The sequence below is a fragment of the Hymenobacter arizonensis genome, assembly GCF_900115775.1.
Lineage (GTDB): Bacteria > Bacteroidota > Bacteroidia > Cytophagales > Hymenobacteraceae > Hymenobacter > Hymenobacter arizonensis.
Genome location: NZ_FOXS01000007.1, coordinates 230,686 through 271,797 on the forward strand (window position 1 = coordinate 230,686; position 41,112 = coordinate 271,797).

The 41,112-nt window shown below is 60.4% G+C and carries 28 protein-coding genes and 1 riboswitch (1 of these 29 only partly in view); of the genes, 11 read left to right on the forward strand and 17 right to left on the reverse strand.

Features of this window, described 5'->3' with window-relative positions; genetic code table 11:
* On the forward strand, positions 1–923 hold the 3' end of the coding sequence (locus tag BMZ66_RS21145) for a cyclic nucleotide-binding domain-containing protein (protein ID WP_092678138.1). It extends 2,380 nt beyond the left edge of the window; the window shows 923 of its 3,303 coding nt (coding positions 2,381–3,303); the start codon falls outside the window, past its left edge; its stop codon occupies positions 921–923.
* 6 nt (positions 924–929) lie between these two features.
* Here the strand turns inward: BMZ66_RS21145 and BMZ66_RS21150 are convergent, their stop codons facing one another.
* The 7 genes from BMZ66_RS21150 to BMZ66_RS26165 form a co-directional block, all read right to left on the reverse strand.
* Positions 930–1,976: an adenylate/guanylate cyclase domain-containing protein gene (locus BMZ66_RS21150; protein WP_092678140.1), complete on the reverse strand. Its 1,047-nt coding sequence runs from the start codon at positions 1,974–1,976 to the stop codon at positions 930–932.
* 91 nt (positions 1,977–2,067) lie between these two features.
* On the reverse strand, positions 2,068–2,445 hold the full coding sequence (locus tag BMZ66_RS21155; RefSeq protein ID WP_092678142.1) for a response regulator: 378 nt from the start codon (positions 2,443–2,445) through the stop codon (positions 2,068–2,070).
* Between the two features lie 50 nt (positions 2,446–2,495).
* Positions 2,496–4,490: a tetratricopeptide repeat-containing sensor histidine kinase gene (locus BMZ66_RS21160; RefSeq protein ID WP_234795194.1), complete on the reverse strand. Its 1,995-nt coding sequence runs from the start codon at positions 4,488–4,490 to the stop codon at positions 2,496–2,498.
* Positions 4,491–5,157: 667 nt separating this feature from the next.
* Entirely contained in the window at positions 5,158–6,552 is a 1,395-nt protein-coding gene (locus BMZ66_RS21165; RefSeq protein ID WP_234795195.1) for an ATP-binding protein, read from the reverse strand.
* 289 nt (positions 6,553–6,841) lie between these two features.
* On the reverse strand, positions 6,842–9,028 hold the full coding sequence (locus tag BMZ66_RS25860) for an ATP-binding protein (RefSeq protein WP_214607042.1): 2,187 nt from the start codon (positions 9,026–9,028) through the stop codon (positions 6,842–6,844).
* A gap of 32 nt (positions 9,029–9,060) precedes the next feature.
* Entirely contained in the window at positions 9,061–11,106 is a 2,046-nt protein-coding gene (locus BMZ66_RS21175) for an ATP-binding protein (RefSeq protein ID WP_177204839.1), read from the reverse strand.
* Positions 11,107–11,286: 180 nt separating this feature from the next.
* Positions 11,287–13,533 (reverse strand): ATP-binding protein, encoded by a 2,247-nt coding sequence (locus tag BMZ66_RS26165; RefSeq protein ID WP_143080326.1) that lies wholly within the window; start codon positions 13,531–13,533, stop codon positions 11,287–11,289.
* Positions 13,534–14,143: 610 nt separating this feature from the next.
* On the opposite strand from BMZ66_RS26165, the gene BMZ66_RS21185 reads away from it, so the two are divergent.
* Together BMZ66_RS21185 and BMZ66_RS21190 are read left to right on the forward strand one after the other, a co-directional pair.
* On the forward strand, positions 14,144–14,764 hold the full coding sequence (locus BMZ66_RS21185; protein ID WP_092678146.1) for an HD domain-containing protein: 621 nt from the start codon (positions 14,144–14,146) through the stop codon (positions 14,762–14,764).
* 4 nt (positions 14,765–14,768) lie between these two features.
* Positions 14,769–15,374, forward strand: a complete 606-nt coding sequence (locus BMZ66_RS21190; protein WP_092678148.1) for a thiamine phosphate synthase — start codon at positions 14,769–14,771, stop codon at positions 15,372–15,374.
* Here the strand turns inward: BMZ66_RS21190 and moeB are convergent.
* The 7 genes from moeB to thiS form a co-directional block, all read right to left on the reverse strand.
* Positions 15,360–16,466, reverse strand: coding sequence for a molybdopterin-synthase adenylyltransferase MoeB (gene moeB / locus BMZ66_RS21195; RefSeq protein ID WP_092678150.1), 1,107 nt, complete (start codon positions 16,464–16,466; stop codon positions 15,360–15,362). The genes BMZ66_RS21190 and moeB overlap by 15 nt on opposite strands.
* Entirely contained in the window at positions 16,463–17,584 is a 1,122-nt protein-coding gene (gene thiH, locus BMZ66_RS21200; protein ID WP_092678152.1) for a 2-iminoacetate synthase ThiH, read from the reverse strand. Before thiH ends, moeB begins: the two co-directional genes overlap by 4 nt.
* A 162-nt stretch (positions 17,585–17,746) precedes the next feature.
* On the reverse strand, positions 17,747–18,526 hold the full coding sequence (locus tag BMZ66_RS21205; RefSeq protein WP_092678154.1) for a thiazole synthase: 780 nt from the start codon (positions 18,524–18,526) through the stop codon (positions 17,747–17,749).
* Positions 18,527–18,531: 5 nt separating this feature from the next.
* Positions 18,532–19,155 carry a thiamine phosphate synthase gene (locus tag BMZ66_RS21210; RefSeq protein WP_092678156.1) on the reverse strand — a complete coding sequence of 208 codons (624 nt, stop codon included), beginning with the start codon at positions 19,153–19,155 and terminating at the stop codon, positions 18,532–18,534.
* A 44-nt stretch (positions 19,156–19,199) separates the two neighbouring features.
* Positions 19,200–19,964: a bifunctional hydroxymethylpyrimidine kinase/phosphomethylpyrimidine kinase gene (thiD, locus tag BMZ66_RS21215; protein WP_092678158.1), complete on the reverse strand. Its 765-nt coding sequence runs from the start codon at positions 19,962–19,964 to the stop codon at positions 19,200–19,202.
* A gap of 130 nt (positions 19,965–20,094) precedes the next feature.
* Complete coding sequence (gene thiC, locus BMZ66_RS21220; protein ID WP_092678161.1) at positions 20,095–21,969, reverse strand: phosphomethylpyrimidine synthase ThiC; 1,875 nt, start codon at positions 21,967–21,969, stop codon at positions 20,095–20,097.
* A gap of 161 nt (positions 21,970–22,130) precedes the next feature.
* Positions 22,131–22,334: a sulfur carrier protein ThiS gene (thiS, locus tag BMZ66_RS21225; RefSeq protein ID WP_092678163.1), complete on the reverse strand. Its 204-nt coding sequence runs from the start codon at positions 22,332–22,334 to the stop codon at positions 22,131–22,133.
* An 80-nt stretch (positions 22,335–22,414) separates the two neighbouring features.
* Positions 22,415–22,513: riboswitch (TPP riboswitch) on the reverse strand.
* Positions 22,514–22,705: 192 nt separating this feature from the next.
* On the opposite strand from thiS, the gene BMZ66_RS21230 reads away from it, so the two are divergent.
* Positions 22,706–23,761, forward strand: a complete 1,056-nt coding sequence (locus BMZ66_RS21230; protein ID WP_092678215.1) for an acetamidase/formamidase family protein — start codon at positions 22,706–22,708, stop codon at positions 23,759–23,761.
* 102 nt (positions 23,762–23,863) lie between these two features.
* On the opposite strand, the gene BMZ66_RS21235 is transcribed toward BMZ66_RS21230, so the two are convergent.
* Entirely contained in the window at positions 23,864–25,747 is a 1,884-nt protein-coding gene (locus tag BMZ66_RS21235) for an endo-1,4-beta-xylanase (protein WP_092678165.1), read from the reverse strand.
* A 527-nt stretch (positions 25,748–26,274) separates the two neighbouring features.
* Here BMZ66_RS21235 and BMZ66_RS21240 point away from each other — a divergent pair.
* Together BMZ66_RS21240 and BMZ66_RS21245 are read left to right on the forward strand one after the other, a co-directional pair.
* Complete coding sequence (locus BMZ66_RS21240; protein WP_234795196.1) at positions 26,275–26,847, forward strand: hypothetical protein; 573 nt, start codon at positions 26,275–26,277, stop codon at positions 26,845–26,847.
* Positions 26,844–27,776, forward strand: coding sequence for an alpha/beta hydrolase (locus tag BMZ66_RS21245; RefSeq protein WP_092678169.1), 933 nt, complete (start codon positions 26,844–26,846; stop codon positions 27,774–27,776). Before BMZ66_RS21240 ends, BMZ66_RS21245 begins: the two co-directional genes overlap by 4 nt.
* A 120-nt stretch (positions 27,777–27,896) precedes the next feature.
* On the opposite strand, the gene BMZ66_RS21250 is transcribed toward BMZ66_RS21245, so the two are convergent.
* Complete coding sequence (locus tag BMZ66_RS21250; protein WP_234795197.1) at positions 27,897–30,083, reverse strand: ATP-binding protein; 2,187 nt, start codon at positions 30,081–30,083, stop codon at positions 27,897–27,899.
* 556 nt (positions 30,084–30,639) lie between these two features.
* Between BMZ66_RS21250 and BMZ66_RS21260 the strand changes: the two genes are divergently transcribed.
* The 4 genes from BMZ66_RS21260 to BMZ66_RS21275 all read left to right on the forward strand — a co-directional run bounded on the left by BMZ66_RS21260 (position 30,640) and on the right by BMZ66_RS21275 (position 38,562).
* Positions 30,640–31,710 (forward strand): tetratricopeptide repeat protein, encoded by a 1,071-nt coding sequence (locus BMZ66_RS21260; protein WP_092678173.1) that lies wholly within the window; start codon positions 30,640–30,642, stop codon positions 31,708–31,710.
* A gap of 198 nt (positions 31,711–31,908) precedes the next feature.
* Positions 31,909–33,972 carry an OmpA family protein gene (locus tag BMZ66_RS21265; protein WP_177204840.1) on the forward strand — a complete coding sequence of 688 codons (2,064 nt, stop codon included), beginning with the start codon at positions 31,909–31,911 and terminating at the stop codon, positions 33,970–33,972.
* Positions 33,973–34,100: 128 nt separating this feature from the next.
* Positions 34,101–37,760 (forward strand): hybrid sensor histidine kinase/response regulator, encoded by a 3,660-nt coding sequence (locus BMZ66_RS21270; RefSeq protein ID WP_177204841.1) that lies wholly within the window; start codon positions 34,101–34,103, stop codon positions 37,758–37,760.
* Between the two features lie 61 nt (positions 37,761–37,821).
* Positions 37,822–38,562, forward strand: coding sequence for a LytR/AlgR family response regulator transcription factor (locus BMZ66_RS21275; protein WP_092678180.1), 741 nt, complete (start codon positions 37,822–37,824; stop codon positions 38,560–38,562).
* A 458-nt stretch (positions 38,563–39,020) separates the two neighbouring features.
* Here BMZ66_RS21275 and BMZ66_RS21280 read toward each other — a convergent pair whose 3' ends face one another.
* Positions 39,021–40,550, reverse strand: coding sequence for a hypothetical protein (locus BMZ66_RS21280; RefSeq protein ID WP_092678182.1), 1,530 nt, complete (start codon positions 40,548–40,550; stop codon positions 39,021–39,023).
* 369 nt (positions 40,551–40,919) lie between these two features.
* Between BMZ66_RS21280 and BMZ66_RS21285 the strand changes: the two genes are divergently transcribed.
* A partial coding sequence (locus BMZ66_RS21285) for a hypothetical protein (RefSeq protein WP_214607043.1) occupies positions 40,920–41,112 on the forward strand: 193 nt, incomplete at its 3' end.

Here is a 41,112-nt window from a genome sequence, read left to right on the forward strand (position 1 = left end):
AGCGCCAGGCCAATGCCCTCGAAATTCTCGATAACCTCATTCCGCGGCCCATCTACCAGGGCCTGCAAGCCCTGCTCGATGATGCGCCGGTGTCCGAGAAAGCCCGGCTGTTTGCCACGCTCACGGCGCCGGCCCGGCCGCAGGGACTTGCCGTGGGTGCAAAGGCCGCGGGCAGGGCAGCCGCCGCCACCCTTGCCGCCACCGATTCCAAGCCCCTACCTACCCTGTTACTGCGCCGGGGCCACCTCGCTTTCACATCCTGGACGCTGAGCGTGGCCCTGCGCCACTGGCAGCCCACCGAGCCCGACGCCCCGGCCCTGCTGCGGCCTTACCTACAGTCGGACCACGCGCTGCTGCGCGAAAGCGCCCAACTTGCCCTGCCGGCGCTGTCAGCTCACCAGGGCGAATCCGTTGCGGCTTTGGCTACTTCCCTTTCTGCTCACCCCTCTTCTCACCCTGCCATGATTCACTCCCCTGCCGCCGAATCCCGTGTATCTGCCCTGGAGCGGGTGGTGGTGCTCAAAAGCACCGCCCTTTTTGCCCAAACCCCCGAAAACGTGCTGAGCAGCATTGTGCCCATTATGCGGGAGGTGACTTTCCAGGAAGGCGAGGAAATATTTGCCAAGGGCGACATCGGCACGTCCCTCTTCATCCTGCACGACGGGCAGGTGGGCATCTTCAACGGCAACCAGCAGCTGGCAACTTTCGGGCCCGGCGATTTCTTCGGCGAGCTAGCCCTGCTCGACACCGAGCCCCGCTCGGCCTCGGCGGCCGCGCTGAGCGAGGTGCTCGCCTTCCGCCTCGACCAGGAAGATTTCTACGACGTGATGGAGGAGCGCGGCGAGGTGCTCCGCAACATCCTGCGCATGCTGTGCCAGCGCATCCGCCTCCAAAACGAAAAGATGCGGGAGCTAGCCGCGTAGGCCAGGCTACTCCACTACTTCGTAAATCTTCACGGCCTTAGCCTTGTTTTTGAGGGTTACCTCGCTCACAAACTCGCACTGAAACGACTCTTTTACCTTTAAGTACACGGCTTCGCTGATGATAATCTGCCCTGGCTTGGCCGCCGACTGCAGGCGTTGCGACATGTTCACCACGTCACCAATCACCGTGTAATCCAGACGCTTGAGCGAGGCCGAGCCGATGTTACCGGACACCACCTCGCCGGTATTTACCCCAATGCTGACTTTGGGGCGGAATTCAATACCAGCGGGCAGCGGCGTGCCGCTTTCCTGCAAGGCCGAGCGCGCCGAAAGGGCCGCGTCGATGGCCCGGTCCAGGTGGTGCTCGCCGCGGAATACGGCCATCACGGCATCGCCCATAAACTTGTCGACGTAGCCGCCCTGGGCAATTATCTCCTTCACCATCAGGTCGAAGTAGGTATTGAGCAGGCTCACTACGTCGGTCGGCGCCATCTTCTCGGCCAGGGACGTAAAGCCACAGATGTCGAGAAAAACCACGGTGGCTTCCACGGTTTCGCTGGCCAGCAGGCGGTTTTCGAAGTCGGGGCGCGTCATGAAGTTGAGCACCGTCTCGTCGACGTACATCTTGAGGATGTTGTTTTCCTGAATGGCGCGCAGGGTGTCGCGCAGCTGGCGCACCTGGTCGGCGGTTTTCTCAATGGTAACCTCCAGGTCGGTGAAATCGACGGGCTTCACCACAAAGTCAAAGGCGCCGCGGTTCATGGCGGTGCGCAGGTTGCCCAGGTCGCCGTAGGCCGACACGATGACCGTTTTCATGGCCGGGTGCTGGGCGTGGGTGTGCGTGAGCAGCGTGAGGCCGTCCATCACGGGCATGTTGATGTCGCTGAGAATCACATCCGTGTCGGGGTTCTCGCCAATGCGTTCGAGGGCCTCCTGTCCGTTGTTGGCGAACACAAACTCGTACACGCTTTCGCGGATTTTGCGCCGAAACTTCTGCTTAATAAGCAGCTCGAGGTCGGCCTCGTCGTCGACCACCAGAATTTTCGTCTTCATAGAGTGTAGTTGTTGGTTGCCAGAGGCCGGACTGCGGGCGCGGAAATCAGTTTCTGCCACTCACGCCCCGTCTGCCCCGACAACTGCTTTTTTACGGCAGTAGCTGCAGCAATTTATCCTTGAGCACCCCAAAATCCACGGGCTTGGTCAAAAAATCATTCGCTCCCAGCGCCATGGCCTGCTGGTAGCTTTGGTCATCGCCGTAGGCCGTAATCATCATCATGGTGGTGGGGGGCATTTCAAACTCCTCTTTCACGTAACTCAGCAGCTCCAGGCCGCTCATGCCGGGCATGTTGATGTCGGAGAGAATAATGAGCACCTCGGAGTGGTGCGCGCGCAGAAACGTGAGGGCTTCTTCGCCCGAGAAGGCGAAGCTGAAGCTTAGCTCGCCACTGCGGATTTCGCGACGGAAGCGCTGCATAAACAAGTCGCGCACATCGGTTTCGTCGTCAACAACCAGAATTTGCATGTTCGATTTTTCAGAAATTAGGCTGGTGCCAAAGGTAGGGCGGCGCGGGCTCAGACGGGCAGCGTCAGCACGAATTGAGTGCCCTCGTCTTCCTCGCTCTCCACGGCCAGCGTGCCGCCGTGCCCGGTGGTCACGATGTCGTGGCTCAGCGAGAGGCCCAGGCCCGTGCCTTCGCCTACGGGCTTGGTGGTGAAGAAGGGCTGAAATATTTTGGCCTTCACCTTCTCCGGCATGCCCGTGCCGTTGTCGCCGATGCGGATTTCGACCCCGCCGGGCACGGCCTGGGTGCTCACCGTCACGGCGGGGCGGTAGGCCGGGTCGGGGCTCTGCCGCTGGCGCTGCTGCACGGCATGGAAGGCGTTGGTAAACAAATTAATCAGCACGCGGCTCAAGTCTTGCGGCACCACCGACACCGCGGGCAGCGCAGGCGCGAGCTCCGTGCTGAGCTCCGCGGTGAAGTCCTTTTCCTTGGTGCGCAGGCCCTGGTAGGCCAGGCGCAGGCTTTCCTCCACCAGGGCGTTGAGGTCGGTGGCTTCGCGCTGGCCCGTGCCGGTGCGCGAATGCTCCAGCATGCCCTTGATGATGGACGTGGCCCGCTGGCCGTGCTGGCTGATTTTCTGTAGGTTTTGCTTGAGCCCGGCCAGAATTTCTTGTTCCAGGCCCGCGTTGCGGGCGGGGTCGCGGTGGTCGCCGGCTATTTCGTCCACCAGGTCGGTGCTGACTTCGGCAAAGTTCTTCACGAAGTTGAGCGGGTTTTGCAGCTCGTGGGCAATGCCGGCCGTGAGCTCGCCCAGGAAAGCCATTTTCTCGCGCTGCACCAGCTGGTCCTGGGCCGTTTTCAGCTCGGCCAATGACTGCTCCAGGGCTTCTTTGGCGCGCTGCTGTTGGCTGGCGTGGCGCCCCAGCAGCGCCGTGAGCGCCAGCAGGCCAATCACGCCACCCACCAGGGCGTAGGTGCGGTAGCGCGACTTGAGGGAGGCTTCGTTGGCGGCGGCTTCCTGGGCGCGCTGCTGCTCGCGGTAGTTCAGGCTTTGCAGCCGCATCACCTTCTCCTGGCCAAACAAGGTGTCTTTCATCACCAGCATCAGGCTCTGATATTTTAGGGCGCTGTCGGGCCGGTTGCGGGCCTTGAAGTTTTGGGTGAGGAGCGTGCTGGCGTTGAGCACGCCCCGCAGGAAGCCGTTGGTTTGGGCCGCCTGGCAACCCACGCGGGCATAGTAGATGCTGGAGTCGAGGCGGCCGGTTTGCTGATACAGCGTGGCCATGCCCACGTTGGCAAAGTTGAGGCTGCGCAGGTGCCGCACCTTGTTCGACTCGGCGATGCTTTCGCGGTAGAAGGCGCGGGCCTCCTTCATTTTTCCCTCCTTCCGGGCCACGTTGCCTAGCCCGTACAGAATATAGTTGGTGGGCGTGCGGATGCGGCGGGCCAGGGCATAGGCCCGCTCCTGGTACATGCGCGCCGAATCAAGCTCATTGAATAGGTCGTAGGCCAGGCCAATGTTGCTCAAATCTATCACCATGCGGCGCTCGTCGCGCAGGGCCTCGCCCAGGCGCAGGGCCCGGAAGTAGTAGGCCAGCCCCTGCTCCCGGTCGCGCAAGTACACGTAGATAATGCCGATGCTCCGCAGGTTCTGGGCTTCCAAGGCACGGTCCTTGGTGGCTTTGGCAATGCGCAGCGACTCTTGAAACAATTCCAGTGAGCGGGCAAGGTTACTCTCGCGCAGGGCCGCCCCCAAACGGTTCAGGGCCTCGCCCTCGCCGTGCGGGTAGCCAATGCGGCGGGCCAGCGTTAGCGCCTTGATGGCGTACACGGCCGCCGAGTCGGTGCGCTGGGTCCAGAGCTGGTCGCTGATTTGGCACAGCAGTATTACGCGCCGGGTATCGGCCTGGGGCTGCGCCAGGAGTTGGCGCAGACTGTCCACGGTCCGGCTTTGGGGCATGGCCGGCGCCGGCAACGCCGTTGCTTCCGCACCCACACAGACTGTCAGCCACAAGCTCATCGCTAGGACAAGCCGGCCAAATGCGTGGGAAGCAGAAAAAGGCATGGTATTAATGGTCAATAAATTACAGCTTAGGCAAGCAGATAACAAACTCATTGACAATGTCATTGACGCTGCCCACCGTGAGCAAACCGGCGTGTGCTTTGGGTGTCGAAGCCCGTCCTATAAGCGCAGGCCTACGCCCTCACTAAGGGCTTGGATAAAGAAGGGCCAGCACGTATTTCGTTGCACGCTGGCTAACAGGTCTTGAACCGCCCGAGCCGGGCTTTGCCCGCTTCAAACTGACATGCTGGTTGTATCAACCTGACTAACGGCTACGCTGTTTTTTCAAAGTGATGCTTGCCGCAGCAAAGTTGTTCACAAAATTGAGATAATCTTGCAATATATAGGCAATAAGGTTGAGTATTTCGCAGGAAAATGACAAACCACTGAATAGACCCAGCTTTTGTTAGCTGGTGCGTAGTTCAATACGACGGCCGTGTCAGGTTGAGCTTTACTGCAAAACTTACTTTACAAAACGGTAAAGAAGTCCGGTGACTGGGTTAGTGTAAGTCAGACTAATGCATCTGGAAGGCGCAGCAGTCCCTGCCGGTGCCAATGGCACAGGATTTTAGCTCGCTGCTAGCGACCCTTTACAATTAAATTATAATAAGTTGAGTTACTATCCAGCACTAAGCACACCCACGAAATAGGCAGAACAGCCTGCAATTGATTAGCTGCCTTGCTTGATAGGCAGGCTAATCAGAAACTCCGTGAATTCTCCCTCCTTGGAGGTGACGGTGAGCGTGCCGCTGTGCCCCTGGGTCACAATATCGTAGCTCAGCGAAAGGCCCAGGCCGGTGCCTTCGCCGCTGGGCTTGGTGGTGAAGAAGGGCTGGAATATTTTTTGCCGCACCGCTTCCGGAATCCCGAGGCCATTGTCCCGCACCCGAATCTCGACCTGGTCGCCCCGCTGGCGGGTTTGCACGGCCACGGTAGGCGCATAGCCGGCTTCACCCTGCAATTGGCGCTGGCGCACAGCATAAAAGGCATTGCTGAACAGGTTGAGCAGCACCCGGCCCAGGTCGGGCCCAATGGCTTCGACCAAGGGCAGGTCGGGCGCGAAATCATCGCGCAGGGTCGCGTTGAAGGACTTGTCTTTGGCGCGCAGGCCCTGGTAGGCCAGGCGCAGGTACTCGTCGGCCAGGTGGTTGATGTTGGTGGGCTGGCGCTCGCCGGTGCTGGCGCGGCTGTGCTCCAGCATGCCCTTCACAATGCTGGCGGCCCGCTGCCCGTGGTGGTGAATCTTTTGCAGATTCTGGGCAATGTCGTCGAGCAGCTCGGCTTCCAACCCGGGGTCGCGCTGCGGGCGGGCCTGTTCTTCGCGCAGCTCGGTCAGCATTTCCACGCTCACATCGGCGAAGTTGTTGACGAAGTTGAGCGGGTTTTGAATCTCGTGGGCAATGCCGGCCGTGAGCTCGCCCAAGCTGGCCATTTTCTCGGACTGTACCAGCTGGGCCTGGGTGGTGCGCAGCTCGGTGAGGGCCGTGCGCAGTTCCTCGGCCTGAAATGTGAGGGCGGAAGTGCGTTCGGCCACCAGCCGTTCCAGCTCGGCGTTTTGGGCTTCGATAAGGCGCTTGGCTTTCTCCTCTTCTTCGCGCAGCAGCCGCTCTTTTTCCAGCGCTTTTTTTAGGTTGCGTGCAATGATGGTGAAGGTAATCAGCCAGATAATGGCAAAGCCCTGGGTGGTATCCAGCACCTGGTCGAACTCCTTGGGCAGGCTCCCGTCGGAATCAGACAGCAGAAATTCAACGGTTTTATTTAGCAGAAACGGCGCTAACGCCAGCAGCAGCATCCGGGCCGGGCGGTAGTCGCGCACGGCCACCAGCACGGCCGCTACGGTGAACAGCACAATCAGCCAGTAGGCGTCGGCGAGCGCTGAGCCATTCACCTTGAAGATGGCCGTAATCAGGACCAGGGCCACCATGGGCGCCCAGATGTAGCTCAGGGCTTTGTTCCAGCGCGGCAACCGGTTGGGCAGGTCCAAAAATTGGCGTAGTACCCGCACTATCAGCACGGCCACCCCCGCCAGCATGATGAGTTGACCGTAACTGGATGAGTTTGCCATTGCAGAGAAGAGGCTGAGACAGAAAAAAGCGTGCGAACTGTATTGCGGAAAGCTAACTCAGGCGGGGCCGCCCGGCAGCTAAGCCGCGCCGGTAGCCGGCAAAACGGCTAGCGCCCGGCACAAAGCAGTGGCGCCAAGATACTATTCGGCATATAAATAAGTCCTCGCGTACATGTTGGGCTTTCGCGCGGCCAGCGTCCGGGCTTCTAGTTTTCCAGCGCCAAGCACTGGCCACCGGGCCAGGCCTGCGGCTCCGCACGGGCGCATTCAGAGGCGGCCGCGCCCCGCTTCAGGCCGGCAGGGTAATAATAAACTCGCTGCCTTCGCCCTCGCAGCTTTCCACGGTGAGCGTGCCGCCGTGGCCTTTGGTCACGATGTCGTGGCTCAGCGAAAGGCCCAGGCCCGTGCCCTCGCCCGCTGGCTTGGTGGTGAAGAAGGGCTTGAACACGTTTTCTTTCACGTCCGCAGCCATGCCAATGCCGTTGTCCCGCACCCGGATTTCTACCGACTTACCATGAATCTGCGAGGTGCTTACGGCCACGGTGGGTTGGTAGGGCAGTTGGAATTCATCGCCGGCCGCTACCAGGGCCTGCTGCTGGCGCTGGCGCACGGCGTAGAGCGCGTTGGTGCAAAGGTTGACCAATACACGGCCCATGTCCTGGGTTACTACGGACACTAGTTTCAGGTTGCGGTCAAATGCCTTGTTGAGCGTCGCGTCAACGCCTTTGCCTTCGGCTTCCAAGCCTTCGTATGCCAAGGTGAGGGATTCGTCGGCCAGGGCGTTGAGGTCGGTGGGCACGCGCTGGCCCGTGCCCGAGCGCGAGTGCTCCAGCATGCCCTTGATGATGGACGAGGCCCGCTGCCCGTGCTGGCTGATTTGCTGCAGGTTCTGCTTCAGCCCGGCCAGTATCTCGCCCTCCAGCCCGGCGCCAACTCCTACTTCCTGCGGGTCGGCACTCATGCCGTCTACCAGCTCGGAGCTGACTTCGGCGAAGCTTTTCATGAACGCCAGCGGGTTTTGCAGCTCGTGGGCAATGCCGGCCGTGAGCTCGCCCAGGAAGGCCATTTTCTCGGCCTGCACCAGCTGCGACTGCGCAGTTTTCAGCTCGCTCAGGGCCAGCTCGGCGCGGTCGCGCTGGCCGGCTACCTCTTGGGTGCGGGCGGCTACCTGCTGTTCGAGCAGCTCGTTTTGGGCCGCCAGAAGGGCCTGCTTTTCCTGCTGCTGAGCCAGGGCTTGCTGCGAAAGCTCTTGCACCTGCTGCAGCTTCACGAGCAGCAGCTCGCTGTTCGAGGCAAACTCGCGGGCCAGAAACAGCGAGATGCCCAAAGCCGGAAACAGGGCCATCAGAGTCACCAGCGTAGACGATACCCGAAAGGAAATCTGGGAGTTGGTGATAATCAGCATGGCGTAGATAAACGCGCACACCAAGGCCCCCACGAAGCCGGCTGCAATCAGGCCAGCTCCCCGCTGCCGCTGCCGCAACGCCCGCATGGTGAGCCGCAGCTGCTCAGCACTGGCCAGGGCCACAAAGCCAAAAAAGGCAAAGGAATACGATGTCATCACCGAAAACGAGGTCAGCTGCGTGAACTCGCTCAGCACTAGGCAAACCACAAGCGCCATCCACAGGCCAGTATAGATGCGCCCCGTAGAAAACCTGAACAACGCATAAAGCGCCCGCACGGCCCACATGTAGCTCATGAGCAGGAACACATCGGCCAGCATCCCCAGGGCCAGGGTGGCGGCCATGCCTTGGGCGCTCCAGCCAGCGTACAGTCCCAGAAACCCCAGAGCGCCGGTGCCGGCATAAATGGCGAAGTAGAGGTTGGCCCGCTGGGCAGGGTTGTAGCGCAGAAAGAACAAGTGCAGCAAGCTCAGCAGCAAAAACAGCGAAAAGGCCGCGAAGCTTGCCACTGGCACCACCGTCCGCTCCACGTTGCGCCGCAGCAGGCCGGGCAAGCCCGTGATGCGGACCCGCATGAAGTTGATGTTGTCCTTGAACCACGCCAGCGGGGGCCAGGCCGCAAACCGGATGGCCAGCACCTGCTCGGTGGGGCCCGTGAAATGCACCTCCAGCGGGTCGGCGGTGAAGCCGGCGGGCTGCACCTTGTCCGGGGCCCCGTTCACCACGCCGTAGCGGTGCAGCAGCCGGCCGTTGAGGTACACTTCCGAAGCGCAGGTTTGCTGAAACAGCAGCACCAGAGCGCGGGTCCGGAGGCTATCGGGCACTTGCAGCCGCAGCCGCAGCCACCCAATGGGGGCAGCCTGCACTTGGGGCAGCAGTTGGGGGCGTTGGTTGGGGTTGATGGGGGCCCAGTCGCGGTCGTCGAAATCGGGCTGGGCCCAGGCGGGGTCGTCGCCGGCCCTGAACTTCCACCCCTGGTCGAGCACCACGCCCGTGTTGGGCACGCTGCTTAACACGGGCACCGCAGCGCCGGGCACCTGCTGCGCCCGTAAGCCTGTCCCAACCAGCAGCATTAGGAGTAAAAGAGTAAGGAACCGAAGCACGGCTAAGCTGGTAAAGTGATAACAAACTCGGTGCCTTCGCCCTCGCGGCTCTCCACGGTGAGCGTGCCGCCGTGGCCCTTGGTCACGATGTCGTGGCTCAGCGACAGGCCCAGCCCGGTGCCCTCGCCAATGGGTTTGGTGGTAAAGAAGGAATGGAAGATTCTCTCCTTCACGGCTTCGCTCATGCCCGTGCCGTTGTCGCGCACCCGGATTTCCACCGACAGGTCGAAGTTCTGGAAGGTGCTCACGGTTACGGCCGGCACGTAGGGCACCCCGGCGGCCAGGGCCTGCTGCTGACGCTGACGCACGGCGTATAAGGCATTGGTGCAGAGGTTGAGCAGCGTGCGGCCCATGTCCTGGGCCACTACTTCCACAACATCTAGCCCGGGGTCAAAATCGCGGCCCAGCTTGGCCTGGAAAGTCTTGTCGTCGGCGCACAGGCCCTGGTAGGCCAGCATGAGCGACTCTTCGGCCAGGGCGTTGAGGTCGGTGGGCACGCGCTGGCCCGTGCCCAGGCGGGCGTGCGCCAGCATGTCGTTGATGATGGAGGAGGCCCGCTGGCCGTGCTGGCTGATTTGCTGCAGGTTCTGCTTCAGCCCGGCCATGATTTCCTGCTCCCGCTCGGCGGTTCCCAGGCGACCGGCCGGGCGCTTGGCGCCGTCCTGGCTGAGCATGGCCACGCTCACCTCAGCAAAGTTTTTCATGAAGTTGAGCGGGTTTTGCAGCTCGTGGGCAATGCCCGCCGACAGCTCGCCCACAAAGGCCCACTTCTCGGCTTGCACCAGCTGCCCCTGGGCGGCATGCAGCTCGTCTTGCTGCTGCTTGAGCAGGGCGTAGGCACGCCGCTTCTGGCCGTTGCTGCGCCACAGCACCACGCTCAGGCCGGCCACCGCTCCCAGGCTCATCAGGGCGCCAATCAGGAACCATTGCTGGGCGCGGTTTTGCTTGCGAATGAGCTGGCTGTTCTTGGTAAGCAGACCGATTTCCGCTTGCTTTTTGGCTAGCTCGGCCCGGTATTGCAGCACGGCCGCCCGGCGCTGCAAGTCACTGCTATTGAGGCTGTCTTTGTAGGCGCTAAACAGCTGCTCGTATCGGTAGGCATCGGCGTAGCGCCCGAGCTTGGCCGAAGCTTGGGCCATTACTTCGCTGGCGTCGCGGCTCTGGCTTTTGGCGCCGCTGCGCTGGGAAGTCAGCAGGCTTCGGCGAGCGTAAACAAGGGCGCTGTCGGGCCGGCCGGTGTGCAAAAACACGCGGGAGAGCAACAGTTCTGCGCGGGGCATTTCGCCCAGCAGCTGCAGGCTGGACGCCCTCATCAGGCTGCGCTTGGCGTAAGCAAGCGCCTGCACGTAATGCTTCTGCCGCTCGGCCATCTCACCGATGTTGATTTCCTCAAAGAGCAGCCCGGCTTGGTTGTTTGTCTGCCGCGATATGGCAAGCTCCGCTTCATAGCTGCGCTGGGCCTCCGCCCATAAGCCCTGCACGCGGTAGAGGTCGCCGAAGCCGGAGTGCGCGTTGCCCACACTCAGCAAATCGCCCGATTCCCTGGCATACTTCAGCCCCCGGCTCAGGTATTGTTGCGCGTGGCTGTACTCGCCCAGCAGCGTGCTGGTGATGCCGAGCCGGGTGTTCAGAAAAGCCATCCACTTCCGGTCGTGCTGGGCTTCGGCTAGGGCCAGGCCGCGCAGGTTTGCGGTCAAGGATTTGTCGTACATGCCCTGCTCCGAAAAAGTAGAAGACAGGTTATACAAACTCCGGGTTTGCCCCAGGCGGTTGCCCGTTTGTGCAAAGCCCGCCCGGGCTTGCTCAGAGTAGGTTTCGGCTCGGTCGTACTCGCCGCGGTGGCGGTAGTAAAACCCGAGGCCCAACTGGGCCTCGGCCATGCCAGCGCGGTAATTGAGCTGCTGGGCCAAGGTTAGGGCTTCCTGAAACAGTGCGGCCGATTCGTCGGCTACTGTATTGCGCAGCTCCATGGCCAAGGCGTTGAGCCGATTGACCCGGCCCGTGTCCGCATGGGGGTAGGACTGTAGTTTGAGGCGCAATTCTGCCATCGATGTTTGCGCGAACAAACCCATTGGCAGTACCCAACTCAGCAGACAAAGCAATAAAACCCTACTCATTCAACACAAAGAAACTTCGAAATGAGCAGCAACGCGCTATTTTCAACCTGAAAAGCTCTTATTCCAAGATGTTTTTTACTCCTGATGGGTACAGCGGTCCAATCCTGGCACTTAATCACTGGGCAGCCGGATAATAAACTCGGTGCCTTCGCCCTCACGGCTTTCCACGGTGAGCGTGCCGCCGTGGCCCTTGGTCACAATATCGTAGCTCAGCGAAAGGCCCAGGCCCGTGCCCTCGCCCGCTGGTTTGGTGGTGAAAAACGGCTGAAATATTTTGGCTTGCACGGCCTCACTCATGCCCGTGCCGTTGTCGCGCACCCGGATTTCCACCGCCTGCCCGGCAATTCGGCGGGTGCTCACGGTCACGGACGGTTCGTAATAGGGCTCGGACTCCTGCCCGGCCGCCACCAGGGCCAGCTGCTGGCGCTGGCGCACGGCGTATAGGGCATTGGTGCACAAGTTGAGCACTACCCGGTTCATGTCCTGCGCCACCACCGGCACCAGCCCCAGCTTGGGGTCAAAGTTCGTGACCAGGCTTGCGTTGAATGATTTGTCGTTGGCGCACAAGCCTTCGTAAGCCAGCGTAAGCGACTCTTCGGCCAGGGCGTTGAGGTCGGCGGGCACGCGCTGGCCCGTGCCGGAGCGTGAGTGCTCCAGCATGTCTTTGATGATGGAGGAGGCGCGCTGGCCGTGCTGGCTGATTTGCTGCAGGTTCTGCTTCAATCCAGCCAGGATTTCGCCTTCCAGACCCTCGGCGCGGCCACTGGCCAGGCCCTCGCCGTGCATGTCGTCGACGAGGTCGGTGCTGACTTCGGCAAAGTTCTTCATGAAGTTGAGCGGGTTCTGTAGCTCGTGGGCAATGCCGGCCGTGAGCTCGCCCAGAAAAGCCATTTTCTCGGCCTGCACCAGCTGCGATTGGGTTTGGCGCAGCTGAGCCAGCATGCGCCGCTTCATGAGCAGCTGCTGGTAGATGAACACGCCCAGGCCCGACAGCAGCACTACGACTGCCAAGGCACCCAGCAGCAGCAAGTTGCCCAAGCGCAGCCGCTCGGCCTGCACAGCCTGGGCCTGGCGCAGGTCGTTAATCTGAGCATTTTGGGCCTGCTCGACCCGCTCGCCTTCGTACTGGGCGACGTGAAAGGTATTCTGGGCGAGGTTAAACGTATCCATCAGGGCGATGTAGGCACTGGAATAGCGCTGCGCCTCGGCGGGCCGGCCGCGCGCTTCATAAAACGCGGCCAGCTGCTGCAGGTACTTGGGCCGAAGCCGGTCGAGCTTGGCGGCCGTGGCCTTGCGGTAGGCCCGCAGCCAGTGGGTTTCGACGCGGGCGTAGTCGCGCTGGGCCGCGTAGTATCGGGCCCAGGTGGCATCAAGCTCGAACTCCCCGGGCTTGTCGGACATGGCCAAATCCAATGAGTCATCGAGCTTTTGAGCCCGCTGCAACAGCTGGCCTGCGGGCTGAGGCTGCTCCAGGTGCAGCAGCACGGCCGCTTTCTGCACCAACGCATGCGCCTGGTTCATGCCTTCTTCGCTGACTTCGGTGCGGCGGGCGGCCAGGGCCGAATCCGACGATTGCAGGGCTGCCTGCAACTGGCGCTGCTGCAAGTAGAGCTTGGAAAGGGTGACGAACGTAAATACCCGGTTGTGCCCCTGCACCCGCCGAAACTCGGGCAGGGCCAGGGCCTGGCTCAGGTACTGCACGGCCTTATCGGTGTTGCCCCAGTCGGCGTAAATAGAGCCGGTGACGAGCAGCTCATTTACGTAGAGCGTGCGGCTGAACTGCAGCGCCATGTCGGCCGCGCGCAGGCTGCTGTTGATGGCCCGGTTGTAGTCGCCGGTGCGTCGGTAATAATTGCCCTGCGAGAGGTAGCACGCCGCAATGTTCTCGGTGTTGCTGCGCACGCGGTAGAAGGCCAGCTTATCATCGTAATACTGCTTGCGCGCCTCCATGGCCCCCAGCCGATTGAAGAGCACAACCAGGTCTGTGAGCAGCCACGGAATGGGCCGACCTACGCGGTCAAATTCAGTTATGGCCAGCTTCATGCTGTCGAGAGCAGCAGCGGCGGCATTTTCCTTTGGCCAGAGCACCATGCCCGCCCGCAAGCGGCGGTAGGGGGCCTCGTCGAGCGCCTGCACGCGTTGGTTCAAGGCCAGCAGCTGGTCGAGCAAGGGCAGGGCCTGCGGGTTGGTGGGGTGCAGGTCGAGCAGGTGCACCAGGGTGCGCAGGCGGGCCGTATCGGTGCGCTGCTGGGGCAGCGACCGGAGCAGTAAATCGTAGTCCGTATCCCAATACTGATGCTGAGCCAGCAAGGGCCCATGCATCAGCCAAACCGCCAGCACCGTCAATATCCATTTCATGAGCAGAGGCAGGGCTTAAGAACTGAAAGAGACTGCGCCGGTCCGTATGCTCCACTTCTGCCCTGCACCGGCTCCGCGCAACCTTCGCAAATGAGGTTCAACTGTGCAAATCATGAAGGTAGAGATACAGAAAAAAGGATAGATACTGCCCGGCCTGTCTGGCCATTGTGCCGGGCTACAACCCAAAGCCAGGTTCCCATAACGAACGCAGCTTTCGGTATTGCAAAGATTGACAAATCCGTGCATCTGTTTGCACTCAGTTTGGTCAGCTTTGAAGCTCCGCAATAGACTGCAAGATAATTATGAATCCGTCGATAGCTGAATCTCAAGCCGAAAGCTTCTTTTTCTATCAAAATTCAGAAGATTATATATTATTTTTAAAGCGAATCATTTTTAAAGCCCCATCCATTCCACTATTCAGAATGCCCCGCCGCCCAAATTTGCCCCTGCCGTAGCGGTCTAATGCTAGCCGGACTTGGTCATAATTGGCGCCCAAATCCAACCGATGGCACATGCACAGGCACAGCCGGTGGCAGGCGCCGTTTTCGCTTCATTTTTTCATTACTTGCGTTGCCAATGTGCGGGCCCAGCAGCACCCGCGCCCACTCGCATGCACTCCCAGGCCGCCGAAGACTTTATCCTGAATGCCCTGCGGCGTGGCCTCTCCCCCACCCTGTACTACCACGGCCTGCACCATACCCTCGACGTGACGGAGGTGGCCATGGAGCTCGCCACCGTTGAAGGCGTAGACGACGCCGAGGCCTTGGCGCTCCTGCGCATGGCAGCCCTCTACCACGATGCCGGCTTTTTGCACGCCTACCAGGGCCATGAAGCCCAGGGCTGCGAGCTGGCCCGCGCCACGCTGCCCGACTTCGGGTATAGCTCCGGCCAAATCGCCCAAATTTGCGACCTGATAATGGCTACCCGGTACCCGCAGGAACCCCATAGCGCCCTGGCCGAAATCCTCTGCGATGCCGACCTCGACTACCTCGGACGGCCCGATTTCGAGCCCATTTCCACCAGCCTTTTCCACGAGCTGACGGTGCGCCAGCTAATTGCCAATGAGCGGGCGTGGTTTGAGCTTCAGGCCAGCTTCCTGACCCACCACCGCTACTGGACGGCCACCGCCATAGCCCGGCGCGCAGCCCCCAAACAACTACGGCTCGACCACATCCGGAAGCTGCTGGCCAACTGGCCCGCCCCCGACGAACCCACCGAAGGCCCGGCCTGAAAACATGCGGCTTGTTCTTATCTCTCCTCCGCAGGCCGTGGCCAACGAGACCCATCTGGCTAGCGAGCTGCTCGACCAGGGCCTGGCCCGCTTTCACGTGCGCAAACCCACATGGAGTCGGGCAGAGGTTACTGCCTACCTCGCCGACCTTCCGGCGCACCATTACCCGCGGCTGGTGCTGCACTCGCACCATTCGCTGGCAGCAGAGCTGGGCTTGGGCGGCGTGCACCTCACAGCTGCCAGCCGGCACCGGGGCCCCCGCCCCACGCTGCAGCCGGGCCAAACGCTGTCTACCTCCTTCCACACGCTGGCCGAAATTCGGCAGCACCGCCGACGCTACGACTACGTATTTCTGAGTCCGATTTTCGATAGCCTGAGCAAGTCCGATTACCCGGCGGCCTTCACGCTAACTGAAATCACGGCTGCCCTGGGCCAGCTGCGGCGCCGTGCCGGCTACGCGCCCCAAGTGCTGGCGCTGGGTGGCGTAGAAGCAGCGCGCCTCCCGGCCGTGCAGCAAGCCGGGTTTGCGGGGGCCGCCGTGCTGGGCGCCGTATGGCAAAGCCCCGACCCCGTGGCTGCCTTCCGCGAGCTGCAATCAATAATCGGCTAAGCCGTTACGCAGCGAGTAGACGTTGGTGAAGCCCCGCGCCAGCAGCAGCTGGGCCGCCTTCTGGCTGCGCACGCCGCTGGCACAGTGCACCACCACGGGCACCTCCGTCGACAGCTCGCCTAGCTTCTCCGCCAGCTGCCCCAGCGGCAGCAGCTGCCCGCCAATCTGGCGCCGGGCGTGCTCGTGCGGCTCGCGCACGTCCAGCAGTTGCAGCGGCCGGCCGCTCTGCTGCCATTCTTTCAATTCATCTGCGCTGATTTCGGGCGCGCGCTGCGGGACCGCTACTGCTTCGGGCACCTCGCCACAAAAAGCAGCATAGTCGGCCTCTAGCGCAGTGAACTGCTGGTTGGCAGGCACGGCCCGGAAACGAATGGTTTGGAAGCGCATGCCCAGGGCGTCGACCATCAGTAGACGGCCGCTTAGCACCTCGCCTAGCTCCAGAACAATCTTCAGAGCCTCGGCGGCCTGCATGGTGCCCACCAGGCCGGGCAGCACGCCCAAAACACCTATTTCGGCACAGCTGGGCGCATCGCCGGGGGCGGGCGGCTCCGGGTAGAGGCAGCGGTAAGTGGGGCCGTTTTGGTAATTAAATACCGAAACCTGACCCTCAAACTTGAAGATGGCGCCGAACACCAGGGGCTTGCCCAGGATGACGCAGGCGTCGTTGACGAGGTAGCGGGTGGCGAAATTATCGGAGCAGTCCACCACGATGTCGTAGCCGCCAAACAGCTCTAACGCATTCGCGGCCGAGAGGTGCAGCTGGTGCGTACGCAGCTCAATGAAGGGATTTTGCGCTTGCAGCTTTTCGGCGGCCACCACGGCTTTGGGGCGGCCCACGTCGGCGGTGGCGTAGAGCACCTGACGTTGCAGGTTGCTGTCGTCCACAGTGTCAAAATCCAGCAGACCCAGCGTGCCCACGCCGGCGGCGGCCAGGTACTGCAGCACCGGGCAGCCCAATCCGCCGCAGCCCACCACCAGCACCTTGGCGGCTTTCAGCTTCTGCTGGCCCGCCAGGCCGATTTCGGGCAGCAGCAGGTGGCGGCTGTAGCGGTTATTTTCGGCAGCGGAGAAGGTTGGTTCGGTCGGGTTCATCGGGCAAGGGCGGTTAGGGTGGCGTCCCAGTCTTTCCAAACAGGTTCGTAGCCCTGTTGGCGCAACATGGCCGCAATTTCGGCCGGACTGCGCTCATCTGAAATCTCAAACTGCTCCAACGACTCCGGCGCCACCGCGTAGCCGCCCGGGTTCGTCTTCGAACCGGCACTGATGCTGGTGATACCCAACTTCACCACATTATCGCGAAAGGTGGGGCTTTCGCGGGTCGAAATCGACAGCTCGACTTCTTCGTTCCACAAGCGGTAGGCGCAAATCAGCTGCACCAGTTCCCGGTCGCTCATCTCCACCTTGGGCTGCAGCAGCCCCTCGGCCGGCCGCAGGCGCGGAAACGACAAGCTGTACTTCGTCTGCCAGTAGGTGCGCTCCAGGTAGTCAAGATGCAAAGCGGTAAAAAAGCAGTCCGTCCGCCAGTCCTCCAGGCCAATGAGCACGCCCAGCCCCATTTTGTGAATACCGGCGCGGCCCAGCCGGTCGGGCGTGTCGAGGCGGTAGTTGAAGTTCGATTTCTTGCCCTTGGGGTGGTGCTTTTTGTAGTCGTCGCGGTGGTAGGTTTCCTGGTACACCAGCACCGTGTTCAAGCCTTCGGGAATGAGGCGCTCATAATCGACCTGGTCCAGCGGCTGCACTTCCATCGATAGGTGTGCGAAATGGGGCCGCAGCGTACGCAAAGCCCGCTCTAAGTAGTCGACGCCCACGGTTTGGTTGGCCTCGCCGGTTACGAGCAGCACGTGGTCGTAGCCCCACTGCTTGAGAACCGCAGCTTCCTGTAGCATCTCCACGCTGCTGAGCGTGCGGCGGCGAATTTTATTATCGAGGCTAAAGCCGCAGTAGGTGCAGATGTTCTGGCACTCGTTGCTCAGGTACAGGGGCACGTAGAGCTGCACCGTGTTGCCAAACCGCTTGCGCGTGAGCTGGTGGCTGCGCTGCGCCATCTGCTCCAGATACGGCGCAGCAGCCGGCGAAATCAACGCCTTAAAGTCCTCCAGCGTGCGCTGCCGGCTTGCCAAAGCACGCGCCACGTCGTCTACCGTTTTGGCGTAGATGCTGGCCTTGGTTTCGTCCCAGGAATAGGCGTCGAAGATGGGTTGGAAGCTCATGGTTTTATTTTCGACGGACTTTCCAGAACGTCATGCTGAGCGCAGCCGAAGCATCTCGCCTGTGGTAGTATCTCAATCGTGAAAATGGTTTTGATTACTCCCCCACGCGAGATGCTTCGGCTGCGCTCAGCATGACCGTTTTGAAGTTCCGTTCATGTTTGTTTACATATTCAAAAACGCCGTCAGCGGCGAGCTGGCCACTGCCTCGTGCGCTACCGGCGCCGCCAGCCGCGCCTCATAGGCCATGCGCCCTGCCTCCACGGCCAGCCGGAAGGCCGTGGCCATCGCCACCGGCTGGCCGGCCACCGCAATGGCAGTATTCACCAGCACGGCATCGGCGCCCATTTCCATGGCCTCCGCGGCGTGTGAGGGCGCTCCGATGCCAGCGTCCACAATCACTGGCACCTTGCTTTGGCCGATGATGATTTCCAGAAAATCGCGCGTCAGCAAACCCTTGTTCGAGCCAATAGGGGCGCCTAGCGGCATTACGGCCGCCACTCCTACTTCTTCCAAGCGCTTGCAGAGCACAGGGTCGGCGTGGATGTAAGGCAGTACCACAAACCCCAGCTTCACCAGCTCCTCGGCGGCTTTCAGGGTCTCGATGGGGTCGGGCAGCAGGTACTTGGGGTCGGGGTGGATTTCGAGCTTGAGCCAGTTGGTCTCCAACGCCTCGCGGGCCAGCTGGGCGGCAAACACGGCCTCGCGAGCCGTGCGCACACCAGACGTATTGGGCAGCAAATGAAACTGAGGGTGCGAGAGGTGCCGCAGGATGTCGTCTTCCGCATTGGCCACGTCCACCCGCTTCAGCGCCACGGTCACTAATTCGGAGCCCGAAGCCAATAAAGCTTCCTCCATCAGCGCGGACGAGCTAAATTTGCCCGTACCCGTGAACAGCCGGGAGGTAAAAGTGCGTTCCGCAATGCTTAGTTTTCTATTTAACATAATAATTAAATAGAAATTAAAACTGACAACTCGTTGATAAACAGGGTCGTCATTTTTGCCGGGGCTTCAGCACTGCCGATGGCGCCCGATACGGCCACCCCATGCAGCCCCGTGTTTCTCAGGGCCGCTACGTCTTCAAGTATGATTCCGCCGATGCCGATGATGGGCACGGTAATGCCGGCGGCCTCGCACTGGCGCATGATTTCGGTGTAGCCGGCCAGCCCCAGAACCGGGCTGAGATTTTCCTTCGTTGATGTGAAGCGAAACGGGCCAAGCCCCACGTAGTCTACCCCAGCGGCGGCCAGACGCTGCACATCGGCAAACGTGTTAGCCGTGCCCCCGATGATGAAGCTGGCCCCCAGCATGGCGCGGGCTTCGGCGGCGGGCATGTCGGCCTGGCCCACGTGCACCCCATCGGCGCCAATTTCCTGCGCCAGGCGTGGGTTGTCGTTGATGAGCAGCGTGGCGCCATGGCGACGGCACACGGCCTGGGTTTCCAGCGCCAGCTGCTTCCAGACGGCGTAAGGCTGGTTTTTTACCCGAAGCTGAACCCAGCGCACGCCGCCTTGGCAAGCCAGTTCGGCCGCTTCGGGGTTGGTGGTGATGTAATGAAGAGAATCGATTTTCATGGGCGTGGTAGTAGTTAAATGAGTGCTGGGTTGCGAACAGCGCCTTAAGTCGCTGCCAGTGTTGAATGGTACCCCAGCAGTGTATCGTTGCTGGCCAGAAAGGCCGTAGTGTAGTTCTTGCCAAGGCGGCAGGCGTCCATCAGACTTTGCCCTTTGGCCAACTGCGCCAGCACCGCCGCCGAGAGCACGCAGCCGCTGCCGTGCTTCTCGCCCTGCGGCAGGCGCGGCGCAGAGAAGCGGTGTTGCTGGCCCTGCGCAAACAGCACATCGGTGGCCAGTTCGCCGGCATCGTGCCCGCCTTTCAGCAGCACGGGGCACAGGGCACTGATTGTTTCAGCGCCTGCTTCGGCCGAATCATTGGGTAGCAGCCGTAACATTTCGGGCCGGTTGGGGGTGATGAGGGCCATTTCTGAACACAAGGCGTGCAGCAGCCCTGGGTCGGATTTTTGATGAAACTCATATCCGGCCGTGGCCTTCAGCACGGGGTCCCACACGAGCTGGAGGCGAGGGTTCTGCTCTTTGAGCCAGCCCACCAATTCCAGCAGCTGCGGCAAGCTTTCGACCAGGCCGATTTTGATAAAATCAACTTGAAACCTGGCCAGCAGAATTCGGATTTGGTCTTTGACCAAAGCGGCATCCACCCAGCTTACCCGCTCAAACGAAACGTCGTTTTGCACGGTGAGGGCGGTGCATACGCCCAGGCCATAAACGCCGCTGGCTTCAAGCGTTTTTACATCGGCCAAGAGGCCGGCCCCAGCGCTGGGGTCGAAGCCAGCAATGCTGAGGGCGAAGCGGCGTTTGATGGGCATGATAGCGCTAAAAAGAGCGTCATGTCGAGCGCAGCCGAGACATCTCGCTTGCACCGTTGAACGATTGGATTACTGCTGCACGCGAGATGTCTCGGCTGCGCTCGACATGACGTTCTTGGTTTGCGGATGACTACAGATAAATCTCACTGCCTTTTTCCACAAACTCACGCGACTTATCCACAAGGCCGGCGGCCAGGACTTCGCTGGCGGTCAGGTCCTGCTTGGCAGCGTAGTCGCGCACCTCCTGCGTGATTTTCATCGAGCAGAAATGCGGTCCGCACATCGAACAGAAGTGCGCCACTTTGGCGCCTTCGGCGGGCAGGGTTTCGTCGTGGTATTCGCGGGCAGTGTCGGGGTCGAGGGCCAGGTTGAACTGGTCTTCCCAGCGGAACTCGAAGCGGGCTTTGCTCAGGGCGTTGTCGCGGTATTGCGCGCCCGGGTGGCCCTTGGCAAGGTCGGCGGCGTGGGCGGCAATTTTGTAGGCAATGACGCCGTCTTTCACGTCCTGCTTGTTGGGCAGGCCGAGGTGCTCTTTGGGTGTTACGTAGCAGAGCATGGCCGTGCCAAACCAGCCTATCATGGCGGCGCCAATAGCCGAGGTGATGTGGTCATAGCCCGGCGCTATGTCCGTCGTGAGCGGTCCCAGCGTGTAGAACGGCGCTTCGTGGCATTCCTTCAACTGCTTTTCCATGTTCTCCTTGATGAGGTGCATGGGCACGTGGCCGGGGCCTTCTATCATCACCTGCACGTCGTGCTTCCAGGCGATTTTGGTGAGCTCGCCTAGGGTTTCCAGCTCGGCAAACTGGGCTTCGTCGTTGGCATCGGCAATGGAGCCGGGGCGCAGGCCGTCGCCCAGCGAAAAGGCCACGTCGTAGGCCTTCATGATTTCGCAGATTTCCTCGAAGTGCGTGTAGAGGAAACTCTCCTGGTGGTGCGCCAGGCACCATTTGGCCATGATGGAGCCGCCGCGCGACACAATGCCGGTCACGCGCTTGGCTGTCATGGGCACATAGCGCAGCAGCACGCCGGCGTGAATGGTGAAGTAGTCCACTCCCTGCTCGGCCTGCTCAATGAGCGTGTCGCGAAACAGCTCCCAGGTCAGGTCTTCGGCCTTGCCATTCACCTTTTCCAGGGCTTGGTAAATGGGCACGGTGCCCACCGGCACGGGGCAGTTGCGAATAATCCACTCGCGGGTTTCGTGGATGTTTTTGCCGGTCGATAAATCCATCAGCGTGTCGCCGCCCCAGCGGCAGCTCCACACGGCTTTGTCCACCTCTTCCTCGATGCTCGACGTCAACGCTGAATTGCCAATGTTGGTGTTGATTTTCACCAGAAAGTTGCGGCCGATAATCATGGGCTCGCTCTCCGGGTGGTTGATGTTGCAGGGAATAACGGCGCGGCCAGCGGCCACTTCCGAGCGCACAAACTCGGGCGTGATGTGGCCCTGCGGCGTGTTGGCCCCGAAGCTGTGGCCGCGGTGTTGCGTGCGCAGCGGGTCGGTGGCGGGCAGCTCGTCGAAGCGCTGGTTTTCGCGGATGGCAATGTACTCCATTTCGGGCGTGATGATGCCCTTTTTGGCGTAGTGCATCTGTGACACATTGGAGCCCGGCTGGGCGCGCAGCGGAGCTGCAATGTGCTCGAAGCGCAGGTGGTCGAGGCTGGTGTCTGCGGCGCGCTGCTGGCCGTAGTGCGAGGTGGTGCCGGCGAGCTGCTCCACGTCGCCTCGCTCCCGAATCCAACTTTCGCGCAGGCGCGGCAGGCCTTTTTTCAGGTCGATGGCCACGTTCGGGTCGGTGTAGGGGCCGCTGGTGTCGTACACCGTCACGGGCGCGTTTTCCTCCGTGGGATTAATAAAATCAAACTTGCGCTCGGTGTCGCTGAGCACGATTTCGCGCATGGCCACGCGGATGTCGTGCAGCTTGCCGGGCACGTAGATTTTGCGGGAGCCCGTGAGGGGTTGGCGCTCCACCAGCGTCTGGTGCGGGGCCTGGTCTTTTCTCTTCATCTATCGAAACGGTTTGACGGTGAAATGACAATGAATATTTTTATCTAATTACCTGTCATCCTGAGTGTAGCGAAGGACCTTATCACCGCTGAGCAGCTTGCAGTAGTTCAATGGGCCCAACGTGATAAGGTCCTTCGCAAGCTCAGGATGACAGATGGCACTCAGCCGCCCTGGGTGGCGCGGATGATGGTGACCCGGTCGTGTTCGCGGAGAGCGTGGGCCGGCCATTCGGCGCGGGGCACCACGGCATCGTTCACGGCCACGGCGAGGCCGCGCTGTTCGGCCAGCGCAAGGTGAACCAGCAGCTGCGTAAGCGTCTGGGCTTCGGCGGTTTCCTGGGGCAAATTGTTTACATAGCAGACCATGCCAACTAGGGGTTAGTTGAGTGGGAGAAAGCCATAAACAATAGCGGGTGCCGGCCACGGCCCGCCCCTAAGGCAGCCGCGTGCGGACCAGTACTTTTCCCTTCGCTGGTATTATCCAGATTCAGGTTCCAAGGGTATCATCTCAGCCTCGCCAAAGCGAAGCACCCCTAAAGTTTATGCCCAAATCTATGCAGCGCTGCTGATATAATCGAATTGTCAAAAGGGTTTCACGAATTGGTAACACCGCTTCAACCGTCCAACTGAGCTGGCGGGCGCCATTCTGCCATCAGGCGTCTGCATGACAAACGGCAGACAACGCCTTTCCACATTCTATTGAATTTTCATTGCCCAGCCGGTGCGTAATTGCCGGCATGAACCACCGCCAAATAACCGCCCGCGCCGCCCTGATTTTTGTTGCCGCCACAGGGTTGACTTTAGCTGCCCACGCCCAAAAATCTACGCACCAATTACCCATTACCCCAGCCACGGCCGCCTGGGGATATTATGACGCCGCCGCGCCGCCCGTGCTGCGTATCAAATCCGGCGAAACGGTGGAAGTGCACACGCTCATCACCTCCACCCCTACCCGGCTGGAGGGCGCTGGGCTGCCGGCCGCGCAAGTGGAGCCAGCCCTGCGCGAAATCGTGGAAAAGGTTACGAACAAGGGACCGGGCGGGCACATTCTCACCGGACCAATTTTCGTGGAAGGCGCCGAGCCGGGCGATGTGCTCGAAGTCCGTATCCACACCGTCGAACTGGCCATTCCGTACGCCTACAATGCTTTTGGCCCCAAGAGCGGCTTCATTCCCGAAGACTTTCCCTACGCCAAAATGCGCATCATCCCGCTGGATGGAAAGAAGATGGTGGCCCATTTTGCGCCCGGCATCGAGGTGCCGCTGCGGCCGTTTTTTGGAAGCATGGGCGTGGCGCCGCCCGCCGCTTCGGGCCGCGTAAATAGCGCCCCGCCCGGCATCCATGGCGGCAACCTGGATAACAAAGAGCTGGTGGCCGGCACCACGCTCTACCTGCCGGTACACGCCGCCGGTGCGCTGTTTTTTGTGGGCGACGGCCACGCCGGCCAAGGCAATGGCGAAGTGGATATTACGGCGCTGGAAACTTCGCTCCGCGGCAAGCTGCAGTTCATTGTGCGCAAAGACCTAAAATTGACGCTACCTCGGGCCGAAACGCCCACCGCTTACATCAGCATGGGCCTGAACGAAGACCTGACCCTGGCGGCCAAAGACGCGGTGCGCGAAATGATAAACTTCCTCGTAACCGAGAAAAAGCTGAGCCGCGACGATGCCTACATGCTCTGCAGCGTGGCCGGCGACCTCAACACCACGCAAGTGGTCGACGGTACCCGCGGCGCCCACATGATAATGCCCAAAAGCATTTTTGGGAAAGCACCAAAAGCCCGGCGCAAGTAGCCCAACGGCTCTTCATCACGCCCCTGTTTTACCCACAAAAAGGCCACCGAAGAAGAATCTAGCTTCTCTGGTGGCCTTTTTGGTTTCACAGCTCAGAACGACCTATTCTACTATCAGGTGGCGCGACGAGGTACCTTCCCCGTTGGTCAGCTGCACAAGGTACAGCCCCGGCGCCACGTTTAGGTTGATTTCGGCAGTGCCCTGCTGCAGGCCGGTTAGCTGCTTCACCACTTTGCCGGTGGCATCCAGCACCCGCACGCTGCTAATTTTGCCCAAGCCGGTGAGGCTGATGGCCCCGCCCTTGGCAGGATTTGGATACAGGCTAACGGCAGTGTGGCTGGCGCTTTTCACGCCCAGTGCGGTGCTGCGCACGTAGTTTTTCAGCCACACCAGGGCCGGGCGCTCGGTGTTGTCGCCGTTGGCGAGGTAGGCGCCCTGGGCGGTGCGCCAGTGGCCGGGCCGGTAGCCCCACATGGTGATGCCGCGCACGGCGGGGTGCTCCCAGAGCGTGGGGAAAACGCGCTGGTATTCGGCCAGTTGCACGGCGTCGTCGAGTTGCGGCGGGGTGGCGCTGTTCACGCCGTCGATGTCGAGCTCGGTGATGTAGAGCGGCTTGCCGGCCGTGGCCAACAGCGTGAGGTTGGCGGCCAGCGTAGCCGCGGGGATGCCGCGCGTTGAAAATGCGTGGCCCTGAATGCCCACAGCATCAATCAGATTGCGGGTGGCCAGCAGGTTCACGATGCCGAGGTAGCGCTGGGCGTTGGTCGTGGTGTTTTCCACGCTGTACTCGTTGAGCATGAGGCGGGCGTTGGGGAAATACTGGCGGGCCAGCTGGAAGGAGGTAATTATCCAGTCCCAGCCGGTGGTGCCGGCGCCGCCCAGGGCGTTGTAGTAGTTGCCGGCGCCGCTGCCAGCGGGGTTGCCGTTGTTGAAACCGCTGTTGAAGCCGTTGAGGGGTGGGTCGTTGACAGGCTCATTCACAACCTCTATCAGGTCCAGATTGGGGTAGCGCTGGGCCACTGCCGCAAACCACTGGTTGATTTCGGTGAGCTGCTCGGCCGGTGTGAGAGTTTCCAGCCACAGCGGCTGCTGGTTGCCCCAGAGCAGGGTATGAAAGCGGAAGGGGAAGCCGTTGGTGGTGGCTAGAGCGTAGGCGGCGTCCAACTCGGTCCAGTTATACACGTCGCGGGTGCCTTCCACGCTGCCCCATTTGCCGGCGTTCTCGGGCGTTACCTGGTTCCAGTAATTCGTAAAAAAGGGCAGTTGTGGGGCGCTATACACGCCTCCCAGGTACTTGGGTTTGCCGGTGGCCAGGGGCGTGCCGGTGGGCGTGAACACGGTGGGCGGCGTGGTAGAGCCCTGCGCGCCGGCATCGAGGTTGGCCACGGTGAAGAACAAGCCCGTCTGACCAAACAAAAACTGGTCGATGTCGAGGCCGTCTTCCCGGGCACCTATTTCGAAGGTTTGGGTGAGATTACCGGCTGTTACGGTGAAATTGATGGGATTTTCGCCGCCGTTGAAGGCCGACAGGTTTATCCATTTCCATACGTTTTGCTGGGCGCCACCGGCCCCGGCCACTACTTCGCTAGCGCCGGTATAGCCCACGCCATTGAGCTGGTTCACGGTTATCCAGTTGGTGTCGTCGGCGGGCAGCTTGGTGCCGAAGCCGTTGGCGTAATAAAAGCTGTCGTCGTTGGCGCCGCCAGCATTCACCCGCACGCGGGCATACAGGTCGTAGCTGCCGGCTGCGGGGAAAGTAACGGAGTAGGAAATGACCCGCGCCGCAGTGCCCGGATTCTGCGCGTTGATGGTGGCCGTGGGCACTACCGTAACGTATTGCACGCCGGCTTGCGTGGGGCTGGTCCAGTCGGCGCCGAGTGTGCCGGATTCTGCTTGCTGGGGCACCGGAGCGTTTTGGGCTTGCACCGTTGCACTCGAAAACGCTAGTAGACCAAGGAGAGAGAGTAGGTATCGGGGTTTGAACATAGCAATTGGGTTTGGTGGGCTTTTGGAAAAGATGGTAGATTTTCATGCCTGCAATGCTGGCATCTACCCCAAAAGTAATCCACCAATAAACTTGTTCAAACCATTGATAATAAGCAAATTAAATCAATAACTATCCAATCGTTTTCGATAGAAATCGGCATCGATTGTGATAGGCATAGCTTGAGGTTATGCGCCAAATTATGCACGTTGCCTTATGGCAAGAGAAGCTCTTGCATGCACAAGTTCCTCGCGGGCGCGCCCCGCTGCTGAGCACTCGCCTGTTGGGGCCGGGGTGTTGTGGGCACTAGTTGTACCCGACCTCATCTGCTTTGCCGAGCGCCCATCTACTTGGCTAATCTTTAGCTAGTTTCATTGCGAAAGTCTCTCTAACTCGATTATATTTAGAAGACAAAATCTTTTGTGATGATTTGCAGACAAGCAGTTGCTTCAATCCTGCTAAGGGCTTCTTCAAGGCTTGGATTTTCCAAGGGCTAGCGCAGCACCTTCACTCTCTATAGCGTGCCCATATGCATCTAACATTTACCAAATCCGGAGTAACTACTGGCTTCTTGTTTCTGCTGCCCCTCTGGCTGCTCTCGGTGCCCGCGCGGGGCCAGGGGGCTTCGCTGGAAGCGGGCCTGCGGTTCCAGAAAACCCTGAATCTGTACTACGAAAACGGGCTGACGGTGCAGTACCGCAACCCGGGACTGCTAAGCAACCGGCTGCAGGTGGGCCTGACCTATGTGAGCAGCCGGCTGGGTTCGGCGATTGGTTCCAACGCCATCAAACAGGACAACGTCTTTTTATCCGGCGCCTACCTGTTCCGGATGCAGCGCACGGTGCATCCTTTTGTGCGGGCCAATGCCGGTTGGTTTCGGGCCGATTATGAGTCCGAGATTTTCAAGAACCTGACTAACTCGTCGCCTACGGTATCGACGGAACTAGGTGTGCTGGTGCCCACCAAGTACCGGTTCAACGCCGCGGCTTCGGTGGGCTACAACCTCATTACCGGCGACGGCAGCGACAGCCCCGGCACGCTTTTTCCGCTTTTTTATCAGCTCAGCCTCACGTATTCCATTTTCAAACCCACTGCCGAATGAAATCACTAGTACCCTTCTTGCTGCTATTCGTTGGGTTGGTGGGCTGTAATAAAAGCCCCGACATAAGCCCCGATACCCTCGACGGCGATGTTGTGTTTGATGCCTCGCTGTACCAACCTGAAAAGTACCTGGTGTCGCGAGCCAGGCCCCAGCCCACACCGGCCGAAGCCCAGCGGCCAGTGCTCATTGCAGTGCACGGCTACAGCGCCTCCACGTTTGAGTGGGACGAATTCCGGCAGTGGGCCGGCAACCGCTCCGATTTTGCAATTTCGCAGGTGCTGATGGGCGGCCACGGCCGCGATTACGCCTCTTTCAAACAGGCGTCGTGGCGCGACTGGCAACAGCCCATTATGGAAGAATATCAGCGCTTGGAGCAGGCCGGCTACCAAAACATTAGCCTGGCGGGCTCCTCCACGGGCTGTACCGTAATTCTGGAAATGCTGGCCAACGGCTACTTCAACAACCGTCAAAAGCCCAGGCAACTGTTTTTGATTGACCCGAACGTGGTGCCATCCGATAAACTACTGACCTTGGTGGGCGTGGTGGGCCCCCTGCTGGGCTACGTAGAGGCCGACAACACGACGGGCGAAGACAAACACTGGTACCACTACCGCCCCTACGAAACCCTGCGCGAGTTGCGCACCGTGGTCGACATTGTGCGCAAAGACCTGCAGAAGGGCTTCCGACTGCCAGCTGGTGCCCAGCTGAAGGTGTACAAATCCGAAACAGACCATACCGCCGACCCGGTTAGTGCCGTGCTGATTCACAAAGGACTAAAGACCAGCGATGGCAAAGCCATAGATGTCAGCATGGTCAATTCCACCCTGCACGTTTTCACGCGCCTGGACCTGCGAGAAAATGTCACGGCCCAGGACCGGGCCAACCAGCGCCAGGCTTTTGAAGACATTGCCCTGCGGCTAATCAAATAGCAACGACCGGTTTGAGGCTATCCATGCTCCAAAAGGCTTCTCTGGCGCTGTCTAGCCGCTGAAGTCACCATGCCCTCTACTTGACAATAAGGGAAAACGAGTAGTTGAGAATACCGGCTATTAGTTGGTCTTGGTGAGGGGCAATGCCACGGAGAAGGTCGTGCCCTGGCCGGGCTGGCTCTCGACGGTAAGCGAGCCACCATGGCCTTTCGCGACAATGTCGTGCGAGAGCGAGAGGCCTAGGCCCGTGCCCTCGCCCGTGGGCTTGGTGGTGAAAAACGGCTGGAAGATTTTCTGCTGCACGGCCTCGCTCATGCCCGTGCCGTTGTCGGTGACCTGGATTTCGACCGTGCTGCCGACGTGCTTAGTCGTCAGACTTACCGTGGGCATGTAGCCCGGCTCGCCGTTGGCTCGCTGGCGCTGCTGCACGGCATAAAAGGCATTGTTGAACAGGTTGAGCAGCACCCGGCCCAGGTCGGCGCCCACGGCGTTTACCAGCGGCAGGTCCGGGGCCAAGTAGGTTTTCAGCTCCGCATTGAAGCTCTTGTCTTTGGCCCGCAGGCCCTGGTAGGCCAGGCGCAGATACTCTTCGCACAGGGCGTTCAGGTCCGTGGGCGCCCGCTCGCCCGCACTGGTTCGGCTGTGCTCGAGCATGCCGCGCACGATGCTGGCGGCGCGTTGCCCGTGGTGGTGAATCTTGCCTAGGTTCTGCGTGAGGTCTTCCCATAGCTCTTCCTCCAAGCCCGTATCCGCCGCCGCGCCTTTGGCCCGCTCCTCGCGCAGCTCAGCCACCAATTCGGTGCTCACTTCCGAGAAATTGTTGACGAAGTTGAGCGGGTTCTGAATCTCGTGGGCAATGCCGGCCGTGAGCTCGCCCAGGCTGGCCATTTTTTCCTTTTGGATAAGCTGAGCCTGCGTGGCGCGCAACTCCGTAAGGGAGCGTTGCAGCTCCCCCGTGCGCACGCTCACCTGCTGCTCAAGCGTTTCGTTTTGGGTGGCCAATAGCGCTTGTTTCTCCTGTTCCTGGGCCAAAGTTTGGGCCGAAAGGCACTCAACCTCGCCTAGTTTAACTTGCAGTAGTTCGGCATCGAGGGCGAACTCGCGGGCCAAGAACAACGAGATGCCCAGCGCCGGCAGGGCGAAGCCCAAGGCGAGCAACAGGTTTTGCAGCAGCTGCAAAGCCACGGGTCCTAGCAAGAAAAAAACGAGTGCGTAGGCCAGCGCGCTCCCCAAGCCACCCGCAAAGCCTAGGGCCACCAGCCCGGCCCCGCGCTGGCGCTGGCGCACGCCCCGCACCGTCAGGCGCACCTGCTCGGACAGGTGCACCAAAACCACGATGGTCCACCAGTAGTCGACCACGGGAAACGTACCGAATACCGCATACAAGACAACCAACACGCCATAATTGACCCAGAGAATTTGGTAGAATCGGCCGGGCCGAATCTTGAACAAGGCATATAAGGCCCGGATAGCCCACAGTCCGTTCATGGCGGCTAGCGCGTTAGAGACCACGACTAACGATAGAAAATCGGGAAACGAAATCGGCAGTACCCGAAATAGGTAGGCAGTCAGCGAACCCAACGCCGCCGTGAGGGCAAAAAGCGCGAAGTACAGATTGGCCCGTTGGCTGGGGTTGTAGTGAAAAAACGCAAAGTGCAGCACCGCCAGCAGGGCGGAGAACCCCATCAGCACCACAAACATTAGGGCATTGTCTTTATCCTGGCCCCGCCTTGCCCAAAAGTGCTGCGGCGCAACCAGTGTCATCCGCAGCAGAGGCCGCTGGACCAGGCCGCCCAGCAGGGGCCCTTGCCACGGGGCGTAGCGCACGGCCAGGACCTGTTCGCTGGCAGACCCGCTGGCCAGCACCACATCGGGTTGGGCTAACCGCTTTTGGGGCCGCACTTGGGCCGGGTCAAGGTCAACGAGGCCATGGCGCTGCATCAGGTTCCCGTTGAGGTATACCTCACAGGCTCCCCCCAGCAATAGCGTGTGGGCCAGCAATTCGTGTCGGCGCAGACTATCGCCAAGGCGAATGCGCAGCCGCAGCCAGCTGATGCCCGTGCCCAGAGCCGCAGGCAGCTCGCGCCGGGGCCGGGTGGGGTTGAGCGTGTCCCAGCCGCTGTCGTCGAAGTCGGGCCGGGCCCAGGCCGGGTTGTCGCCGGCGTGGTAGCGCCAGCCTTTTTCCAGCAGCAGGCCAGTGTCGGGCAGGCGGTTTACTTGCAGAACGGCAGTGTCGGGAGGAAGCGGCGTAGCCTGGGCGACCAGGGCCAGCAGCCAGCAGGCCAGTAGCAGGAGGAAGTAGCGCATGGGGACAAAGGCCACGTCGCAAGCGCTACGCGTGGGTGAAATTAATTGAAGGTTAAGTTGGGCTTTGCGCAGGCAAGCTACGACTAAACTGAAGCCAATAGTGGTTTATTCAATTGAATTCCAGCGCTCCATAGCCCCATTCGGCAACAAGCCATTGCTATAAGCATAAGTATATACTGCAATAGCTCTTTCATAGGCCCAACAACCTATTTTCTCAGCAAGGAAACAATGGCGTTTTAACACTCCCGATGCATCTTTTATCTGAGATTAAAGCTTAGCCCTGCACCAAAAAGCTCGGGAAGTAAACTAATCGCACCGGTACCTTCCCGAGCTGGCAATAGCAGTGGAAGAACACAATCCGCGGGTAGTTACGCGCTGTAAACAGGTTGTCTTGGTTCCAGCCTTTGCTTCCACTATCCATACGGTGGCAGTGCCACTGCAACCCCAATCCATTGGTATAGACAGTCAATATTTCAAGCTGAGCATATAGCTTCAAAAAATAAAATCCAATATCTTCGCTTTGTACGTGCTCCAATTAGACTATTATCTAGCAATTATGCCAAAGATTCTACTTTTCTTCTTGTTGCTGACGGCTCCGGCAGTTGCACAAGCGCAAGTCGATTCGGTGCGGGCCAGCACCTTGCCCGGGCCGCAGCTAGCCGAGCGGGCCTACAACAGCGGCCTCGCCAGCTTCAACGCCCAGAGCTACCCCGCCGCGCTGCGCAGCTTCGACCAGGCCATTGCTGCGAAGGGCGACTTTGCCGCTGCCTACACCAACCGCGCCGCCACCCGCTACGAACTCAAAGAATATCCGCAGGCCCTGGCCGACTACGACCAAGCCCTTAAACTGGAGCCGGGCAGCTTCAGCGGCTACTTCGGCCGGGCCCGGGTGCGCGAAGCCCAAAACCAGCTCGCCGAAGCCGACCAGGACTACTCCGAAGCCGTGAAGGCCAAGCCCGACTACGCCCCGGCCTGGTACAACCGCGGCGTACTGCGCTTTGAAAAAGGCGACTACCAAGCCGCCCGCGACGATTTTGCCGCCGCCATCAAGGCCGACCCAAAAATGGCCTACGCCTACCACGACCGCGGCAGCGCCAACCAAAAGCTCAGCAACTACCCCGCCGCCACTCAGGACTATACCCAGGCCCTCGCCCTGCAGCCCGACCTGCTACCGGCCCTGCTGAACCGCGCCACCACCGAGCGCCGCACCGGCCAGCTCCCCCAGGCCCTGCGCGACTACGACGCCTACCTCGCCAAGAAAGCCGACAACGCCCTGGCTTTCAGCAACCGCGGCAGCGCCCGCTTCGAAAACAAGGACTACGCCGGCGCCATCGCCGATTTCAGCCAGGCCATCAAGCTTGACGCCAAGTACGCCTACGCCTGGAACAACCGTGCTGCCGCCCAGCTCAAGCTGGAAAAATATGCCGAAGCTGCCGCCGACGCCAGCGAGGCCATCAAGCTGAAGCCCGACTACGCCGAGGCCTACTTCAACCGCGGCCACGCCCGCGAAATGCTCCGCCAAGCCGATGAGGCCTGCCAAGACTGGCGCAAAGCCGCTTCGCTGGGCATTGCGGTGGGCGATAAGTACGCCGCGGCCGCTGGCTGCGCGGGCGAGGCGGCTGATTAAAATAATGTCATAGCGAGCGCAGCCGCGGAACCTCACCCCCGGCCCCTCTCCAAAAGAGAGGGGAGCCTGACGCCAGCAGCATTTCCGGTGCCCCCTCTCTTTTGGAGAGGGGGTCAGGGGGTGAGGTTTCCACTGGCGAGATGCTTCGTACCGCTCCGCATGACAGCCCAAAAATTCTACTATCCTTCCCATACCACTATGCCGTTCTATACTCGCCTATCTCTGCTCCTGCTACTTGCCACCTCAGCGCTTCAAGCCGCTGCGCAAAGCATCGCCTTTACCAAAGACCAGTTTTCGAATAACAAGGAAGGCCTGCGGGAAGCCATGCGCGAACTGAAGGACGGCGACACCGAGTACAACGCCGACCCAGCGCGCTACGCCCAGGCCCTCCCGCATTACTTGGCCGCGCAGCAGTTCAACCCCAACAACGCGGGTCTGAACGTAAAAATTGGCGACTGCTACCTGCATTCGACCACCAAAACCGCTGCTCTCCCCTACCTGCAAAAGGCAGCAAAGCTCGACGTCACGGCCGATGCCCGCACCCACTTTTTGCTGGCCCGCGCCCTGCACCTCAGCGCCAAGTGGCGCGAAGCCATTGCCGAGTACCAGCAGGCCCAGCCCGTGGGTGGCAACACCCGCAACGGCAGCGCCGAAGCCCTCACGCCCAACGACCTGCAGCGCTACATTCAGCAGTGCCGCAATGGCCAGCAGCTAATGACCCATCCGGTGCGCGTGTTCATCGACAACGCCGGGCCGGAGCTGAACTCCGCCGATTCCGACTACGGCCCCGTGGTCTCGGCCGATGAATCGACCATTCTGATAACCTCGCGCCGGGCCGGCTCGACCGGCGGCAAAAAGGACGCCGAGGGCAACGGCTATTTCGAAGACATCTACCAGTCTACCTGGAAGGGCAAGGCTTGGAGCCGCGCCACCAACCTCGGCGCCCCCGTGAATACCGACGACCACAACGCCACCGTGGGCCTGGCCCCCGACGGCCAGCGCATGCTGGTGTACTCGGGCAGCAACGGCGGCGACATCCTCGAAGCCAACCTCGGCGGCAGCGCCTGGGGCAAGCCCAAGCAGCTGGGCTCGCGCATCAACACCAAATACCACGAAACCTCGGCCACCTACTCGCCCGATGGCCGGTTTCTGTACTTCGTCAGCGACCGGGAACAGGGTAGCCTGGGCCGGTCCGACATCTATAAAGTAGAGCTGGAAAGCCGCAACCCGCCCGTGAACCTGGGCTCCGCCATCAACACAGCCTATGGAGAGGAAGGCGTATTTATGGCGCCCGATGGCAAAACCATGTACTTTTCCTCGGAAGGCCACAACACCATGGGCGGCTACGACATCTTCAAATCGGTGTTTGAGAACGGCAAGTGGAGCACGCCCGAAAACCTGGGCTGGCCCATCAATACGCCTGACGACGACGTGTTTTTCGTCACCTCGGCCTCGGGGCGGCACGGCTATTACTCCAGCGACCGGCCCGGCGGCCTCGGCGCCAAAGACATTTACCGCATCACCTTCCTCGGGCCCGAGAAGCAGCCCTTGCTCAGCGAAGAAGACCAGCTCCTGGCCTCGCGCCTAGCCCCAGTGAAGCAGGCCGTGCTGGAGCCCGCCGTGGCCGTGGCCACCGCCCAGGTCACCATCCTGAAAGGCACCGTGACCGACGATGCCACCAAGCAGCCCGTGGAAGCCGCCATCGACCTCGTCGACAACAAGAGCGGCCTCACCATTGCCAGCTTCCGCAGCAACTCCACCTCGGGCCGCTACCTGGTGAGTTTGCCCTCGGGCACCAACTATGGCATTGTGGTGCGGCAAGACGGCTACCTGTTCCACTCCGAAAACTTCGACCTGCCCGCCGGTGCCACCTACGCCGAAGTAGTGAAGGATATCCCGCTCAAACGCCTGGAAGTGGGCACCACCATCGTGTTGCGCAACATTTTCTTCGACACCGGCAAAGCCGACCTGCGCCCCGAAAGCACCGCCGAGCTAGAGCGCCTGCAGAAGCTGCTCACCGAAACCCCGGCCCTGAAGCTGGAAATGGCCGGCCACACCGACGATGTGGGCGACGCCGCCAAAAACCAGGACCTCAGCCAGCGCCGCGCCCAGGCCGTGGTCACTTACCTCACGCAGCACGGCATTGCGGCCGCCCGCCTCACCGCGGCCGGTTACGGCGAAGCGCGCCCCGTGGTGCCCAACACCAACAAAGCCAGCCGCCAGCTCAACCGTCGCACCGAGTTTAAGGTGACAGCCAAGTAAAAGCGGCGGCAAAGCAGGGGCAGCGCTTGGCGCGCAAGGCTGCCGTACTGTGGGTGCATTAGCCTGTGGCCGGCGCAGGATTTCTACCTTGTGGCATCAATAGACTGGGAAACCAGTTGCTGTGCTGCTTGAAACTTCTCTTTCACTTTTTGTACGCCCGACGCGCGGGCTTGCTGTTGCTGGCGCTACTGGCCCTGGTGCTGGTGTTCACCCAGCCGGCCAGGGCCCAGCAGGCGTTTTTGCGCCAGTTTGGACCCGTGGAAGGTTTGCGCACGCCGTTCATCTACGCGCTGCTGCAAGACCGGCAGGGCTACCTCTGGCTGGGCACCGCCGAAGGCTTGGTGCGCTACGATGGCACTCGCTTCGTCACGTTCACCAAGAAAGACGGCCTGACTGAGGACTTCGTGGTATCGGTGCGCGAAGACCCTGCCAGCGGCCACTTGTGGGTGGGCCATTACCAGGGCGGCATTTCGGTGAGAAAGGAGCCCACCGGCCCCTTCACCCTCGCCGACCGCGCGACCGCGCCCACGGGCCTGCGCCGGCCCGCCAACGGCCCGCCGCCCGTCGATACCGCACGCATCGGCACCTACCTGCGGCGCTACCAGTTGCGTCTGCCCACTGGCGTGGTGCCTATTTGCCTGCTCGAAGACCGGGAGGGCAACACCTGGCTGGGCACCGCGGGCCAGGGCCTGTGGCGGCACTCTGACCGGCACCTAACCCGATACCCCACCCCGGCTGGCAGCGCGCCGCCCGTGGCCCTGTGCCCCGGCCCGGACGGCACCTTACTGATGGGCACCGCCCTGGGGCTACAAACCGCTAGCGGCACCGGTAAATGGGGTCGACCTTTTAGGCGAGGCCCCGCCGTATCCGTCCGAGCCGTATTGCCGCGGCCCGGCTCGGGGCGCGGCTATTGGGCCGGTACCGATGGCAATGGCCTGTGGCAATACCTGCCGTCCGGAGCCTCGCACCGGGTGAAGGGCCTGCCCACTAACCTGGAAGTAACGGCCCTGGCTTACGCGCCCCGCAGCGGCCTGTGGGTGGGCACTGCCGCCGACGGCCTTTACCTATTACCGGCTGACTCCACCCAGCGCGCCCGCCATTTCACCACGGCCGAGGGGCTGCTGCACAACAGCATTTACGCACTGCTGGCCGACCGCCAGGGCCAGGTATGGGTAGGCACCCACGGTACAAGCCTGGCTGTTTACAACCCCAGCGCGCAGCAATTCACCCACCACCGGCTCGGTAAAACCGGTGTGTCCATCAGCAGCTTTGCCGAGGATGCCCTGGGGCGGGTGTGGGTGGGCACCGAAGGCCAGGGCCTCTACTGCCTGGCTGATAAAAAATGGCGCCATTATAATGCGAGGCACAGCCCCTCCACCAATTTTGTGTATGGCCTGCTGGCCCTGCCTGCACTCACCAAGGCCAGCGACGCGGGAAAATGGCTGCTGCTATCGCACCTGCAGGGTTTGTCGTTGCTCGATGCCAGCACGGGCAAATTCACTGCTTTAGCGGCTGCCACCGACTCCCTGGCGCGCGACAGCCGGGGCCCACTGGCCTTGATAACCGACCCACAGCCAATGGCCTGGGCTGCCACACGCGCCGGCTTGGTTCGGGTCGACTTGCGCGAGGCGCTGGGCCGGGCCCTCGAAGTGGCCCCCACCCTGGCACTCACCACCGCCGAGGTAGATGGCGCCCCACGCCAGGCAAGCGCGCTGGGCGAGTTGTCGGCCACGCGCCACCGGGTCAGCTTTGGCTTCCGGGGCTTGAGCCTGGCCGCGGGCAACGAGCCCCTCGCCTACCAGTACCGCTTGCGGGGCCTTTCCGATGCCTGGAGCCACCCCAGCGCCGCGCCCGAAGCGCAGTTTCCCGGCCTCGATGCGGGGCGTTACGTGCTGGAGGCCCGCACCCGCCGCGGCCCGGCGGGCTCCTGGAGCCCGGTGGTGAGGGCAGATTTTGGCATCGCCACGCCGTTTTGGCGCACGTGGTGGTTTGCCGGGCTGGTGCTGCTGACGGCCGTCGGCGCGGTGTTTGGCATAGTGCGGGTACGTGAGCGGACCCTGCGCCAAACCCAGCTCCTACTAGAGCGCACCGTGGAAGAACGCACCGCCGAGCTACGCCAGCAAAAGGCCCACATCGAAGACATCAACGCCGACCTGGTGGTAGCCCGCGACGCCGCCGAGGCTTCCCGCAAAGCCAAAGCGCAGTTTCTGGCCAACATGAGCCACGAAATCCGCACGCCCATGAACGCCGTCATTGGCCTCACCAATTTGCTGCAGGCCACTCGCCCCACACCAGAGCAGGCTGATTACCTCACGGCCATTGAGTCGTCGTCGCAAAACCTGCTGGTGATTATCAACGACATCCTCGACAGTTCCAAGATGGAAGCCGGCAAGCTCTCGCTCGAGCAAGTGCCCTTCCGTCTGCCCGAGGCCGTGCGACGGCTAGGGGCCATGTTCAAGTATGCCACCGATACCAAAGGCTTATTTTTCTCGGTAGACGTAGCGCCCAACGTGCCAGCCGCCGTGTTCGGCGACCCGGTGCGTCTCAATCAGATACTGGTCAACCTGGTTGGCAACGCTGTCAAATTCACCCGCGAGGGCGGCGTAACTGTCACAGTGGAAGCCTCTCCCGTGCCGTCGGCTTCTGCAGGAACAGAAGTGGACAATGCTCCTAACTCTGAGTCTTTACCTATAAAGGTGCTCGTAGGCTTTTCCGTGCGTGACACCGGCGTAGGCATCCCGGCTGATAAGCTGGGAGCTATTTTTGAAGACTTTTCGCAGGCTAATACATCCACCACCCGCGAGTTTGGTGGCACCGGCTTGGGCCTGAGCATCGCCCGCAATCTGGTGCAACTCCACGGCGGCCAACTGAGCGTTATTAGTGAGGAAGGCCAAGGCTCCGAATTCTTTTTCGAGCTGCCCTATGAGGTAGCTCATGAGGCCCTTGCCCAACCCTCGGCCCACCAGGGCCTGCTAGCGCCCTTCGAGCCGGCCCTACGGGTGCTCGTAGCCGAAGACAATGCCTTGAATCAGCTAGTAGCCCGCAAGACGCTGGAAGCCTGGAACGTGGAAGTTGTAATTGCCGAAAACGGCCGCCTGGCCGTGGAAGCCGTAGCAGCCGCCCCCATGCCCTTCCACGCCGTGCTGATGGATGTGCAGATGCCCGAAATGGATGGCTACGAAGCCGCCCGCCAGCTCCGCCAGCTTTTCCCCAATGCCCACCACTTGCCCATCATTGGCCTCACGGCCTCGGTGCTGCCCGAAGACCGGGTGCTGGCCCTGGCCGCCGGCATGAACGACACCCTGGCCAAACCATTCGAACCGGCCGTGCTGTATGCACGCTTAGCGCATTTCACGGGAAGACCAGCGGGCCAGGATGATAAAGGCATAAAAGAGCCTGAATTGTTGCCATCCAATTCGTCGGAAACAACTCCTGCCCTCCTACCATCACACCCTACTACCCTAAAACCCGACTGGCAGCTACTGGAGGAGCTTGCCTGCGGCAATGAAGCCTTCCTGCGCCAGATTGTAGGCACTTTCCTCATTGAAGCGCCGGCCCTGGAGGGCCTGTTGGCCGCCCATTGCTCCGCCGACCCCGCAGCGCTGGCCGGGGCCGCCCACAAGCTGAAGGGCCAGGTTGCCTACTTCGGCGTTCCCTCGCTTCACACCCAGCTCGACGACCTGGAGCGCGCTGCCCGGCAGCCCGCTGCTGCCCAGTGCCAGCCCCTCGTGGCCAGCATCCGCCAGCAGTTGGCTGAGCTATACCCGCAGCTGGCCGCCCGGGCCTAGCACGAATTAACCGAGCCTGCCAACTTACATTCGTTGCCGCGTGTAGTTAAAAGGGGTTCCCATGGCTGATTCCACTTCTGTTGCTTCCCTGAATTGCTTAGTTGTTGACGACGACCCCCTCTCGGTGCAGGTGGTGCTCAACTGCATTGCCAACACGGCATTTCTAAACGCAGTAGGGAGCTACACCAACCCCGTAGAAGCCGCCGAAGCCCTGCGCACCCACCCCGTCGACCTGTTGTTTCTGGACGTTGAGATGCCGCTCATGTCTGGCATCGAGCTGTTGCGCACCCTGCAGCACCCGCCGCTGGTCGTGCTCATCACCAGCAGCAAGGAATACGCCGTGGAGGCATTTGAATACTCCGTAGTTGACTACCTGATGAAGCCCGTCAGCTACGCCCGCTTCCTGCAGGCCTCACAAAAAGCACTGGAAGCCGCCCAGCGCCAGCCCGCCGCTGCCACCAACGAGGCCATTGAAACCCCAGCTCCGAACGCAGCCTTCACTTTTGTGAAAGTGGACAACAAGCTAGTGCGGGTGACATTCGACGACGTGCACTACGTGGAAGCTCTCGGCGACTACGTGCACATTGTGACGGGCCAGAGCAAGCACATTGTGTACAGCACCATGAAAGCTGTTGAGGAGAAATTCCCAGCAAGTCGCTTTCTCCGCGTTCATCGCTCGTTTATCGTCAACTTCAACCGCATCCACGCCTTGGAAGACAACATCATGCAGGTTGAGGGCAAGAACATCCCCGTGGGCCAGACCTACCTACGCGACGTGATGCAGCGCCTCAACCGGTTTTGAGCGTGGCCGAACGTGTTGATTTTCGGGACCTCCAATAAGCCATTATAAAGAGCGCAAAAACGACGTGGTGCAGCGCGATGAGCAGGTCGACAACATCGACCAGGCCCGCACTGGCCAGAAGCACATCTCAACAACTTTGTTGACCGGGAAACTTTGGATTTCGACGCACAGCCTAGCCGTGTGCTGAGGGCTGAATCCGTGACTTTCGTGGCTCCCGCCGCCCAGTTACTAGCCTGCCAAAGCGTGCAGCTTCCGTGTACTTTTCGCGATGGCGGCTTAGCGCATTTCCCCTCCGCCCAGCATCTATTTCGCCGGGCTAATAACTATTCCGTGCGTTTGCGCATGCTTATTTTCGTCTCCGAAGCCTGCACTGACAGCCATCCGTAACACGCGAAACGGCGGTGAAACCGTAATGCAATTCCACCCCCACTTCACGCAAACAAACTGCGCGACTAATCTCAACTAGCTAATTCTGACTCTTTTGCTACCGGTGCTCCCTCACGAAGCAAGCTCAGTACCAACTCCCACAAGTGTTCGTAGGGAATGATTTCGACTTCGGCAAATGCTTCGCCGGGCGGGGGCGTCTCCTGTAGTTGCTGCAATAGTACTTTGCCCCGCTCGGCAGCCTGGGCCGCGTCGAAGTTTTTGTCGACAATCACCTGAAGCAAACGCAGAAATAGCCGGCTACGCAGTGTGGTGGGCTCGTACAAGTGCCGCTGTTGATATTTCCGCAGGCGCTCCAGACGCAGTAGCACCTCTTCCAAGTTACGCTCGCGCAGGAAGTGCAAGAGCTGCAGCACCAAAATCGCCACGTTGTGCCCCCGCTTGTCGCGGCTGTACTCCGGGAGTTGCAATACCCACTGAGCTATTTGCCGCTGCCGGGCAGTTGTCACCCGCTGCGGCGGCATCACAAAATCGATGTATCCTTTATACAAGTCCCACCGCTGAAGAGCTGCCTCACGTTGAATAAGATAGGCTGGATTCTTAGTGATAACCCCCATCAACTGCTGGGCCCTCTCGTATTGTTCTGCGTGGAGCGCTAGCAGCACGTGATGCTCCTGAAAGTAAAACCAGTTGTTAGACGATGGGTGAAAATCGCGGTTATACTCCTCAGCTAAACGCAAGCCTTGCATTGGCTGACGACTACGGAGATAGGCATAGATATTCATAAAATGGTTGAATCGAATATCAAACCGACGCGCATTGAGCTTACCATCACGTAAGCGCCGCGACGCAGCTCCTGTTACCCTAATAATTTCCTGAAAATTGCCTTGCAGCTCTTCATAGGCTATCCGAGCCCGATACACGGCATTGTATGTTGTGAAGCTACGGGCCTTACGATGCAACGCCTCTAGCTGTTCTATCCGGTCGGGCAACATTGCTAATATTGCCCGACGGGACGCAACACTACCGCCTAATGCCAGTTGCGTTGCCCTGTAGAGTTGCTCAGCTTCGTCCTCTAGCGTCAACAATTGCTGAGCCCGGTGGAGCACTTTGGCAGCTTTCTTATACAGGACTGGCTGACGTTGCTCAGCGTGTAGATTGCGTAGCATTCGCGCACCTTGAACTACGTATTGAGTGAACTCTCCTTGCTCTGCTAATCTTAGACAGCGCTGTAGCAAACGTTCTGTTAGTTTATATTCCCGTTCAGAATAAAGAATACTTACCTTGTGCAGAAGGTCAAGGCACTCAAGCTCGTAACGGCGCGACACTAGGTGCCGGGGGTCCGAATGGTCAAGGAAATAAAGTTGATTTAACAGCTTGCTTCGTACCCGCGACTGCAACTTTTGCAGCGCCCGCACATTTGCCGGTGTCGACTTACCGTACAATGTCTTCACCACTTGAAGTTGAGTCACTTCCGGTGATTCAGCCAATGTGGCTACAAATTGATTCTCTTTGTTTGTTTGGCGACTACGCAAATCCAATATTGGCAACGAAGCCAAACTGCGAGATGTCACAATTCGCGCCAAATTTGCGATTTCATTCATCTTAAATACGCTTTAGAAGCATATAATTCAACTTTTGCTTAAAAATGCAGCTAAAAAACCATGTCGCAATAATCAGGGTTCTTTCCTTTTTTGCTTGCTCTTTACCCTACAATCTTTGTAATGTGCTCATTTGAAATCTTTTCAACCCATTGATGTCACAAATTGACGATTTTTTGCTTACGTTTCTTGAAATATAATTGCCCTATCAGCATTCTAAGCAAAGATTGATAATTTTTATCTATTTAGTTAAATTTTTTACATAATATTTTATAGTCTGTTTTAGGGCAATATTGTCCTTTCGTAAGGCATTGATAAATGTCAACTTTGTGTCACTCAAACATCTGACACACCTCTTAATACCTTACGACCGTGCTGAATATCCTCGCCTTCGCCCTGCTCCAATTCGCTGGTCTCAATTCCAGCGCAATTATCAATTCAACCACATCACAGGTTGCCATTGGTAACAGCATCGCCGCCGTGGGTGGCAGCGGCGGCTGGGCCGGCGACATCGCCGCCGTGGGTGGCAGCGGCGGCTGGGCCGGCGACATCGCCGCCGTGGGTG

Excerpts from the sequence above, each read along its gene's own strand:
- BMZ66_RS21280 (WP_092678182.1), bottom strand. The coding sequence starts at position 40,550 with ATGAATGAAATCGCAAATTTGGCGCGAATTGTGACATCTCGCAGTTTG.
- BMZ66_RS21275 (WP_092678180.1), top strand. The coding sequence starts at position 37,822 with ATGGCTGATTCCACTTCTGTTGCTTCCCTGAATTGCTTAGTTGTTGAC.
- moeB (WP_092678150.1), bottom strand. The coding sequence starts at position 16,466 with ATGAACCCGACCGAACCAACCTTCTCCGCTGCCGAAAATAACCGCTAC.
- BMZ66_RS21230 (WP_092678215.1), top strand. The coding sequence starts at position 22,706 with ATGAACCACCGCCAAATAACCGCCCGCGCCGCCCTGATTTTTGTTGCC.
- BMZ66_RS21205 (WP_092678154.1), bottom strand. The coding sequence starts at position 18,526 with ATGTTAAATAGAAAACTAAGCATTGCGGAACGCACTTTTACCTCCCGG.
- BMZ66_RS21235 (WP_092678165.1), bottom strand. The coding sequence starts at position 25,747 with ATGTTCAAACCCCGATACCTACTCTCTCTCCTTGGTCTACTAGCGTTT.
- BMZ66_RS21240 (WP_234795196.1), top strand. The coding sequence starts at position 26,275 with ATGCATCTAACATTTACCAAATCCGGAGTAACTACTGGCTTCTTGTTT.
- BMZ66_RS21150 (WP_092678140.1), bottom strand. The coding sequence starts at position 1,976 with ATGAAGACGAAAATTCTGGTGGTCGACGACGAGGCCGACCTCGAGCTG.
- BMZ66_RS21260 (WP_092678173.1), top strand. The coding sequence starts at position 30,640 with ATGCCAAAGATTCTACTTTTCTTCTTGTTGCTGACGGCTCCGGCAGTT.
- BMZ66_RS21245 (WP_092678169.1), top strand. The coding sequence starts at position 26,844 with ATGAAATCACTAGTACCCTTCTTGCTGCTATTCGTTGGGTTGGTGGGC.
- BMZ66_RS21165 (WP_234795195.1), bottom strand. The coding sequence starts at position 6,552 with ATGGCAAACTCATCCAGTTACGGTCAACTCATCATGCTGGCGGGGGTG.
- BMZ66_RS21210 (WP_092678156.1), bottom strand. The coding sequence starts at position 19,155 with ATGAAAATCGATTCTCTTCATTACATCACCACCAACCCCGAAGCGGCC.
- BMZ66_RS21155 (WP_092678142.1), bottom strand. The coding sequence starts at position 2,445 with ATGCAAATTCTGGTTGTTGACGACGAAACCGATGTGCGCGACTTGTTT.
- BMZ66_RS25860 (WP_214607042.1), bottom strand. The coding sequence starts at position 9,028 with ATGCTGCTGGTTGGGACAGGCTTACGGGCGCAGCAGGTGCCCGGCGCT.
- BMZ66_RS21250 (WP_234795197.1), bottom strand. The coding sequence starts at position 30,083 with ATGCGCTACTTCCTCCTGCTACTGGCCTGCTGGCTGCTGGCCCTGGTC.
- BMZ66_RS21265 (WP_177204840.1), top strand. The coding sequence starts at position 31,909 with ATGCCGTTCTATACTCGCCTATCTCTGCTCCTGCTACTTGCCACCTCA.
- thiS (WP_092678163.1), bottom strand. The coding sequence starts at position 22,334 with ATGGTCTGCTATGTAAACAATTTGCCCCAGGAAACCGCCGAAGCCCAG.
- BMZ66_RS21185 (WP_092678146.1), top strand. The coding sequence starts at position 14,144 with ATGCACTCCCAGGCCGCCGAAGACTTTATCCTGAATGCCCTGCGGCGT.
- thiC (WP_092678161.1), bottom strand. The coding sequence starts at position 21,969 with ATGAAGAGAAAAGACCAGGCCCCGCACCAGACGCTGGTGGAGCGCCAA.
- thiD (WP_092678158.1), bottom strand. The coding sequence starts at position 19,964 with ATGCCCATCAAACGCCGCTTCGCCCTCAGCATTGCTGGCTTCGACCCC.
- BMZ66_RS26165 (WP_143080326.1), bottom strand. The coding sequence starts at position 13,533 with ATGAAATGGATATTGACGGTGCTGGCGGTTTGGCTGATGCATGGGCCC.
- BMZ66_RS21175 (WP_177204839.1), bottom strand. The coding sequence starts at position 11,106 with ATGGCAGAATTGCGCCTCAAACTACAGTCCTACCCCCATGCGGACACG.
- BMZ66_RS21190 (WP_092678148.1), top strand. The coding sequence starts at position 14,769 with ATGCGGCTTGTTCTTATCTCTCCTCCGCAGGCCGTGGCCAACGAGACC.
- BMZ66_RS21160 (WP_234795194.1), bottom strand. The coding sequence starts at position 4,490 with ATGCCTTTTTCTGCTTCCCACGCATTTGGCCGGCTTGTCCTAGCGATG.
- thiH (WP_092678152.1), bottom strand. The coding sequence starts at position 17,584 with ATGAGCTTCCAACCCATCTTCGACGCCTATTCCTGGGACGAAACCAAG.